This is a genomic window from Salinispora goodfellowii, assembly GCF_059570675.1.
This window is the reverse complement of sequence record NZ_JCANTD010000024.1, coordinates 1-57,671: the sequence shown is the minus strand read 5'-3', so window position 1 is coordinate 57,671 and position 57,671 is coordinate 1. Positions and strand designations below refer to the sequence as shown.

The 57,671-nt window shown below is 70.0% G+C and carries 52 protein-coding genes, 2 pseudogenes and 1 riboswitch (1 of these 55 running past the window's edge); of the genes and pseudogenes, 27 read left to right on the top strand and 27 right to left on the bottom strand.

Features of this window, described 5'->3' with window-relative positions:
* Positions 1–232: the 3' portion of a MerR family transcriptional regulator gene (locus T398_RS19910; RefSeq protein ID WP_496448986.1), read on the top strand. It extends 335 nt beyond the left edge of the window; only the last 232 of its 567 coding nucleotides appear in the window; its start codon lies off the left edge, out of view; the stop codon is at positions 230–232.
* Between the two features lie 158 nt (positions 233–390).
* Positions 391–490: riboswitch (glycine riboswitch) on the top strand.
* Positions 491–561: 71 nt separating this feature from the next.
* Positions 562–3,378, top strand: a complete 2,817-nt coding sequence (gene gcvP, locus T398_RS19905; RefSeq protein ID WP_496448984.1) for an aminomethyl-transferring glycine dehydrogenase — start codon at positions 562–564, stop codon at positions 3,376–3,378.
* A gap of 119 nt (positions 3,379–3,497) precedes the next feature.
* Here the strand turns inward: gcvP and T398_RS19900 are convergent, their stop codons facing one another.
* Positions 3,498–3,698, bottom strand: a complete 201-nt coding sequence (locus tag T398_RS19900) for a DUF5999 family protein (RefSeq protein WP_018215535.1) — start codon at positions 3,696–3,698, stop codon at positions 3,498–3,500.
* Between the two features lie 97 nt (positions 3,699–3,795).
* Between T398_RS19900 and T398_RS19895 the strand changes: the two genes are divergently transcribed.
* Positions 3,796–5,025, top strand: a complete 1,230-nt coding sequence (locus tag T398_RS19895) for a chorismate-binding protein (RefSeq protein WP_496448982.1) — start codon at positions 3,796–3,798, stop codon at positions 5,023–5,025.
* Here T398_RS19895 and T398_RS19890 read toward each other — a convergent pair.
* Positions 5,022–5,600, bottom strand: a pseudogene (locus T398_RS19890) (DinB family protein); the annotation flags it as partial. The gene T398_RS19895 and the pseudogene T398_RS19890 sit on opposite strands and share 4 nt — an antisense overlap.
* A 290-nt stretch (positions 5,601–5,890) precedes the next feature.
* Between T398_RS19890 and T398_RS19885 the strand changes: the two are divergent.
* From T398_RS19885 to T398_RS19870, 4 genes and pseudogenes are all read left to right on the top strand, one after another.
* A complete protein-coding gene (locus tag T398_RS19885; RefSeq protein ID WP_496448980.1) occupies positions 5,891–7,324 on the top strand; it encodes a right-handed parallel beta-helix repeat-containing protein in 1,434 nt (477 codons plus the stop codon).
* A 105-nt stretch (positions 7,325–7,429) separates the two neighbouring features.
* Complete coding sequence (locus tag T398_RS19880) at positions 7,430–7,933, top strand: peptide deformylase (RefSeq protein ID WP_496448978.1); 504 nt, start codon at positions 7,430–7,432, stop codon at positions 7,931–7,933.
* A gap of 230 nt (positions 7,934–8,163) precedes the next feature.
* Positions 8,164–8,433, top strand: a pseudogene (locus tag T398_RS19875) (endonuclease/exonuclease/phosphatase family protein); the annotation flags it as partial.
* A 412-nt stretch (positions 8,434–8,845) separates the two neighbouring features.
* Complete coding sequence (locus tag T398_RS19870) at positions 8,846–9,550, top strand: phosphatase PAP2 family protein (protein WP_496448976.1); 705 nt, start codon at positions 8,846–8,848, stop codon at positions 9,548–9,550.
* Here the strand turns inward: T398_RS19870 and T398_RS19865 are convergent.
* From T398_RS19865 to T398_RS19850, 4 genes are all read right to left on the bottom strand, one after another.
* A complete protein-coding gene (locus T398_RS19865; RefSeq protein WP_496448974.1) occupies positions 9,530–10,210 on the bottom strand; it encodes a response regulator in 681 nt (226 codons plus the stop codon). The genes T398_RS19870 and T398_RS19865 overlap by 21 nt on opposite strands.
* A gap of 7 nt (positions 10,211–10,217) precedes the next feature.
* Positions 10,218–11,639, bottom strand: a complete 1,422-nt coding sequence (locus T398_RS19860; protein ID WP_496448972.1) for a sensor histidine kinase — start codon at positions 11,637–11,639, stop codon at positions 10,218–10,220.
* Between the two features lie 152 nt (positions 11,640–11,791).
* Positions 11,792–11,977, bottom strand: a complete 186-nt coding sequence (locus T398_RS19855) for a hypothetical protein (RefSeq protein WP_496448971.1) — start codon at positions 11,975–11,977, stop codon at positions 11,792–11,794.
* Positions 11,978–12,097: 120 nt separating this feature from the next.
* Positions 12,098–12,664 carry a hypothetical protein gene (locus tag T398_RS19850; protein ID WP_496448969.1) on the bottom strand — a complete coding sequence of 189 codons (567 nt, stop codon included), beginning with the start codon at positions 12,662–12,664 and terminating at the stop codon, positions 12,098–12,100.
* An 860-nt stretch (positions 12,665–13,524) separates the two neighbouring features.
* On the opposite strand from T398_RS19850, the gene T398_RS19845 reads away from it, so the two are divergent.
* Positions 13,525–15,420, top strand: coding sequence for an AfsR/SARP family transcriptional regulator (locus tag T398_RS19845; RefSeq protein WP_496449028.1), 1,896 nt, complete (start codon positions 13,525–13,527; stop codon positions 15,418–15,420).
* Between the two features lie 57 nt (positions 15,421–15,477).
* Here T398_RS19845 and T398_RS19840 read toward each other — a convergent pair whose 3' ends face one another.
* From T398_RS19840 to T398_RS19810, 7 genes are read right to left on the bottom strand one after another with little or no spacing between them, the layout of a single operon-like run.
* Positions 15,478–17,577, bottom strand: a complete 2,100-nt coding sequence (locus tag T398_RS19840; protein ID WP_496448967.1) for a glycosyltransferase — start codon at positions 17,575–17,577, stop codon at positions 15,478–15,480.
* Between the two features lie 18 nt (positions 17,578–17,595).
* On the bottom strand, positions 17,596–18,819 hold the full coding sequence (locus T398_RS19835; protein ID WP_496448965.1) for an endonuclease/exonuclease/phosphatase family protein: 1,224 nt from the start codon (positions 18,817–18,819) through the stop codon (positions 17,596–17,598).
* Positions 18,816–19,838: a glycosyltransferase gene (locus tag T398_RS19830; RefSeq protein WP_496448963.1), complete on the bottom strand. Its 1,023-nt coding sequence runs from the start codon at positions 19,836–19,838 to the stop codon at positions 18,816–18,818. Before T398_RS19830 ends, T398_RS19835 begins: the two co-directional genes overlap by 4 nt.
* Entirely contained in the window at positions 19,835–20,845 is a 1,011-nt protein-coding gene (locus tag T398_RS19825) for a glycosyltransferase family 2 protein (protein WP_496448961.1), read from the bottom strand. The genes T398_RS19830 and T398_RS19825 overlap by 4 nt, the downstream gene beginning before the upstream one ends.
* Positions 20,846–20,859: 14 nt before the next feature.
* The gene (locus T398_RS19820; RefSeq protein WP_496448959.1) at positions 20,860–21,858 is read right to left on the bottom strand and encodes a UbiA prenyltransferase family protein; all 999 of its coding nucleotides are present in this window, start codon (positions 21,856–21,858) and stop codon (positions 20,860–20,862) included.
* 15 nt (positions 21,859–21,873) lie between these two features.
* Complete coding sequence (locus T398_RS19815; RefSeq protein ID WP_496448958.1) at positions 21,874–22,914, bottom strand: NAD-dependent epimerase/dehydratase family protein; 1,041 nt, start codon at positions 22,912–22,914, stop codon at positions 21,874–21,876.
* Positions 22,908–24,224: an aspartate aminotransferase family protein gene (locus T398_RS19810; protein ID WP_496449026.1), complete on the bottom strand. Its 1,317-nt coding sequence runs from the start codon at positions 24,222–24,224 to the stop codon at positions 22,908–22,910. Before T398_RS19810 ends, T398_RS19815 begins: the two co-directional genes overlap by 7 nt.
* Positions 24,225–24,567: 343 nt before the next feature.
* On the opposite strand from T398_RS19810, the gene T398_RS19805 reads away from it, so the two are divergent.
* From T398_RS19805 to T398_RS19790, 4 genes are read left to right on the top strand one after another with little or no spacing between them, the layout of a single operon-like run.
* Positions 24,568–25,581, top strand: coding sequence for a glycosyltransferase (locus tag T398_RS19805; RefSeq protein WP_496448956.1), 1,014 nt, complete (start codon positions 24,568–24,570; stop codon positions 25,579–25,581).
* Positions 25,578–26,297 (top strand): polysaccharide deacetylase family protein, encoded by a 720-nt coding sequence (locus T398_RS19800; RefSeq protein WP_496448954.1) that lies wholly within the window; start codon positions 25,578–25,580, stop codon positions 26,295–26,297. Before T398_RS19805 ends, T398_RS19800 begins: the two co-directional genes overlap by 4 nt.
* Entirely contained in the window at positions 26,297–27,010 is a 714-nt protein-coding gene (locus tag T398_RS19795) for a class I SAM-dependent methyltransferase (RefSeq protein ID WP_496448952.1), read from the top strand. Before T398_RS19800 ends, T398_RS19795 begins: the two co-directional genes overlap by 1 nt.
* A complete protein-coding gene (locus T398_RS19790; RefSeq protein ID WP_496448950.1) occupies positions 27,007–28,233 on the top strand; it encodes a glycosyltransferase 87 family protein in 1,227 nt (408 codons plus the stop codon). The genes T398_RS19795 and T398_RS19790 overlap by 4 nt, the downstream gene beginning before the upstream one ends.
* A gap of 49 nt (positions 28,234–28,282) precedes the next feature.
* Here T398_RS19790 and T398_RS19785 read toward each other — a convergent pair whose 3' ends face one another.
* On the bottom strand, positions 28,283–28,882 hold the full coding sequence (locus T398_RS19785; protein ID WP_496448948.1) for a TetR/AcrR family transcriptional regulator: 600 nt from the start codon (positions 28,880–28,882) through the stop codon (positions 28,283–28,285).
* Positions 28,883–29,046: 164 nt separating this feature from the next.
* Between T398_RS19785 and T398_RS19780 the strand changes: the two genes are divergently transcribed.
* Entirely contained in the window at positions 29,047–29,370 is a 324-nt protein-coding gene (locus T398_RS19780; RefSeq protein WP_496448946.1) for a GYD domain-containing protein, read from the top strand.
* 30 nt (positions 29,371–29,400) lie between these two features.
* Here the strand turns inward: T398_RS19780 and T398_RS19775 are convergent, their stop codons facing one another.
* A complete protein-coding gene (locus T398_RS19775; RefSeq protein WP_496448945.1) occupies positions 29,401–30,519 on the bottom strand; it encodes a GNAT family N-acetyltransferase in 1,119 nt (372 codons plus the stop codon).
* A 31-nt stretch (positions 30,520–30,550) separates the two neighbouring features.
* On the opposite strand from T398_RS19775, the gene T398_RS19770 reads away from it, so the two are divergent.
* The 5 genes from T398_RS19770 (at position 30,551) to T398_RS19750 (ending at position 36,323) form a co-directional block, all read left to right on the top strand.
* Positions 30,551–31,051, top strand: coding sequence for a MarR family winged helix-turn-helix transcriptional regulator (locus T398_RS19770; protein WP_496448944.1), 501 nt, complete (start codon positions 30,551–30,553; stop codon positions 31,049–31,051).
* Between the two features lie 180 nt (positions 31,052–31,231).
* Complete coding sequence (locus T398_RS19765; protein ID WP_496449024.1) at positions 31,232–32,404, top strand: MFS transporter; 1,173 nt, start codon at positions 31,232–31,234, stop codon at positions 32,402–32,404.
* A gap of 126 nt (positions 32,405–32,530) precedes the next feature.
* A complete protein-coding gene (locus T398_RS19760; protein WP_496448942.1) occupies positions 32,531–34,195 on the top strand; it encodes an RCC1 domain-containing protein in 1,665 nt (554 codons plus the stop codon).
* A gap of 144 nt (positions 34,196–34,339) precedes the next feature.
* Positions 34,340–35,311, top strand: coding sequence for a hypothetical protein (locus T398_RS19755; RefSeq protein ID WP_496448941.1), 972 nt, complete (start codon positions 34,340–34,342; stop codon positions 35,309–35,311).
* A 13-nt stretch (positions 35,312–35,324) separates the two neighbouring features.
* Positions 35,325–36,323, top strand: a complete 999-nt coding sequence (locus T398_RS19750; protein WP_496448939.1) for a tyrosine-type recombinase/integrase — start codon at positions 35,325–35,327, stop codon at positions 36,321–36,323.
* A gap of 37 nt (positions 36,324–36,360) precedes the next feature.
* Here T398_RS19750 and T398_RS19745 read toward each other — a convergent pair whose 3' ends face one another.
* The 4 genes from T398_RS19745 to T398_RS19730 all read right to left on the bottom strand — a co-directional run bounded on the left by T398_RS19745 (position 36,361) and on the right by T398_RS19730 (position 40,469).
* Positions 36,361–37,293, bottom strand: a complete 933-nt coding sequence (locus T398_RS19745; RefSeq protein WP_496448937.1) for an LLM class F420-dependent oxidoreductase — start codon at positions 37,291–37,293, stop codon at positions 36,361–36,363.
* Between the two features lie 12 nt (positions 37,294–37,305).
* Positions 37,306–38,217, bottom strand: coding sequence for a sugar phosphate isomerase/epimerase family protein (locus T398_RS19740; RefSeq protein WP_496448935.1), 912 nt, complete (start codon positions 38,215–38,217; stop codon positions 37,306–37,308).
* On the bottom strand, positions 38,214–39,380 hold the full coding sequence (locus T398_RS19735) for a 3-dehydroquinate synthase family protein (RefSeq protein WP_496448934.1): 1,167 nt from the start codon (positions 39,378–39,380) through the stop codon (positions 38,214–38,216). The genes T398_RS19740 and T398_RS19735 overlap by 4 nt, the downstream gene beginning before the upstream one ends.
* A gap of 87 nt (positions 39,381–39,467) precedes the next feature.
* Positions 39,468–40,469, bottom strand: a complete 1,002-nt coding sequence (locus tag T398_RS19730) for a Gfo/Idh/MocA family oxidoreductase (protein ID WP_496448933.1) — start codon at positions 40,467–40,469, stop codon at positions 39,468–39,470.
* 83 nt (positions 40,470–40,552) lie between these two features.
* Between T398_RS19730 and T398_RS19725 the strand changes: the two genes are divergently transcribed.
* A complete protein-coding gene (locus T398_RS19725) occupies positions 40,553–41,011 on the top strand; it encodes an Rv0361 family membrane protein (protein ID WP_496448931.1) in 459 nt (152 codons plus the stop codon).
* A 46-nt stretch (positions 41,012–41,057) separates the two neighbouring features.
* Here T398_RS19725 and T398_RS19720 read toward each other — a convergent pair whose 3' ends face one another.
* From T398_RS19720 to T398_RS19705, 4 genes are all read right to left on the bottom strand, one after another.
* Positions 41,058–41,756, bottom strand: a complete 699-nt coding sequence (locus T398_RS19720) for a thymidine kinase (RefSeq protein ID WP_496448929.1) — start codon at positions 41,754–41,756, stop codon at positions 41,058–41,060.
* A 55-nt stretch (positions 41,757–41,811) separates the two neighbouring features.
* On the bottom strand, positions 41,812–43,200 hold the full coding sequence (locus tag T398_RS19715; RefSeq protein ID WP_496448927.1) for an MFS transporter: 1,389 nt from the start codon (positions 43,198–43,200) through the stop codon (positions 41,812–41,814).
* Between the two features lie 20 nt (positions 43,201–43,220).
* Positions 43,221–43,991 (bottom strand): glycerophosphodiester phosphodiesterase family protein, encoded by a 771-nt coding sequence (locus T398_RS19710; protein ID WP_496448925.1) that lies wholly within the window; start codon positions 43,989–43,991, stop codon positions 43,221–43,223.
* Positions 43,992–44,055: 64 nt separating this feature from the next.
* A complete protein-coding gene (locus T398_RS19705; RefSeq protein WP_496448923.1) occupies positions 44,056–44,823 on the bottom strand; it encodes a lysophospholipid acyltransferase family protein in 768 nt (255 codons plus the stop codon).
* A 164-nt stretch (positions 44,824–44,987) separates the two neighbouring features.
* On the opposite strand from T398_RS19705, the gene T398_RS19700 reads away from it, so the two are divergent.
* Positions 44,988–46,400: a cytochrome ubiquinol oxidase subunit I gene (locus T398_RS19700; protein ID WP_496448921.1), complete on the top strand. Its 1,413-nt coding sequence runs from the start codon at positions 44,988–44,990 to the stop codon at positions 46,398–46,400.
* A gap of 16 nt (positions 46,401–46,416) precedes the next feature.
* Positions 46,417–47,415: a cytochrome d ubiquinol oxidase subunit II gene (gene cydB / locus T398_RS19695; RefSeq protein WP_496430870.1), complete on the top strand. Its 999-nt coding sequence runs from the start codon at positions 46,417–46,419 to the stop codon at positions 47,413–47,415.
* 74 nt (positions 47,416–47,489) lie between these two features.
* On the opposite strand, the gene T398_RS19690 is transcribed toward cydB, so the two are convergent.
* Positions 47,490–48,173, bottom strand: a complete 684-nt coding sequence (locus T398_RS19690; RefSeq protein WP_496448919.1) for a hypothetical protein — start codon at positions 48,171–48,173, stop codon at positions 47,490–47,492.
* A gap of 131 nt (positions 48,174–48,304) precedes the next feature.
* On the opposite strand from T398_RS19690, the gene T398_RS19685 reads away from it, so the two are divergent.
* From T398_RS19685 to T398_RS19675, 3 genes are all read left to right on the top strand, one after another.
* Complete coding sequence (locus tag T398_RS19685; RefSeq protein ID WP_496448917.1) at positions 48,305–48,991, top strand: SDR family NAD(P)-dependent oxidoreductase; 687 nt, start codon at positions 48,305–48,307, stop codon at positions 48,989–48,991.
* A 76-nt stretch (positions 48,992–49,067) separates the two neighbouring features.
* Positions 49,068–51,461: an ATP-binding cassette domain-containing protein gene (locus tag T398_RS19680; protein ID WP_496448916.1), complete on the top strand. Its 2,394-nt coding sequence runs from the start codon at positions 49,068–49,070 to the stop codon at positions 51,459–51,461.
* A 477-nt stretch (positions 51,462–51,938) separates the two neighbouring features.
* Positions 51,939–52,931 carry a tyrosine-type recombinase/integrase gene (locus T398_RS19675; RefSeq protein WP_496448914.1) on the top strand — a complete coding sequence of 331 codons (993 nt, stop codon included), beginning with the start codon at positions 51,939–51,941 and terminating at the stop codon, positions 52,929–52,931.
* Between the two features lie 45 nt (positions 52,932–52,976).
* On the opposite strand, the gene T398_RS19670 is transcribed toward T398_RS19675, so the two are convergent.
* Both T398_RS19670 and T398_RS19665 read right to left on the bottom strand, forming a co-directional pair.
* Positions 52,977–53,615 (bottom strand): MIP/aquaporin family protein, encoded by a 639-nt coding sequence (locus T398_RS19670; protein ID WP_496448912.1) that lies wholly within the window; start codon positions 53,613–53,615, stop codon positions 52,977–52,979.
* Between the two features lie 114 nt (positions 53,616–53,729).
* Positions 53,730–54,275, bottom strand: coding sequence for a helix-turn-helix domain-containing protein (locus T398_RS19665; RefSeq protein ID WP_496448910.1), 546 nt, complete (start codon positions 54,273–54,275; stop codon positions 53,730–53,732).
* 66 nt (positions 54,276–54,341) lie between these two features.
* Between T398_RS19665 and T398_RS19660 the strand changes: the two genes are divergently transcribed.
* The 3 genes from T398_RS19660 to T398_RS19650 all read left to right on the top strand — a co-directional run bounded on the left by T398_RS19660 (position 54,342) and on the right by T398_RS19650 (position 56,913).
* The gene (locus T398_RS19660) at positions 54,342–55,502 is read left to right on the top strand and encodes a pyridoxal phosphate-dependent aminotransferase (RefSeq protein WP_496448909.1); all 1,161 of its coding nucleotides are present in this window, start codon (positions 54,342–54,344) and stop codon (positions 55,500–55,502) included.
* A 122-nt stretch (positions 55,503–55,624) separates the two neighbouring features.
* On the top strand, positions 55,625–56,197 hold the full coding sequence (locus T398_RS19655; RefSeq protein ID WP_496448907.1) for a UTRA domain-containing protein: 573 nt from the start codon (positions 55,625–55,627) through the stop codon (positions 56,195–56,197).
* On the top strand, positions 56,194–56,913 hold the full coding sequence (locus T398_RS19650; protein ID WP_496448905.1) for a PP2C family protein-serine/threonine phosphatase: 720 nt from the start codon (positions 56,194–56,196) through the stop codon (positions 56,911–56,913). The genes T398_RS19655 and T398_RS19650 overlap by 4 nt, the downstream gene beginning before the upstream one ends.
* Before the next feature lie 32 nt (positions 56,914–56,945).
* Here the strand turns inward: T398_RS19650 and T398_RS19645 are convergent.
* On the bottom strand, positions 56,946–57,671 hold a 726-nt coding region (locus tag T398_RS19645), incomplete at its 5' end, for an IS630 family transposase (RefSeq protein ID WP_496448902.1).

Here is a 57,671-nt window from a genome sequence, read left to right as displayed (position 1 = left end):
TTCCGATGGGACGACGGTGTACGAGTGCCGGTCGCCGGAGGAGGTGGTTGACCTGTTGCAGGGTGGCCAGGGGGTGTTTGGGATCGCGATCGGTGGGGCGTTCAAGGAGGTTCAGGGGTCGTTGTCGCATCTGCCGGCGGAGTCGGTGGTACCGGAGTCGGCGGCGCCGGTTGCGGTGGAGGTGGTGGCGGACGAGTTGGCGGCGCGGCGGGCGCGGCGGCGGGTGAGTTGAGCGGCGGTGGTGGACGGTTGTCTGCGATGACGTATCAGGTGTTCACGCGGGGGGACCGGTGGCGGTGGGCTGACCGTGGCGGGTTGTTGTGCGGTCAGTAGTGGCCCGGGTGGGGACGCCCGGGTGGGGATGGCGCTGGTAGCGTTGGTCGTGCCGGTCGCACCCGTGTGGGAGAGACCGCCCGGAAACCACCCGGTGCGGCGCCGAAGGGGCAAATCCTCCCCGGAACCTCTCAGGCAAAAGGACCTCACGGGTAGGCACTGTGGAGCGTCTGTGGGCGCGACAGAGGGGGAGGCCGACCTGTCGACCTCATCCCCGGGGAGCGCCCCATGTCCCTTGAGCAGTTCGCCGCCCGTCATATCGGTCCGGATTCGCAGGACGAACGCCGGATGTTGGAGGTCGTCGGCTACGACTCTGTTGACGAGCTGATGGATGCGGCGATTCCGGAGGCGATCCGGTGGTCGGGCACCCTGGACCTGCCGGCGCCGGCCAGTGAGTCGGAGGCGTTGGCGCAGCTGCGGGCGCTGGCTGAGCGCAACATCGCTGCGGTGTCGATGATCGGTCTGGGCTACTACGGTACGCATACCCCGGCGGTGATCCGGCGCAACGTGTTGGAGAATCCCGGCTGGTACACCGCGTACACGCCGTACCAGCCGGAGATCAGCCAGGGCCGGCTGGAGGCGTTGCTGAACTTCCAGACCATGGTCACGGATCTGACCGGGTTGGCGACCGCGAACGCTTCGATGCTCGATGAGGGCACGGCGGCGGCCGAGGCGATGACGCTGGCGCGGCGGGCGAGCCGCAGCCGGAGCCAGGTGTATGTGGTGGATGCGGACACGTTGCCGCAGACGGTGGCGGTGATCGTGGGTCGGGCCGAGCCGCTCGGCATCGACGTGCAGGTGGTTGACCTTGATCGTGCGGAGCTGCCGGCGGAGTTCTTCGGCCTGCACGTGCAGTATCCGGGGGCGTCCGGGGCGGTGCGGGACCACGCTTCGGTGGTGGGTGCCGCGCATGCCGTGGGCGCGTTGGTGACCGTGGCCGCGGACCTGTTGGCGTTGACGCTGCTGCGTCCGCCGGGGGAGATCGGTGTTGACATCGTGGTGGGAACCACCCAACGGTTCGGGGTGCCGATGGGATTCGGTGGCCCGCACGCCGGCTATCTGGCGGTCCGCGCGGGCTTGCAGCGGATGCTGCCGGGGCGGTTGGTCGGTGTGTCGCGGGACGCGGATGGGGAGTCGGCGTACCGGTTGGCGTTGCAGACCCGGGAGCAGCACATCCGTCGGGAGAAGGCGACGAGCAACATCTGCACCGCGCAGGTACTGCTTGCGGTGATGGCCGGGATGTACGCGGTGTACCACGGCGCGGACGGGTTGCGGGCGATCGGGGCGCGGACCCATGCGATGGCGGTGCGGCTGGCGGCCGGGTTGCGCGCGGGTGGGGTGGATGTTGCGGATGTCCTGTTCTTTGACACTGTCTCGGCGGTGGTGCCGGGCCGGGCGGCCGAGGTGGTGGCGGCTGCCGCGCAGCGGGGGGTGAGTCTGCGGCTGGTGGACGCCGACCGGGTGGGTGTTTCCTGCGACGAGACCACGACGGAGGCGCATCTCGCGGCGGTGTGGGCGGCGTTCGGGGTGCCGGTCTTCACCGGTGCGGTGGATACGGCGTTGCCGGCGGCGTTGGCCCGGACGTCGGACTTCCTCACCCACCCGGTTTTCAGCGCCCACCGGTCGGAGACGGCGATGCTGCGGTACCTGCGTCGGCTGGCGGACCTGGACTATGCCTTGGATCGGGGCATGATCCCGTTGGGGTCGTGCACGATGAAGCTGAACGCGACCACCGAGATGGAGCCGGTGAGCTGGGCGGAGTTCGCGCAGATGCATCCGTTGGCGCCCGAGTCGCAGACCGCTGGTTACCGGGAGCTGATCGCTCAGTTGGAGGGCTGGCTGGCGGAGGTGACCGGGTACGACGCGGTCAGTGTGCAGCCCAACGCGGGTTCGCAGGGGGAGTTGGCGGGGCTGTTGGCGATCCGCGCGTATCACCGGTCGCGGGGTGCGGGGCACCGGAATGTGTGTCTGATTCCGTCGTCGGCGCATGGCACGAATGCCGCGTCGGCGGTGATGGCGGGGATGCGGGTGGTGGTGGTCGGCTGCGATGCCGACGGCAACATCGACCTGATTGACCTGGACACCAAGATTGATGCGCATCGGGAGACGCTCGCCGCGATCATGGTGACGTATCCGTCGACGCATGGCGTGTATGAGACGGGTATCGCTCAGGTGTGTGCGAAGGTGCACGACGCGGGCGGGCAGGTGTATGTCGATGGGGCGAACCTCAACGCCCTGGTCGGGTTCGCCAAGCCGGGACGGTTCGGTGCGGACGTGTCGCACCTGAATCTACACAAGACGTTCTGCATCCCGCATGGTGGTGGTGGGCCGGGCGTGGGGCCGGTGGCGGTGCGCTCGCATCTGACGCCGTTCCTGCCCGGTGACCCGCTCGCGGTGGATTCGCCTCGGCCGGCGGTGTCGGCGGCCCGGTACGGGTCGGCGGGGATCCTGCCGATTCCGTGGATGTACCTGCGGATGATGGGCGCGGCTGGGCTGACCCGGGCCACCGGGGTGGCGGTGCTGGCTGCCAACTATGTGGCGGCGCGGCTGCGGGGCGCTTTCCCGGTGTTGTACGCGGGCAACAAGGGCCTGGTGGCGCACGAGTGCATTCTGGATCTTCGGCCGTTGACGAAGGCGACGGGGGTCAGCGTCGATGATGTGGCCAAGCGTCTGATCGACTACGGTTTCCACGCGCCGACGATGTCGTTCCCGGTGGCGGGGACGTTGATGGTGGAGCCGACGGAGAGCGAGGATCTCACCGAGTTGGATCGGTTCTGTGATGCGCTGATCGCGATCCGAGCGGAGATCGACAAGGTGGGGTCGGGGGAGTGGCCGGCGGAGGACAACCCGTTGGTGAACGCCCCGCACACGGCGGCGATGGTCTCGGCTGACCAGTGGTCGCACCCGTATCCGCGGTCGGTTGGGGCCTATCCGGCGGGGAATCGGCTGGGGAAGTACTGGCCGCCGGTGCGACGGATCGACGGTGCGTACGGTGACCGGAACCTGGTGTGTTCCTGTCCTGCGCCACAGGCGTTTGAGGACTGATACGCGGCCGGCGGGCCGGGCGGGGTGTCCGCCCGGCCGGTTGTCGACTCCCAGGCCGGTGACCTGTGCGGGCGGCTAGCCTGGGGGCGACGGAACCAGATGATTACTGTGGGTTGTCGTCAGGCGACGAGAGCGTGGCGGGCTGGGCCGCGATGCGGGGCGATGCTGCGTCCGTCGGGGAGTATCTCGCCGGTGTCCTCGAACCTGATGACGCCGTTGCAGAGCAGGCTCCAGCCCTGTTCAGGGAAGCAAGCGATGACTTTGGCGGCGTCCCGGTCGGTCGCGTCGGCGGAGGGGCAGGTGGGTTGGTGCTGGCACATCGGGGTTCTCCGGAGGGTGGGGGAACTGTGGGATGGTTCACATGGCCAGTGACGCACAGTACCAAGTTCAAGTGATCAGCATCGAGCGGGTGTGCGCGTGGCGCGTGGAAAATCCACTGAACGGTTGAGGTGGTATGGACCGGACAGCGTGGAAACGCTTCCAGCGAGGGTGACGGCTGCTCCGCCGGCGGCGCCGCCGGACTGCCGGCGCGTCCACGTCGAACGCGCCCGCTGGGAGTGGCGCATCGGCGACGACGGTGACCCGACAGCGCTCGTCCAGGAGTTCCTCGCCGCCCACGGTCTTACTGTGGATGATCTTGCTCGGCCGGCGGGACGAACCCCGGCACTGGTCTGCGGCGCTGCCCTCTACGTCTCGGCCGCGGCCGGCGCGCTGGGGGCCGGCCGCGGCCCTGGCCCGGCGACACCGGCCCCCGCCCTGCCGGAGGTGGCTGTCGTCGTCTACGGCCACGCTGCTACGTCGGATAGCCGCCCGGCCCGCCGCCGGCCGTCGGGCTGGTGGCTCGGCGCCTGGGCGGAGAGTTGGACCCCACAGCAGCACGCCGACGCGGTGCGTGCCGTCCGGGCGGCAATCGGCCGCGGGGATGTCTACCAGGCCAACCTGGTGGGACACGCTGCCGCCCGCTACGCCGGTGATCCGCTGCCCGCCCTGGCCCGCCTCGGTGCGCTGCCCGGTGCCCGATACGCGGGCGTGCTCACCGGCGCCGGGTGGGCGATTGGCTGCGCCTCCCCGGAGACCCTCGTGGAGGTCACGGCCGGGCGGATGATCACCCGGCCGATCAAGGGCACCCGCCCGGCCACCGCCGCCGGCCGGGCCGCGCTGTTGTCCAGCGCGAAGGAACGCGCAGAACACATCATGATCGTTGACCTGCAGCGCAATGATCTGGCTCGGCTTGCCCGTACCGGCACCGTCGCGGTGGACGAGCTGTTCGCCGTGCGACGGTGGTGCGACCTGTGGCAGGCGGAGTCGACGGTCTCCGCGGCGGTCGCCGAGGGGGTCGGCCTGGCGGAGTTGCTGCGTGCCGTCTGCCCTGGCGGGTCGGTCACCGGGGCCCCGAAGCTCGCCGCCCTGGAGCACATCGCCGCCTTGGAGCCGGTTGGTCGGGGGGCCAGCATGGGCGCGCTGGGTTGGGTCACCTCCGGCCGGGTCGACCTTGGTTTGACTATTCGCACCGCCGCGGCTGACGCCGATCACCTGCACGTGTGGGCCGGCGGTGGGATCACCTGGGGCAGTGACCCGGAGGCCGAGGTCGCGGAGGCCGCGGCGAAGTCGGCCCCGGTCCGCGCTACGTTGGCCGCCGGGCATTGAACCGTGCCGCCGGCCGCTGTCCGGGCAGCTCGCTCGATCTTCGCCCGGTAGGTTTCGCGGGCTCCCGTGTCGATCTGCTCCTCGTACTCGGCTCTGAGCCCGGTCCGGCCGTCGAGCTGTTCGCGCAGGATGTCGGCGTGCCCGGCATGCCGGGCGGTGTCCTGCAGGACATGGACCACGACGTTGAACAGCTCGACCTCGGGGTGCGGCCACCACGGCACATAGCCGGGAGCGTCGAAGGGTAGCTCCATGATCGTGGCGTCCGCATGCTCCCATGCACGCTGGTAGAAGCCGATGATTTGCTCTCGGGTCTCATCCTGGGCAACCCACAGGTCGCTGCCATCGGCGTCCCGCCAGTGCGGCAACGGTTCCGGAAACGGGCGACCAAAGATCTCACCGAAGTACCATGCCTCGCAGGTCGCCAAGTGTTTGACCAGACCAAGAAGATTGGTCCCGGTCACCGTCAAGGGACGTCGGACGTCGTACTCGGACAGGCCATCGAGCTTCCAGACCAGGGCCGCACGGGTCCGCTTGAGCTGGCCATGAAGGCAGTCCTTCACAAAATCATCGATCACGGTGCACGAGCCTGCCATGCGGCAGCAAGAGCAGCGGCACCGCAGCCGGCCTGCGCCGAGGCCCTGCGCCGGCTGTGGCGGGACTGCCGGCGCCCGGTTCCGGCCAGCGACACCGAGCGACGGGCACCAGCCAACGAGCAACCGGGATCAGCAATATGTGGTGGTTTCATGCTTTAGGTTCGCTTTCGCGCTTATTAGGCGATTAGAGGGCCTTTGTGTACTTGACTCCTGCTGTGGCGTCAAACTCGCTGCCACCGCGCCCGGACCGACCGCACAGAAAGCGATGAACGATGTTGCAGAGCAGGAGACTCCCCCGCCCGTCCGGAGGGCGCGGCCGGTACCGCACCCCCCGGACCGTCGCGGCGATCAGCGCCGTGGCCCTCACCGGAGTCGCTGGCCTGGCCGGCGCCGGGCCGGCCACCGCGTACCAGTCCTCACCCGACCGCCCCGTCGCTGACGGCCAACCACACCGGGAGTGGTCGAAGGTTGACGGTGAATGGGGTGGTGACTGGGGAAAGGCCGGCCACTCGGGCTGGAAGGGTGAAAACCATGGTGACGGGAAGGTCAAGGGCACCCCGGTGCCCTGCGACCCCAACGCGCTGATCGCCGCGATCACCGCGGCGAACCAGGCCGGCGGCGGCACGCTCCGCCTGGCCGAGAAGTGCACCTACACCCTCACCGTCAACCAGGACAACAACGGACTACCCGCGGTCTTCCAACCCATCACGATCCACGGCCAGGGCGCCACCATCATCCGGGCCGCCGCCGCCGACAACTTCCGCATCTTCGAGGTCGTCACCGGCGGCGACCTCACCCTCAAAGACCTCACCGTCGCCGGCGGAAGGCTCGAGGGCAACGACGACGACGGCGGCGGCATCCGCGCCGGCGAAGGCACCCGCCTGACCCTCGAACGCGTCACCGTCCGGGACAACATGACCCTCGGCGGCAACGGCGACGGCGGCGGCGTCTGGGGTGACCGGAGCAAAGTCACGATCACCAAGAGCACCATCACCCGCAACACCGCCGGCGACGAGGGCGGCGGCGTCTCCAGCGACAACGGCACCTTTACGATCAGCAAGTCGACGTTGACCCACAACACCTCCGGCACCACCGGCGGTGGGTTCTCCAACGACGAGGGCTCCGCCACCATCAGCCACACGTTGATCAGCGACAACACCGCCGCCAACGGTGGGGGAGTGGACAACGACGGCAACCTCTCCGAGATCGTCCACAGCACCATCACCCGCAACACCGCCAGCGGCCTCGGCGGCGGCATCTACGACAACGGCAGCGAATCCCTCCTGCTCCAGCACGTCAAGGTCGCCGACAACACCGCCACCTCCGGTGGAGGGCTCTATCTCACCACCGATCTCGGTGTCACCGTTGAGGGCAGCAAGATCGTTTACAACACCGCCACCACCGGCAACGGCGGCGGCATCGCCATCATCGGCAACGGCGGCGACCCCGTGGTGGCCCTGCGCCGCACCACCGTCTCCGGCAACCAGGCCGGGGACCTCGCCGGCGGCATCTACTTCGACCCGTCCGACGCCACCACCGTCCTCACCCTCACCGACGTCCATGTCACCGACAACCTCGCCCAAAACGACCCCGGCGGCGTCTACAACGGCGGCGTGATCGACGTCTTCGGCAAGGTCATCATCATCAACAACCGACCCAGCAACTGCACCGACAGCCCCAACCCCGTACCCACCTGCTTCGGCTGACCGACCTGCTCGAGGTGCCCCGGCGGTGACCGCCGGGGCACCTCGCTGCTCGGGCTGGCACCGGCCCGCCATCCCCGCCCGACGCCGGGCGATAGTCTCTGGGCCATGACGATGCGCCCGATCCGGATCATCGGCGACCCGGTGCTTCGCACTCCCGCCGCCGCGGTCACCAGCTTCGACGCCGAGCTGCGCGCGTTGGTCGCCGACCTGATGGACACGTTGCTCGGTGCTCCTGGCCGGGCTGGGGTGGCCGCCCCACAGATCGGGGTCTCCGCCCAGGTGTTCGTCTACGACGCCGACGGCCACCGCGGCCACCTGATCAACCCCACGCTGGAACTCGGCGAGGACCGCCAGGACGACGATGAGGGCTGCCTGTCGATTCCCGGCCTGTACTTCCCGACCCCGCGCGCCATGCGCGCCACCGCACACGGTGTGGACCAGTACGGGCAACCGTTGACCATCACCGGCACCGGTTTCCTCGCCCGCGCCCTGCAACACGAGACCGACCACCTCGCCGGTCGTCTCTACGTGGACACGCTGCGCGGGGAGACCCGCCGCCGGGCCCTGCGGGAGATCCGCGCCGGCCGTTACGCGCCGCGTAGTCGGTGACCGCCGCCCTTCGCCGAGGCGCCTACCGGTTGGCTGCGCTCACCTCATCGTCCTCGACGCTGCCGCAGCCACAGGCCGAGCGACCCGATCGCCACGAACACCAGCACGGAGCACACGAACATTTTCACCACCGGCCCACCATGCCACGGCTCTCGGCTGACCTGGTGCGCCTGGCCACCTTCAACCTGCTGCACGGGCGGTCAGCCGGCCACCCGGTCATCTTCTGGCAGCCGGTCATCTTCTGGCAGGTCGTCCGGCTGAAGCCGGCCCCGGTCCGCGCGCCGATCCACGTACCGGGATCCCGGAGTGGCCTCGTGCTGCTCCGGGACGAGCCCCGCGTCGTGCTCGCGGCGGTCCTGCGTACCCCGCACGATCCGTTGACGGTGGCCACCACCCACCTGTCGTTCGTTCCCGGTTGGAACGCCCGCCAGCTACGCCAGACCGTCCGCGCGCTGCGGGCCCTGCCCGTGCCACGGATCCTGCTCGGCGACCTCAACCTGGCCCGTCCGTAGGTGGTCTGACCCGAAAAACAACGGGCCGCAGTGCCTTGTTAGCGATACGTCGACCGGCGGGAGGACGTCGCCGTGCCGCCGCCGGCCGGGGTCGATGTGGCCTGATAGGAGCCCGACGCGTCCCACTGGAGTTCTGCCCGCGTTCCCACTGCGGCGATGGCGTCCCGCAGGTGGTGATGGGTGGATCGTCGGCGCTGTGACAGAGAATACGGGATTCTGTGTCACACAACCGCCCAGCGGCGCCTCGCTGGCTCGCGGACACCACCGTCCGGCTCGGCTCGCTGCGTGGGTTTGTCGGTGCGTTGTTCTTTGCGGAGTGGTCAACCCTGACGATCGTCGGGGGTGCGCGGTTGCCGTTCGGCTCGGGCTTCGGGCTGCTTTCGTTCTACAGTCGACCCCCATGAAACGAGAAACACGAGCAACCAGCGGAGCTGGGCGGTTGTTGGTTGCGGTGGGCGTCTTGGCAGCAGTCGCGGCGACGGTCGCCTGGCTTTCTCCGGGCGGGTTGGGCCGGGCCGGGGCCGTGCAGGTTACCGACGGAGTTTCGGTGTCCGGGTATCGAGCGGTCATCGGGGCGGCGGCGGGCGCACCGTCGTGGTTGGGCCCGGCGCTGGAGGTGGCGGCTGAGGGCACTCTGGTGCTCCTGGGCATGCTGCTGGCTGCGATGTGGTGGACGGCGATGCGCCGTCGAGACGTTCGAGGGGCTACCGGGACCGTGCTGACCGGTCTCGGCACCGTGGCGGCGTACGCGGTCAGTGAAGCGATGAAGCTGGTGGTGGACGAGGAACGACCGTGCCGTGCGTTGCGTACGGGGATCGAGGTGATCGCCGATTGTCCCGCGAGCGGGGACTGGTCGTTTCCGAGTAACCACGCCACCTTGGCCGCTGGGCTGGCCGTCGGACTGGCGGTGCTGTGGCCGCGCCTTGCCGCGCTGACGTTGCCTCTGGCCGGGGCGGCCGCGTTGCTGCGGGTGCTGGTGGGCGTGCACTACCCGCACGACGTTCTGGGTGGTGCATTGCTCGGTGGCGCGGTGGTGGCGGCCGCTCTGCTGGGGCTCATGCCGCCGGCCCAGCAGGCGGTGTCGTTACTGCTGCGCAGGTGGTGAAACAGCGATGCCCGCTTCGTGGGCGACCACCGCGGCCGCAGCCCGGTTCTCCACACCGAGTCTGGCCAGGATGGAACTCACGTGCGCCTTGACCGTTCCTTCGACCACATGCAGCCGCCGGGCGATCTGCCCGTTGGACAGCCCGCTGCCGAGGAAGGCCAGCACCTGCCGTTCACGGGGGCTGAGGGCGTCGACCCGGGCACGGGCGCTGGAGCGCCGCGTGGCCAGGGTGTCCGCGCCCGTCGCGGCGAGGTGCGCGACGACGCGGGCCGCGACTTTCGGTGACAGGTAGGCGGCACCGTCGGCTACCGCGCGTACCCCGATGATCAGTTCTTCGGGCTCGCCGGACTTGATCAGGAAGCCGGCGGCGCCGCCGCCGAGCGCCTGCAGGATGTAGTCGTCCTCCCCGAACGTGGTCAGAATGATCACGCGCGTGGTTGGTACGGTCCCGCGGAGTTCCACCATCGCTTCGATGCCGTTCATTCCGGGCATCCGGATGTCGAGGACGGCCACCGCGGGCCGGTGCCGCCGCGCCAGCTCGACGGCGTGGTGTCCGTCGCCGGCCTCGCCGATGACGTCGATGTCTACGGCGGTGGCGAGAACCGCGCGTAGCCCGGCACGGATCATCGGTTCGTCGTCGGCGATCAGCACGCGGATCATCGGCGGCTCACGAGGTGACCGTGTCCCGGGATACCAGCACGTTGTCGCGGAAGCAGAGCTGGTAGGCGTCTCCGGACCGGTCGTCGAAGCGGTCGGCCGTCATCGCGTAGTACTCGCACGTCACCCCGTCCTCAGTCGGTTCGGCGGCCGACGGCCGGTAGCGCGTCTGCCGGCGCGGCAGGAAACGCTCCACTTCGAAACGATCCTGCCCGATGCGCAGGCGCGCGTAGTCTCCCGGGTCCAGGACCGCCTGTGCCGCGGACAGCGTCTCCCAGCCCGCCAGAGCCCCGCTCAGCAGCCCACCGGTGACCAGCGGCACCATCACCGCGCGGACCAGGGAATGGCCCACCCGCCGCCGGGCGCGGCGATGCTCCTGCGGCAGCGCCCGGTCGATCCAAGGAGTCACCGGCGGTGGCACCGGGGTCCGCGGGATCCGCGCGGTGACGGCGAAACCTCCGTGGTGCGGGCCGTACTCGAATGTGCCGCCGACCAGCCGCATCCGTTCGGCGAGGCCGACCAGCCCATGCCCGCCAGCGGGCTGGACGTGCACTCCGGCCGGCGACGGTGGCGGGCCGTTCTCCACCACGATCGTCGTCTCGGTCGCCGTGTGCGTCACGGAGATGGTCGCCGTCGCTTCGGGCGCGTGTTTGGCCACGTTGGTTAGGGCTTCCTGCGCGACCCGGTGCATGGCCCGCTCGGCCATCGGCGGCAGATCGCCCGCCTCGCCATCGATGTGCAGCTTGACCACCAGCCCCGATGCGGAAGCTGCAGCCGTCAGCGCCGCGAGATCGGGGCCGTCGACGTCCATCGGGGCGCTTTCGGTCTGCTCGCGCAGGACGCCGATCACCTCGCCGAGGCGGTCCACCGCAGCTTCGGCCCGGGACCTGAGGTCTGCGGCGGCCTTGCGGTGGTGATCTTCCAGGCTGGGCGCCAGTTTCAACGCGCCCGCGGACAACGCGATCAGGCTGAGGTCGTGACCGAGTAGGTCATGCATGTCCTGGGCGATCCGCGCACGTTCGCGCAGCCGAGCTTGCTCGGCGATTAGCCGCTGTTCACGCTGTGCCTGCTCGGCTCGTTCCCAACCGGCCCGGACCAGATCCTGGTATTGGCGCCAGAATCGTCCCGCGAACCAGGGAAACATCGTGCCGGCGACGATCACGATCAGGAACCGGCTCGCCAGCGGCAACCAGCCGGGCACGACCGAGAACACCACCATACCGGCCGAGAGCACCGCCGCCAGCACGAGCACCGTCGGAGCCGTCCGCCCTGGGCGCCGTCCGGCCAGGAACGCGGTGACCACGGTCGGTAATAGCCACCACCCGCTCATCATGCTCAGACTGGCAAACACGACCGCAGCCCCGGTCAGCGGAAATCCCGGGTCAACAGCCCGCACGGTGGCAGCCGTTCCGGTAGTCGTCGCGCGTTTCACCCAGGCGACCGTACGGGCCGCGGGTGCCGCGCGACACTGCCGAAAGACAAATCAGCGTACGTGCAGGGCGGTGCCCGTCGTTCATCATCAGATCCGGGTCTGTCATCCGAATGGTGTAACTTGTCTTCGTTCTATCGATGATGTTGGGTTGTTTATCGGCGGGTGGCGGAGATCCGGCCGTCGAGGGTGCTGTCGAAGGCGTTCAACGCGGCTTTCCAGCGGTTGGACCAGCGGGCGCTACCCTTGCTGGTGGGGTCGAGGCTGGTGACCGCGAGGTCGCCCTGCGCTGGCATTGCCGTCGTGCCAGCGTCCACGGCGGCCGGTGAAGTGGTCGTCACGTTCCCCATCTCGGTGTCTCCTTTGTTCGGAGTTACACCCTTTTAACGACGGACCCTCTCCGACCACCGGCCCCTCGTGATTGACCTCGGTTGACCGGCGGCGCTGGCGTGGTGTCGGGCTCAGGTCGCCCGGGGGCCGGGCAGTAGGTGCCCGAGGAGGAGTTTGAGGATCAGTAGCGGCGCCAGCCAGGCGAGTGCTGGTGGGACGGGCAGGAGCGTGACCGCCGCGACCAGTAGCCCGGCCGCGGCGGCGAATGCCAGCGGGCGTTTGGACGTCGGAGCGGCGGTGGCGACCAACACGGCGGCGGCGAGGGTGCCGGTGTAGAGCGTGATCGCGGTCGACCACGGGTACGCGGGCAGGATCAGCGCCAGGACCGGCAGGTGGACGTGGGCCGCCACGAAGATCACCTGCCGGCGGGCGGCGGTCGCGCCCGTGTGGAACCGGCGCGACACCGACGCGGTTGCGTTGACCACGGCCCCGCCGAAGATGTCGAACCCGAGGACCGCCAGTACCACCACGACCAGGGGTGGGTAGCCCGCTGCGACGCCGATGGCTGCGGCGACACCGGCACCAACGACCGCGGTGAGGTAGCTGAGCCACCGCTCCATCCGGGTGGCGCCGGGGGCGATGAGTAGGTCGTTGAGCCGCGAGGTGGCGCGTCGTGACAGGGGCATGGGGGCTGTCATGGGCGTCTCCATCCTTCACCCAAGCCGATGTGCAGGCTTGTTCACCTTAGTAAACATCTAGACACCTGTCGAGTGTAACCATGGCAGGCACAGTTTCGGCTCTGTCGATTGATCGGGTTTCACGGTGGCGCCCGCCCCCTGATGATCGACGCGTGAATACGAACCACGGACCGCGACTCTGGCGGCTGTTGGCGTGGACCGCAGGGCCGATTTCAACCGACCATTATGCTCCGGGGGGCTTCCGACTCGGTCGATCTGGCTTACGTCCGAGGGGCTGGATTTCGCACGGCGAATTCCAGCGCGAGGCACCAGTGGCAGGCAATCCGATCACCAAAACCGACTACCTTCCTCCACGGCAGTCGATGGATGGGGGATCCTCGAACCGAGGTGGATGAACGCCGGCTAAGGTCGGTCGGGTCAACCATTCGACGCGCTTCGTCGGCCGACTGGTTCATTTGCCCCATCCAAAGGGGCGCCGTTTCCTCACGGCGCAGAAGATCAATGTTTTTCGAGGTGTAGCGCTCCCATACCGGGGGCCGGGGGGTCTTCGCCGGGCAGTGGAGGGCCGCTTCTCCATTCGTCGAGCAATGAATGCACCTTTTCGATCTAATGTTTCGCCGAGGTTAAGTGGTACGGCAGATCGGGGTTAGCGCGCCCACTGGGTCGTATCGGAAAAACGCCACTAGTCGGCCGGAAGTGCTGCAATGAAGATGTACCAATGGATGCCATGCCATTTGCTGGTGCAACGTTCTTGCCCGTTGCAGTGTCCGCCGACATTGATTAGCTTGAGGCAGGCGAACGTTAAATGCAGTTAACCGTTGCGGGCGGTGACGTCGGCACAACTGGAGACGGTGGCGACTGTGCGAATTCAAATCCTCGGCCCGGTTTCTGCCTGGCGCGACCACGAACCCCTGAATCTCGGCCCCGCAGCCCAACGGGCCATGCTGGGACTGCTGACGATCGTCTGCGGACAGCCGGCGTCGCACGCCGAGATCATGGCGGCGGTGTGGCCCGACCGACTACCGCCGCCCACCGCCCGAAATGTGATCCAGACGCACGTCAAACACCTGCGCTCCATCCTCGAGCCGGACCGGCGACGACGGGCGCCGAGCCAGATTTTGCGCCAGGTCGGCGACGGCTACGCCCTGCACGTGCCGGCCAGCGCGGTCGACGTGGCGCGATTCCGGCACCAGGTCACCGCGGCGACCGGCCTCGCCCACCGGGGCGAGATCAACGGTGCGGCCGACCTGCTCGGGCAATCCCTCGCGCTGTGGAACGGTTCGCCGCTGGCCGACATCCCGGCGCTGACCGCCCACCCCAAGGTGGTCGCGCTGGCCGCGGAGCGGCAGGCCGCGATCGACCGCTACGGCGACATGATGATCGCCGCCGGGCGGGCAGGGGAAGCACTGCCGGTGTTGGAGGAGGCAGCCGCGGCCCAGCCCTTGGACGAGTCAGCCCAGGCACGCCTGATCCGGGCCTACCACGCGGCTGGACGGCGTTCCCGCGCCTTTAGCCGGTATCACCAGGTGCGGCGGTTGTTGACCGAAGAACTCGGGGTGGGGCCGGGACCGCAGCTGGCCACCGCGCACACCGCGCTGCTGCACGACGAGGCGCCACCAGCCGAGCCGGGTCCCGCAACCGTCCCGGCAACACCCACGAAAGCCACCGGCGACGTCTTCGTGGTGCCAGCCCAGCTACCCGCCGACATTCCCGACTTCACCGGGCGCAGCGCCGAACTACATCACCTGGACCGCCTCCTCGCCGAACGATCCGCACGGCCGGGGCCGACCCCCGCCGGTGCGGCTGGGGCCGCCCTCGTCGCCGTGTCCGGTACGGCCGGGGTCGGCAAGACCGCCCTGGCCGTACGCTGGGCCCACCGGGTACGCGGCTGGTTCCCCGACGGCCAGCTCTATGTGGATCTGCGGGGGCACGACGCGGACCCGCCGGTGACGGCCCGGCAGGCCCTCGCCGGGTTCCTCCGCGGGCTCGGTGTCAGCGGTACCGACCTTCCACCCAGCACGGAGGAGCAGGCCGCGGCGTACCGCAGCCGCATGGATGGCCGGCGGATGCTCGTGCTGCTCGACAACGCCGTCTCCGCCGAGCAGATCCGTCCGCTGCTACCGGGCTCGCCGTCCTGCTTCGTCCTGGTGACCAGCCGAGACTCACTCGCCGCCCTGGTGGCGCGGCACGGTGCCCGGCGCATCGAGTTGGACCTGCTGCCGCAGGACGACGCCGTGGTACTGATCCGTCGGTTGACCGACCCGCGGCTCACCGACGAGCCGGGCGCGACGGCGGCGCTGGCCACCCAGTGCGCCCGACTGCCGTTGGCGCTGCGACTGGCGGCCGAGATGACCGACAGCCGGCCGGGCGCACCGCTGGCCCAACTGGTCCAGGAACTGGCCGACCAACGCCACCGCCTGGACCTGCTCGACGCCGGTGGCGACCGCCGCACCGGCGTACGCGCGGTGCTCTCCTGGTCCTACCGGCGGCTGCCGGCAGATGCCGCCCGCGCGTTCCGGCTGCTCGGCCGCCACTGCGACTCGGACGTGGAGCCGCAGGCCGCGGCCGGAATCCTCGGCACCACCGTCGCGGAGGCGGGGCGGCTGCTGGACCTGCTGGCCCGCGCCCACCTCGTACAACGCGGCCCGGGCTGCCGCTACGGCATGCACGCGCTACTGCGGGCCTACGCCGGCCACCTGGTGGAGACCGAGCACGCGCACACCGAACAGCCGTCCGCGGTCGGTGTGCCCGGCTGACCGTCGGCCTAGCCGGTTCGCCACAGCCACCGGGCGAGCAGCGCCCCGTAACCAGGGTCAGCGGGCGCCAGTCTGGCTGCCGGCTCTCCGCACGGCCAGTGTTGCCACCGGTGGCCGGCGTCGACGTCGGTGTAGGTATTCGGCGAGCAGCAGCCCGCCGGCTCCGACGACGACGTCGCTGAGCACCGAGACGATTCGGCTGGCCAACACCACCGTGCCGGCCAGGGGCAGCGGCAGGACGGTCGCCAGCGCCAGGGCGAGCACCCCCTCCCGGACGCCGATCCCGTCCGGGGCGACCATCACCACCAGCCCGGCCACGGTGGCCAGGGCGAACCCGGCCACGCAGAGCAGGTAGGCACGTCCTGGTGGCGCACCGGCGACCACGGCGAGCAGCCAGACGTGGTGCCCGGAGATGATCCAGGACAGGGACTGGGTGACGATGGCCCGCCGCAGCCCCGACCGGGACGCCGCGAACGTCGGGGCGGGCCGGCGGAACACCCGCGCGGCGGTCCGGATGCCCAGGTTGAGCAGGTCCGGCCGGATCAGCAGCGCGAGCACCGGCAACGCCGCCAGCCCGAGCAGCCACCACGTCTGTGTGCCGGCGACCGCCGGCCCGGCGCCGAGTCCGACGGTCACCCCGGTCAACGCCACGATGCCCCAGCTCACCATGAACACCGAGGCGAGCCGGACCGGCCCCACGTCAACAGCCTTGCCCAGGCGAAGGAGTACCGGCAGGGCGACGAACCGGCCGGGTACGAATTTCACCAGGAACCCGACGAAGAAGATCCGGGAGGCGGTCCACGGGTCCACTCGGGCCCCGAGGTCAGCAAAGAGCGCCCGCCAGGAGAGCACCCCGAACACCAGACCGACGCAGTTGATGGTGAAGGCCGCGCCGAGTGCGAGATAGACCGTGGCCAGGTCCAGGCTCGCCGCCAACTCCCGGACGGGGCGCCAGTCCTGCCCGCGCAGCACGGTGACCAGACCAACAGCCAACAATGCCACGAACAGCACGGTGACGGCCCGGTGCAGTAGCCGCCGCCAGCCTGCCGTGCCACCGCGTCGACGGCGGCGGAAGTCCACGGTGGCGATAGCAGCACCGACGGCCATCCCGACGAGTTGGGTGGCGTGCATGAGCATGTGCATACCGACGAAGTACCCCAGGAACAGGTGCCCCCTGCGGCGCCGGACGAAGCCGAGCAGGCCCCGGTCGACCACGGCGAAACCGGCGGCCAGCAGCAGGGGAACGGCGATCAGTTCGACGGCGACCGCCGCCAGCGGCAGGGTCAGCGGCACCCCGGCGCAGCAGAGCATGGCGGCGATGGCAGCCCGGTCCACCGTCTTCCCGGCCCGCCCCCCGGCCGGGCCGGTGCCAGCGGCGTTAGACGCCGCACGACGGTGCCCGACCAGCATGTCGGCGAGCAGCCGACCGTAGCCCACGGCGCGGCGGACGTGCTCGGACAGGTACGGCCAGAACCGGTCCACGTCGTCGTGTCGGCCGAGTACGTCCGCGCTCATCCGGATCCCGTAGTGGGCCGGCAGCCGGGTGCCGAACTCGATGTCCTCGGCGTCGCGCAGCGTCTCATCGAAGCCGCCGACCTCCTCGAACACCGGTCGGGGAATGGCCGTCAACGCGAACAGCGTGGCATCGGTCACCCCGGCGCCCCGGCGGCGCCAGTAGTGCTCGAACAGGGTCTTGTAGACCTCCACCGGGCCACCGTCGTGCAGCGGCTGGGCATCGTAGATGCCCTGGACGACGGCGCAGTCGGGATGCGCTCGCAGGGTTCGCACCGCGGTGGCGATCGCCTTCGGCGCGAGGGCGATGTCGGAGTCGAGAAAGAACAGCACGTCGCCGCTGGCCGCGGCGGCACCGACGTTGCGGGCGGCCGAGACGCCCCGGTTGGTGGGCAGCGCGATCAGCTGGCAGCCGAAACCGGCCGCGATCTCCCGGGACCGGTCGGTGCTCGCGTCGTCCACCACGATGATCTCGACGGGCGGGCGGGTCTGCTCCTGGATTGACCGCAGACAGTCGGCGAGACTGGCGGCCTTGTTGTAGTTGGGCACGATCACCGACACCGTCGGCGCGGGCGGCTCGGACCCGTCGGGGATGCTGCCGGCTCCGGGCGCCACCGTCTGGGCCGCGCCGGTCGTCGAGGTCATGGCACTCCTTCCCCGGGTTCAGACCGAGATCGACAGGAACTGGAGCCGGTGGTCGGAGTGGCCGGCGGGGTCCCGGAACTCGTAGCGATGCACCTCCACCTCGTCGGAGACCAGCGCCCAGTCCAGCCGCCACAGCAGCAGGCTCGGGCCTCCGGCTGACCAGGAGACGGGGTACGCGGAGCGGCTGGCGTCGCCGGCGTCGCGGAGCTGCGGGGGGAACCGGTGGGTGTCGCCCATCGCCGGTGACGTGTTCAGGTCCCCGGCGACCAGGATCGGGTGGGGGTTGTCCGCCACGTCGGCGGCCAACGCCCGAAACTGTGGCACCCGGCGCTCGTGCTGGGTGCGGATCGCCTCGTGGAAGGCGCCGCTGAACAGGCTCGGTCCGCCGGCCCAGAGTGGAACCGGCAGGTGCGCGTTGTAGGCGGAGACCACCCGGCCATCGATCAGCAGGTCGGTGCGCAGCACCTGGTGGTTCCAGAAGTCGGTGAAGTCAGTGAAGTTGGTCGGCGCGGGCGGCAGGCCCGGGGCGGACAGCGGCGTGGCGGCCACAATCGGGTACCGGGAGAGGGTGAGCAGTTCCCCCACCACCGCGAGGTGGTAGCCGGGCAGCTGCCGGCGAACCTGGTCGAGTTCGTCGGCGCGGAGCACCTCCCCGTCCACCTCGGCAAGGTACTCCTGCAACAGGTACACGTCCGCGCGTTGGGCGCGCAGCAGGTCGTAGAACTCGGTGGCCTGGTCCGCCGGATGCCAGTATTCGGTGTTCCAGGAGACCACCCGCAGCGCGTCCGCCGGTGCCGGCCGCAGCGGGCCCGGCAGGTTCACCCCGGTCAGGCCGGCGCCGAGCAGCAGGGCCGCGAGCGACAGCAACGTCACCGGCCGGCGGGCCCGCCGGCTCCCGGCCGCGACGACCGCGAGCAGCAGCGGGGTCGCGAGGAAGGCGATCGGCGGTAGCAGGTCGGCCAACCGCCACCACCAGAGTCGGCCGCTGAGCAGCAGGTGCGCGGTGGTGAAGCCCAGCCACAGCGCCGCGGCCGCGAGCAGGGCCCGGCGCGGCCAGCGCCGCCACCACCGATCGGTGTATCCACCGGCGACCGTCGGCCCGACCTGCCCCACCCGCACCGGCTCATCGTCGGCCACCGTCGCGGCGTCCGCCGTGACCGACACGGGGGGAATAGTCGCGGCGTCCGCCGTGACCGACACGGGGGGAATAGTCGCGGCGGACGCGTGGGGCGGTGCCGTCACGCCGGAGCCTCGACCGGGAAGGTGCCGTCGTACAACCGGCGAAACGGGCGGGACGTCAGCCACTGCAGGACCCCGACGCCCACTCCGGTGGTGATGGTGACGTTGACCATGAAGTGCACGGCCACGAAGAACAGCAGGAAACGTACCCCCCGCCGCCGCAGCGCCAGCGCGTACATCGCGCGGTCGACGGTGATCGAGGCGCCGAACAGGGCGGCGGGGGCGAGCAGCCACACCGGCCCGGCCAGCGCGGCGGGCAGCAGCGTGGGCAGGGTGGCCGCCGCCAGCAGCGACCCCCAGGCCCGCGCGGCCGTCTCGAACCCGGTGGCGAACCGGCGGGCCCGGGCGTACAGCGGAATCCGCAGCCGGGCCCGGTGGAACAGTTTGCGCAGCAGCGGCAGCAACTCGTGGTCGTGGTCGTGTCGGCCGCGTATCCGGGAGGTGAGCAGTAGGCGGTGCCGGCGGGACAGCCGGTAGCCGTAGTCCACCTCCTCGGTCTGTTTCAGCGCCGGGTTGAAGGGGCCGACCTGGTCGTAGACGGACCGTCGGATCGCGCACATGGCCGGGAAGAGGAAGGTGACCTCCCCCTCCCCGCTGGCCGACCAGTGGTGATACTGCAACCCCCGGTAGCGCGCGACCGCCGTGTCGTGCAGCAGCGGCTCCGGGTCCTCGATCCCGCACACCGCGCCGACCTGCGGCTCGGCGGTGAGCACGGCGACGGCCTCGGCGACCGCGTCGGGGGCCATCGCCACGTCCGCGTCAACGAAGAACAGGATCTCACCGGCGCTGTTGGCGACCCCGACGTTGCGGGCCCGACCGCAGCCACCGTTGTCCGGCAGGGCGATCACGCGTACGCCGAGGGAACGGGCCACGGCGGCCGAGTCGTCGGTGCTGTGGTCGTCCACGACGAGCACCTCGATGGCCGGGTACGTCTGGTCGAGCACGGCGCGCAGGCAGACCGCGAGCGAGGCGGCGTAGTTGTAGCTCGGCACGATGACCGAGACCAGCGGGGTGGGGTTCACAGCGCCTCCGCGGGCTTGTCGTACAGCTGCCGGAACGTCCTCGAGGTCAGCAGGCCGAACACACCGACGGCGGCCGCGACGGCGATCACCAGGTTGAGCAGGAGGTGCATGGCGACGAAGTAGGCGACGAACACCGGGCCGCGGCGGGCGGCGACGAACCGGTACATCGGCCAGTCGAGGCGCAGGTAGCCGGCGAACCCGACCGCGGGGAGCACCGCCCAGACCGCGCCGAGTAGCACCGGCACCACCGCGGTCAGGAGCACGACCGGGGCGGCGACGCTGCTCCAGGCGCGCGGGCCGCTGCGTAGCCCACCGGGGAAGCGGGGTGCCCGCGCGAACATCGGGATGTGCAGCATGGTGCGGGTGAAGACCTTGCGGACCAGGACGCGCAGGTCGTGGTCGTGGTCGTGGACGCCGCGGACGGCCGGCGTCAGCCAGATCTCGTACGCGCGGGCCAGCCGCCGGCCGTAGTCGGCGTTCTCGGTCTCGCGCAGCCGGGGGTCGAAGGGCCCGATCTCGGCGAAAACGTCGGCGCGCATGGCCAGCAGCGCGGTGTACAGGGTGTAGATGCGTCCCTCGTCGGCGATCAGCCAGTAGGACTGCTGCAGGCAGCGGTACTCCTCCAGCAGACTGTCCCGGATCAACGGTTGCGGGTCGTAGTTGCCGCAGACCGCACCGATCTGCGGCCGTTCGGTCAGCAGCGCCACCGCGTTCGCCACCGCATCGGGTTTGGCCGCGACATCGGAGTCGACGAAGAAGAGGATCTCCCCTCGGGCGTGTGACGCGCCCAGGTTGCGGGCCACCGACGGGCCGCCGTTGGCCGGTGTGCGCAGGACCCGCACGCCGTACGAGCGCGCCACGGCGACCGAGTCGTCGGTGCTGCAGTCGTCCACAACGATGATCTCCAGGTTCGGATAGGTCTGGGCCTGTAGCGCGGCCAGGCACAGCCCGATCGCGCGGGCGTAGTTGTAGTTCGGTACGACGACCGAGACCAGGGGTTCGGGCATGAGGCAGACCGCTTTCAGGAGGTTGGCGGGGAGGCGGCGAGCAGACCGGCGCCGACGGCCGCTGCCAGCAGGGCGGCGGAGCCGACGATCAGCCGGTCCCGCAGCAGGGTGCGGACCGGATCCGCGCCGCCGTGGTGTACCAGGACGGCCTGCAGGTAGCGGGAGATGGCCAGGAGGGTCAGGGGTACGGCGGCGAGCACGACGGCCTCGCGGTGCGCGCCGATCGGGGCGTCAGTGTGCAGGTACATCAGGAACGCCGCGACGGTGAGGGTGGCGTTGACGCTGATCAGGTGATCGGCCAGGTTCAGGGTGTAGCCGCGCAGCGCGGGCCGGTACCCGGTGCCCTGGGTGGCGAGTTCCCCGCGTCGCTTGCCGAGGATCAGCACCAGGCAGGCGGTGAAGACGGCGGTGAGCAGCCAGACCGACACGGTCGCGCCGGTCGCGGCGTAGCCGAGCACCACCCGCAGCCCGAAGCCGGTGGCCACCACACTGATGTCCACCAGCGGGATGTGTTTGAGCCAGCGGCTGTAGGCCACATTCAGCACCAGGTAGGCGGCCAGCGGCCACCCGGGCAGCGCGGGGCCGGCGGCGAACGCCAGGCCCAGCAGTCCGGCGAGGACGCCGGCGAACCCGACGGCGGTGGCCACCGAGATCCGGCCGCTGGCCACCGGCCGGGCCCGTTTCACCGGGTGTCTCCGGTCCAGGTCACGGTCGGCGATGTCGTTGACGACGTACACCAGCGACGAGGCGAGGGTGAACAGCAGCACCGCCCAGCCGGTGCGGGCCAGCCCGCCGACGGTCCAGGCCGGGGTGTCGAGCAGGGCCAGCGGCACGGCCAGCACCGTCTTGGCCCATTGGCGGGGCCGGGCCAGCAGGGCCAGGTCGCTGGCGTGGCGGACCAGGCGCAGGTCGAGCCGTTCGGTCGCGGTGGCCGGCCGCGCCGGGTTGCGCCTGCCGGCGGCGTCGCGGGCCTCGGCCGGAACCGACTCTGCCGTCACCTCGACCGGGGTCATGGCTGACCTCCTGCGTTAGAAGAAGACCCGGGCGGCGGCGAGTACGCCCTGCCGCCACGGGTCACGGCTGGTCGGTCCGCTGGCCGTCGTGGCGGTGGTGGCTTGCTGGCCGCGCCACCACCGGAAGGTCTCCAGCACCGCGTCCCGGTTGCTGTGTCGCGGGTGGAAGCCGAGGCGGTGCCGGGCCCGGTCGATGTCGACGTAGGAGTCGGCCATGAGTTTGTGCAGCAGCCGCCCGTAGACCGGCGACAGGCCGCTGCGTTCGAGGAGCGCGAGCGCGGCCCGGGCCGGCCGGGCCGGCAGACCGATCACCCGCTTGCCGTGGCCGGCGGCGTCGAGCACCGCCTGGAAGTCCTCACGGAGCGTGCCGAACGTCGCCGCCGCGATGTTGTACGTGTCGTTGGCGGCCTCGGCGGGCACCCGCAGCACCGTTTCGACGGCGTCCACCAGGTCCGCGACGTGCAGCATCTGGATACGCACTGAGCCGTCGCCGAGCACCGGGAAGTTACGCCCCTCGTGCGCCCACTGGAACAGCATCGCGAACAGTCCCATCCGGCCGGGGCCCAGGAAGGTCTTCGGCCGCAGTACCGGCAGGATCAGGCCGTGCTCGCGGTAGCCCACCGCGAGTCGCTCCGCGTCGGCCTTGGCGGTGCTGTACGCGTCAACCGGCGCGTACGGGTGTTGCTCCGGTGTCGGCACCTGGGTGGGCAGCCCGTACACGGCGGTGGAGGAGATGTAGACCAACCGGGGCACCCGAGCGGCGCAGGCGGCGTCCAGCACAGCCCGGCTGCCGTCCACCACGATGGCCCGGATCTGCTCCGGCGGGTAGCTGGGCAGCGCGGCGGCGCAGTGCACGACCGCGTCGGCGTCGTGGAAGGCGGCCCGCAGCACCGCCGGGTCGCGGATGTCCCCGACCAGGTGCCGGTAGCCCGGCGTGTCGGGACCATCGGGGGCCGCCCGGAGGTCCACCCCGGTCACCGCGCATCCGGCGCCGGTCAGCCGCTGCACCACGGTCGCACCGAGCATCCCGGCGGCGCCGGTCACCGCGATCACCACAGCGAGCCGAGCTTCTGCGCGACGAACCGGCGCAGGAGGCGGTTGAGCCCCTGGTCAAGGACCGCGTCGAGGGCGTTGAGGAAGTGTTCGATGTCGTCGTCGGTGGCGACCAGCGGCGGTCCAACCACCAGCGGGCTGGCGCCGTTGAGGGTGTAGTACGTGTAGATGTCGTGCTCCCGGTAGAGCGCGCTGATCACCGATGCGGTGATCAACTTGGTGCGCAGTCGTGGATCTCGGGCCAGTCCGGCGGGCGCGATCTTCGCGGCCAGGTCCAGCACCTTCGGTCCGCCGTCGAGGAAGACCCCCCACAGCGCACCCGCGCCGGTGACCTCGGCCACCGCCTCGGGGTGCTGCTTGGCGATCCGCCGCAGGCCCGGTCCGAGGAGCTGCTCGATGCGTCGCGCCCGGGCCGGGTAGTCGTCCTCGACGGCGATGGCGATCGCCTCGATGGCGGTGGCGCACTCCTCGCCGAAACCGTAGTAGGTGGTTGACGTCGAGTGCATGAGCGCGTCCACCGGGTTGTCGTAGGCCCGCCGGAACACCGGCTCCCGAGCCACATAGGCGGATATCGACGATTTGCCGCCACCGAAGGACTTTGACGTGGTCACCACGTCCGGTAGCAGCCCCGCATGGCGCATGAAGTAGAACATGCTGCCGGTCTTGCCCCAGCCGGTGTAGATCTCGTCGAACACCAGCACGATGTCCTGCTCGGTGCACAACGTGCGTAGTCCGTGCAGGAAGTCCGCGGAACACGAACGCATGGTGGAGGCGCTGAACGGCTCGACGAGAATGGCGTACACGTCGTCGGGGTGCGCCGCGACGGCGGCGCGCACCGACTCCAGGTCGTCATAGGTGTACGGGACCACCCCGGGAATCCCCGGAAACGCGAAATGGTTCTGCGCGGCGCCGGTCAGACTGCCGGAGCCGAGCAGTTTGCCGTGGAAGCTGATATCGGCGTGCAGGATCGTGTTACGCCGGCCGCCGTGGTACTTGTAGGCCAACTTCACCGCACCCTCGACGGCCTCCGCCCCGGAGTTCGGCAGGAAGGACATGTTCAGGTCGCCCGGCAGTACCTGGGCCAGGTTGTGCGCCAACCCCGCCACGTACGGGGAGAAGTAGGTCTTGTGCACCTCCATCCGGCGCCGCTGCGCGAACTGGCGACGGGTCGCCAGCAGGCGGGGGTGGTTGTGGCCGTGGTTGAGCACGCCCACCCCGCCGGTGAGGTCAAGCACCCGGCGACCGTCCCGCAGATACAGGTACGCGCCCTCGGCGTGGTCCACCAGTTCCCGGCCAAAGCCGAACGACGTCATCAGGCCGACCTGACTTCGGTTGACAAAAAGTCGATACAGACCGTGCACGTCTTTCACCGAAAGACGCTCACAATCCTCGACGCTGAGTAACCCCCTCATGCGCCCCCCTTCTTCAGTTCTGGCGTGGGCCTGGGGGCACGTCAACAATGACCACTCCCGGCGACACCGGACATTATTTCGAACGGCACTGAACTACGACTGGACGACGACTGGAACCGCACCACAGGCCGGCTGCACCCCGCATGGGGGGCGCTTGTACGAAACTCGCCCCGTCGCTACCGTGCACGAAAACGTCACCGCGTTCGCGTAGAAGTCCCGGCGGGCGCCTGGCCATTTGACATAGGTGGTGTTCGTGCCTGCGAACGTCTCGGTCGTCATTCCCGCCTACAACAGCGAACGGACCCTGCGCGCCTGCCTGTCCGCGGTCTTCGCCCAGTCCCACCCGCCGCACGAGGTGATCGTCGTCGACGACGCCAGCACCGATCGGACGCAGCGGATCGCCCGGGAGTTCCCGGCCGTTGTGCTGCTGCCCAACCCGGTCAACCGCGGTCCAGCGGCGGCCCGCAACCAGGGCATCCAGGCAAGTCGGGGCGAGGTGGTGTTCTTCGTGGACGCCGACTGCGCGCCAGCCCCCGACGCACTCGCCAACGCGCTGCGGGTGCTCACCGAGATCCCCGACGTGGACTGCGTACACGGCATCTACCTGACCGAGCCGCTGTTCGACGACGGGCCGGTGGAGGCGTACCGCCTGCTGCACGCCCACTACTGGCGCATCCGCAACACCGGTCGGGTCCGTACCGCCATCTTCGCGCTCTGCGCCGTACGTCGGACGGTCTTCGACGACGTCGGCGGCTTCGACGAGAAGCTGCGCGCCTCGGAGGACGTCGAACTCAGCGACCGGATGGCCGGCCGGCACGGCATCTGGCTCAGCGCCGAGGTGACGTGTCGGCACGACGACGACAGCCGATTGTGGCCGATGCTACGTAAACAGTTCGGCCGCTCCCAGCTGCTCGTGCCGGTGGCCGTCCGGGAACGCGGGCCGGCGGGGCTGCGGGCCAACCGCAGCTCCGGGGTGCTGGCGGCGGCGCTGGCCGTCGGTACTCTCCCGGCGGGCCTGTTCGCACCTGCCCTGTTCGCCCTGCCCGCCGCCGCGCTGCTCGGCTTCGCCGTGGCCGACCCGGGGCTGGCGCGGTTCGTGCTACGCCGACGCGGTCCGGCGTTTCTCGCCTTCTTCCTCGCCACTCACCTGCTGGTACAGCTGGCGATCATCGCCGGGGCGGCGGTGGGTGGGGTGCGCTTCCTCACCGATCGGGACTTCGGCCCGTCCCGTCCCGCTCCGGCGCGGGTCGACTCGTGACCCCGGCGCTGCCGGGCCGGGCGTGGGAAGCGGCCTTCCTCGGCGTGCGGACCTACCACCGGCTCTGGCCGACCAACGCGAGGGCCCGCCGGCGGTGGCCGATGTTCCGGGTCGAGCCCGGCGGGGTGGCCCTGACCATCGACGATGGACCCGACCCCCGCTGGACCCCGGCCCTGCTGGACCTGCTGGACGCCTACGGCGTGCCGGCGACCTTCTTCCTCATCGGCGCGCGGGTGGCGCAGCACCCCCAGCTGGCCCGGCGGATCGCCGCAGCCGGACACGAGATCGGCAACCACTCGATGCATCACCCGATGCCCTTCGCCGCGCTCCCCACCGCGCTGCTGCGCGACGAGGTGCAGGGGGCGCAGCAGCAGATCACCGACGCCGTCGGGCAGGCGCCACGCTTGTTCCGGGCGCCCAGCGGCGGGTGGTCGCCCCGGGTCCTCGACACGGTGGCGCAGGCCGGGCTCACCCCTGTGGACTGGACGGTCAACTCCAGCGACTGGAAGCAGCCGGGCGTAGCGCACATCACCCGGACGTTGACGCGTAGCCGCTCCGGCCATGTCCTGCTCTGCCACGACGGCGGCGGCGACCGCCGGCAGACCGTGGTCGCGCTGGCGGCGGTGATCCCCCGGCTGCAGCGACGCGGGTTACGCTTCGTCCCGGTGCCGCCCGCACCGGGTCCGGGGCACCCGAGCCGCGCGGGGCGAAGCTGATGGGCAGCGCCGTGGTGCGGGCCGTCGCCCGCGTACTGCACTGGCCGCTGGCGGTACTGATCCGCCCGTACCCTCGGCTCAACGCGCTGCTCTGGGAGACGCAGTACGCCCTGGGCCGGTGGAACTACCTGGACCGGGCCGGCGACCACACCACCGTGCAACTCATCCACCGGTGGGTGCCGCGACCCCGGATCCTCGACCTCGGCTGCGGCTCCACAGTGAATCTGGTGCTGCCGCCGGCTGGCTACCGGCAGTACCACGGCGTCGACATCAGCCGGACCGCCCTGCGTCGCGCCCGTTCGCTGCGCCGCCCACGTAGCTCGTTCCAGGTCGCCGACGTGCTCACCTATCAGGCCACCGAGACGTACGACGTGATCCTGCTGCGGGAGGTGCTCTACTACTTTCCGGCCGAGCAGGCCATCGCGCTGCTCCACCGGATGGCCGGCGCGCTCGCCCCCGGTGGTGTCCTCATCGTCTGGTTGTACGACAGCGGCGGCGCGCACGCCGCCCTAGCCGATCGGATCCGGGGCTGCGGGTTGACCGTGTACGAGGAGGAAACCCAGCTCCGCGACGGCGCGCCGGCCGGGGGCACGTTCGTGCTCGGCCGAGCTCCGGCGGGCCAGCCCATCGGGCCGCGCACGGCGGGCGAGGCCATCGGGCCGCGCACGGCGGGCGAGGCCATCGGGCCGCGCACGGCGGGGGAGCGGCGGTGACCAACGCGCCGACCGCCGGTTGCGAGCTCGCCCGGACGCCGCCGGTGGCAGCGGTGGCATCGAAGGCGACGCTGGTGGGGATCGTCGCCCTGCTGGCTGCGGCGGCGGCGCTGGTACACCGTGGCACCGGGCGGTTCTGGGGTGACCTGGCCGCCTACCGCACCGGCGCCGCCGCCGCGGCCAGCGGGGACGGCAGTCTCTACCAGGTCTTCCACCGGGGTGCGGACGGCATCGAGCTGGGGTTCACCTATCCGCCGTTCGCCGCCCTGCTGCTGCGACCGCTGGCCGCCGTCCCCGCCGATGTGGCCGTGGGACTCTGGACGGCCGCGTCGGCGGCCGTACTGGTGGCGGTCGTCCGGCTGACCCTCGACGTCACCGGCGTCGCACCCGGTCGCCGGCCACTTGCGACGCTGCTGGTGGTGCTCGCCGTGCTGCCGCTCTTCCCCGTCACCGGTCACCTGCAGGCAGGGCAGGTTGGCCTCTTCCTCATGTGGCTGGTGCTCTACGACCTGGTACCGGGACGCACCAGCCGCTGGTGCGGGATCGGCGTCGGGGTGGCGGCCGGGCTCAAACTTACCCCGCTGATCTTCGTGGGTTTCCTGCTGTTCACCGGCCGGATTCGGGCGGCGGCCACGGCCACGGCCGTGTTCGTGGCGACCATCGGCATCGGGTTCGCCTGGCGACCGACGGACTCGGCCTGGTTCTTCGGCGGTGGCCTGCTCGACACGGCCCGGGTCACCGGTGATCCCCGCACCATCCTGAACCAGTCGCTGGCCGGCGCTCTCGCCCGAATCGCCGACACCCCCGACCTGGCCTGGGTGTGGGCGGTGACCGCGGCGGTGGTCGCCGCGGCCGGTACGGCCCTCGCCGTCTGGTGCGCACGCGCCGCAGATCAGCTGGTCGCGGTGCTGGCGTGCGCCGGCACCGGGCTGCTGGTCTCCCCGGTCTCCTGGCACCACCACTGGGTCTGGTGGGTGCCCGCGCTGGTGCTGCTCGCCGACCGCTGCCACCGGCACGGTCACCGTCTCGGGGCCGCCGCGCTCGGCGCGGTCTGGCTCGCGCTGGTGGCCAGTACCAGCTGGGTGCTGGCCGCGCCGGGCGGCTGGGACCTGCACTTCACCGGCCTCGGCCTGGTGTACAGCAACCTGTACGTACTGCTCGCGCTCGCCGGGCTGCTCCTGCTCGCCGGATCGCTGTCGCGGCGAAGCGCCGGACGCCGGTGAGCGTGGGCGGCGTTAGCTCCGGATCGCCGCAGTGGCGTTACGCCCCGGGTCAGCCGGACGGCTTCCGGATCGCCGTACCCGAGTAGAGCCGGTCGATCGTGTCCCACCAGCGGCGGAGACCGTCGCGGCCCACCGGGTCCGCGCCGAGCACGTCGGCGATGCGATCCCGCAACAAAATGATCGACAGTTCGTGGGCCAGGAGCACGACCGAGAGCTGTGCCCGGTCCGTGTCCTCGGCGACCGCACCGGCCTCGGCCATCCGGCACACCAGTGAGTCGGTGAACTCCTGCACCCTGCGGTACGCCTCGACGGAGCGGGTGGTGTCGCCGATGAGCAGGTGCGCGAGGTAGCGGGTGGTGGCTGGCGCCCGGAGCGCGTCGGCTGAGGCGAGAAAGCGGTCGGGGGGACCGGCGCCGTCGGTGTCGGCGAGCGACTCCAACGCGTTGCCCAACAGGCCCAGCACGTGGGTGTCCACCGCGGCGACCAGACCGTCCCGGGACCGGTAGTGTTTGATGATCAGCGACTGCGAGACCTGCGCCCGCTGCGCCACCTGCTTGAGTGAGGCCGCCGCCGGCCACTGCTCGCCGAACAGCTCCAGGGCGGCATCCCGAATGATCGCCTTCGCGGTGCGATCCTCGGGTACATACATGTTCACCACGGTAACAACCCGGGCCGGTTGGCCTCCCCACGCCCTGGCCCCACCCGGCCCACCCCTGCCTCTACGCGGTACCACCGCGAGTCGGCGAGGCGTGGCGGGACGGATTGTGGGTACAGGGCGGAGCACCAGCGACGGTGAAAGGTGGTGCCAGCGTAGTGAAGTTCCTGGCGATTGCGACCTACACCACCCAGGGTGTCAGCGGACTGGGCAAGGAAGGAGGGACGCGGCGGGCCGAGGTGATCCGAGCGCTGATCGAGAACTCCGGCGGACAGATGGAGTCGCTGTACTTCTCGTACGGCGAGCACGACCTGTACATCTTGTGTGACCTGCGGGACAACGTGGTCGCGGCCGCGCTCAGCATCGCCGTCCGCGCGGCCGGCGGCGGGGAGACAATCATGGTGCCGTTGTTGACTCCGGAGGAGCTGGACGAGGCAGTGAAGCTCCCGGTCACCTACCAGGCGCCCGGCCGGCCGGAGTGAGGCCGACCGGGCGTTGGCGGTGACAGCGTTTCACTGGTCGGCCAGCGCAGAACCTGCCCGGACATCGCGGATGGGTGAGCGCGGGTGGGTCACCTCCTTGCCGAGGCAGATGGATCCGGCCGGGCCGGCGAGTGGCATCGACCGGTACCCCTCGCTGCGGTAAAGGTCGATGTTTCGTCGGCTCTTGGCGCCCGTTTCCAGCAGGACGCGGCGGCAGTCGGGGTCGGCGGTGGCTTCGGCGGTGCGCAGCAGCCACCGGCCCATGCCTTGGCCGCGCTGGTCGGGGACGACGGCGAGCCGACCCACGTGCCAGTCGGCGCCGACGCGACGGGTGCGCACCATCCCCAGGAGCCGGCCGTCGCGCCAGATGCCCGTGGTGTGCCAGGTCGCCAGCCATTCGCGCACCTGCTCCGGCGACTCGTGCAGGGCAGGCAGGTCCAGGGTGTCGTTGACGAGAGCCTCGTCTACCCAGCAGCACCGTTGCAGGACCGTCACCTCAGGCGCGTCGTCGCCGGTGAGCCGTCTGACATACGACCCTGGTAGCGGCCCGGACGGGCCTGGCGCCTGTGCGCGTTCGCGCAGGGGCCGCAGGGCGTGGGCAACCCGGACCAGTTCATCCAGGAGGTCCAGGCCCGCCCGGTCGCGGTCGACGTCGGGTTGCAGCCGCCCGCGACTCGTCGCGTCACTGATGCGGATCGCGATCGTGGCGCCCAGCGGAACCAGGCGGAGCGTGGTCACCACCTGCTTGGCGTGCTGAACCGATCGGGTGCCCGCCGACGTGTTGCCGTAGCTGACGAAACCGATCGGCTTCCACGCCCATTCGCGACGGAGGTAGTCCAGCGCGTTCTTCAGAGTCGCTGGCATCCCGTAGTTGTACTCCGGTGTGATCGCGATGAACCCGTCCGCCGCGTCGACGATCGCGCTCCAGCGACGTGTGTGCTCATGCTGATAGATACCCGACGACGGATGTTCCTCTTCGTCAAGAAACGGCAGGTTTAGATCGCCGAGGGCCACCGGGACCACCTCGACGCCGAGTTCCGCGGCGCGTGGGGAGATCACTTCGACCAGCCACTGTCCAACCTGGGGGCCGAGGGCGCCGGGGCGGGTGCTGCAGATCAGCGCGAGGACACGAACTGGTTTAGTTGACATGGAAACGAAGCGTAGATGCTAGATTGATTACATGTCAACTAAACGGTCGAGTGAGGCCGTCCGCTGGTTGGACCCGGACCAGGAACGGGCGTGGCGGGCGTTCCTGCGCGTCATGGTCGTCGTCCAGACCGGCACGGCGCGCGATCTGGCCGTAGTGGGGCTCTCCGAACCCGACTACGAGGTACTGAGCACCCTGTCGGAACGGCCCGGGCACACCAGCACCCTGGGCGAGCAGGCTGACAAGATGGGCTGGTCACGCAGCCGGCTATCGCGGCACGCCACCCGGATGGCGGCGCGTGGTCTGCTGAAGCGCACACCCGATCCAAACGATGGCAGGGGCTGCTTCCTGGTGCTCACCGCGCAGGGCCTTGACGCACTCGAAGACGCCGCACCGGCCCACGTCGAGTCGGTGCGACGCCACTTCATCGACCGTCTCACCCCCGAAGACCTCATCGCCATTGAACAGATCGCCCAGAAGCTGAAACAACCCCAGGCCGGCGACGACCGAAATCCGTACCACCCGACCGCATGATCGTCGGTAGGTAGGAAGGTAGGAAGGCCCATCCGGCGTCGAACTGTCCCCGGTTTGACCACCCGGCCTCAGCTCCGGTGAGGTGAGGCCGTGCAAACTACTGACTCCCCGTCGGCGGCGCGTGGCCCGGCGGACCACCCTGATCGAGCGCCGTCGCCGAGCTGGTCGCCGTGGCGGACGGTGATCGGCTTCGGTGTGGTGAGCCTGGCCGCCGACATGGTGTACGAGGGCGCCCGGTCGGTGTACGGGCCCCTACTGGCATCGTTGGGTGCCTCCGCGCTGGTCGTCGGCTTGATCACTGGTGCTGGAGAGGCGGCCGCGCTGGCGCTGCGGCTGGTGTCGGGGCCGCTGGCCGACCGGACCCGCCGCTACTGGACGTTGACGACCGTTGGGTACGCGCTGACGGCGGTGTGCGTGCCGCTGCTGGCGGTGACCCCGTGGTTGGGTGCCGCGGGGTTGGTGGCGGCCGCGGTGTTGATCGTGGTTGAGCGGCTGGGTAAGGCCGTGCGGTCACCGGCGAAGTCGGTGCTGCTGGCGGACGCCGCCGGCGCGGTCGGGATGGGCCGTGGGATGGGCGTCCACAAGGCCCTGGACCAGGTCGGGGCGTTCGCCGGCCCGCTGCTGCTGGCAGCACTCACCACGGCCGCCGGTGGGCTCCTGTGGCCGGGGCTGGCCGGGCTGGCGGTGCCGGGGGCGCTGGCGCTGGTCCTGCTCGTACTCCTGCGCCGCCGCGCCGGCATCGCGTACCCGCGTGACGTTGCCGTCGGCAACCGGGACGAGCGCGATGACCCCGCCCGGCGGGCCGCACTGCCGGCATCCTTCAGATGGTTCGCGGTGGCCTGCGCCCTGTGCACCGCGGGACTGATGACCTTCGGGTTGATCGGTTTCCACCTGGCACAGACCGGTCTGGTACCGGCGGCGGGGGTGCCGCTGCTGTATGCGGCGGCGATGGCGGCGGCGGCCGTGGCCGCGCTCGCCACCGGTGCGGCCTACGACCGCATCGGCGCGCGGGTTCTGCTGGTCCTGCCCGTACTGGTAGCCGTGGTGCCCCCGTTGGCGTTCACCTCGGGCCTGGCGGTGGCCGCCGGCGGGGTCCTGGTGTGGGGCGCCGCGCTGGGGGTGCAGGATTCCACCGTGAAGGCATTCGTGGCCGACCTGGTGCCCCGGGCTCGCCGGGGCACCGCGTACGGCGTTTTCGCCGCCGTGCAGGCCGCCGGTGCGCTCGTCGGCGGCGTCGCCGCCGGCGCCCTGTATGACTCTTCCCGGGCCGGGCTCTTCGCGGCGGTCGCCGCCGCGCAGGCCACCGCGATGCTCATCCTGGTCCGCGTGTTGGCCCGTACCCGGCGCCGGTGACGCTGCGGCCCGGCTACCAGGGCGGGGTTCTGTTTGGCGCATGTTCCTGCCGCCATCCGAGTGATAGGTGGTCAATAATGACCTCTGTCCCATTGACGGGCACTTGTCCGCTCGGAGGTGTGCACGATGCAGGGAACTCGTCCGTGGAATCGTCACGGCGCTGGCGCGCACTGGGCGGCACGCGTGCTGGCCGGGGGGTTCTGCCTCACGCTGGTGGTGACGGTTACCCAGGCAACCGGGGCGCTGCCGGCGGGCGCCCAGCGCACGCCAACCGCGGCCGTCGCGGCGGACACCATCCTGGCCTGGGGCGACAACTCCTTCGGCCAGTTCGGCAACGGGACCACCGCCAGTAGCCGCACCCCGGTCGCGGTGCGGCTACCCGCGGGCACGACGGTCACCGCCATCGCCGGCAGTGACACCCACAGCCTGGCCCTGACCTCCGCCGGCACGGTGCTCGCCTGGGGTGGTAACACCTTCGGTCAGCTCGGCGACGGGAGCACCACCGACCGCAGCAGTCCGGTCGCGGTGCGGCTACCCGCGGGCACCACCGTCACCGCCGTCGCCGCTGGCACCGGCCACAGCCTGGCGATCACCGCCACCGGTACGGTGTTCGCCTGGGGCAGCAACAGCGTCGGTCAGCTCGGCGACGGGAGCACCACCGACCGCAGCAGTCCGGTCGCGGTGCGGCTACCCGCGGGCACCACCGTCACCGCCGTCGCCGGCGGCCTCGGCCACAGCCTGGCCGTCACCTCCACCGGCACCACCCTCGCCTGGGGTAGCAATGCCTTCGGCCAGCTGGGGGACGGGAGCACCACCGGCAGCAGCACCCCGATCACCGTAAAGCTGCCCACGGTCACCGCTGTCGCCGCCGGAGACTTCCACAGTCTGGCCCTGACCTCCACCGGCACCGTCTTCTACGCCTGGGGTGCGAACTCCTTCGGTCAGCTCGGCGATGGGAGTACCAGCGACAGCAGCGTCCCCGTCGCCGTCAGCCTGCCCGCCGGCACCACCGCCACCGACGTTGTCTCCGGCGCCGACCACAGCCTGGCGTTAACCGCCGCTGGCGGCGCCCTCGCCTGGGGCGACAACGGCCAAGGCCAGCTCGGCGACGGGAGCACCACCGGCAGCAGCACCCCGGTCGCCGTCCGAGTGCCCGCCGGCGCCACGCTCACCGCTGTCGCCATCCACCGCGACCACGCCGTGGCGCTGACCACCACCGCCACCGCCCTCGCCTGGAGCAGAAACAACGAAGGCCAGCTGGGCAACGGGACCACCACCGACAGCAGCGAGCCGGTCGCGGTCAGCCTGCCCGCCGGCACCCCGATCACCGCCGTCGCCGTCGGCGACGACCACAGCCTGGCCCTGGTTGCCGCGGAGGCCAGCTCCACCACCACCCTGCGCATCTCGCCGGCGGACCCGACCACCGATCAGGACGTCACCCTCACCGCCAGCGTCACCTGCGAGATCGCAGCGCCCACCGGCAGCATCACCTTCCGCACCACCAACACCGACCTCGCCACCGTGCCCCTGGACACCACCAACACCGCCACCCACACCACCCGGCTCCCCGCCGGAACCCACACCATCACCGCCGACTACACCAGCACCACCGCCTGCCCCCACGGCCAGTCCGCGGCCACCACCATCACCGTCGCCGACCCCACGGATCCCGACCTACCCATCACCGGGGCCAGCCTGCCCCGCCTGCTCGGCGCCGCCGCCCTGCTCATCCTCACCGGCGCCGCCCTCCTGTACCGCACCCGCCGACCCCGATCACCCCAGCTGCGATGACCGCTCCCGAACCGGGTCCGCAGAAGGAGGGCTAACCCCCGGCCCGGCCGGTGGCCTGCAGGATGGTGCCGCGCAGCGCGTTCGAGGACGCTCAAAGCGCATCCGGCATCGGACCGGGTGCGCGCCGGCTGGACGGAGCGACGCATGGGTATCAGCACCGCACCGCACCGCGGGCAGACCGAGTGGCATCGGCCGCTGCTCGCGAACGCGGTATTCATGTTCACCATTGCCGTGGTGTCCGTCGGTGGCCTGCTGTTTGACGACCGGCACCTCGTCGGCGAGCCGGTCTGGCTGAAACCGTTGAAGTTCGGGTTCGCCATGGGCGTACACGCCCTCGTGTTGGCGTGGCTGCTCGGCAAGCTCCGCCGGGGCCGACGCATCGGCTGGTGGCTCGGTACGGTCTTCGCGTTCGCCGGGGTGCTGGATGTCGGGGCCGTCGCCTACGCCGCCGCCAACGGCACCTTCAGCCACTTCAACGACAACACCGACCCGGTGGCCCGCACCGTACAGGCGTTGTTCTCCGTCGGCATCATGCCACTGCTGCTGACCACCTTCTTCGTGGCGATCCTGCTGCTGGTCCAGCGCGTCGGAGACCGGGCGCTGACCCGGGCGCTGCGAGCCGGGCTGGGCCTGGCGGTCGCCAGCATGGTCGTGGCCCTGTGGCTGAGTAGCTCGGGGCAGGCGCCGCGGGTGGTGGCCGACGCCAACGGCCAGCAGGTGTCCCTGATCGGCGCGCATGGCATCGGCGACCCCGACGGCAACGGAATGCCGGTCACCCGGTGGAGTACGACCGGTGGGGACCTGCGGGTTCCGCACTTCGTGGGAATGCACGCCATCCAGGGGCTGCTGCTGCTCACCGTGGTCCTGGGCGCCGCCGCGGCCCGCCGGCCCTGGTTGCGCGACGAGCGGACCCGCGCCGACCTCGTCTCCGCCGCCGCCCTCGGCGGTACCGGTGTCTTCACGGTGCTCAGCTGGCAGGCCAGCCGGGGCCAGTCAGTCCTGCACCCCGACCTGGCGACCCTGACCGCGTTCGCCGCGGTCGCCACACTCAGCCTCGCGGCGGTGACCGCGGTGCTCCTGCGGGCGCGCCTCCGACCGTCACCCCTTCCATCCTGAGAACCTTTCGCACATGCTCTCCTCAGAGGTGCCGGTGCGGCACCGCTCGACACCGACGCCGGTGCTGCCCATCGGCGCGGCTGACTTCACCGAGGCGTGGCTGGCCAACCGCCGGCTCAGCGAACACACCCGAGCCGCCTACCGGCGGGATGTCGCCGGCTGGCTCGGCTGGTGCGCCGACGCCGACGCCGACCCGCTGCGAGCCACCTTCCTGCACGTCAACGCGTACGCCCGGTGGTTGGAATCGCTGCCGAACGTCCGCAGCGGTAAGCCGCTCACGCCCGCCACGGTTGCCCGTAAACTCTCCGCCCTGTCCAGCTGGTACGACTTTCTGGTCAAGCTACGGGCCGTCGAGACCAATCCGGTCACCGGAGCGGATCGCCCCCACCTTGACCGCGACCACTCGGCGACCGTCGGGCTCACCCCGGAGGAGGTCAACGCGCTACTCACCGTCGCCGACAGCGCCACCGGCCCGACTGCGGCCCGGAACCGGGTCGCCGTGGCGCTCCTGGTCGACCTCGGGCTGCGGGTCGGCGAACTGGTGTCGTTGGACGTCGGTGACCTGGGCACCGAGCGCGGCCACCACAGTGTCCGCTTCACCGGTAAGGGCGGCCGGGCCCGGCGGCGGGCCCTGACCCCGAGCGTTTCGGCGGCGGTGCAGGCATACCTGGCGCTGCGGGCCAGCGCCGCGGGGGTGCCGGTGCACCGGTTGACCGGTCCGCTGCTGGTGACCTCGACCGGAGCCCGGCTGGACCGGCACTCCGTGTTCCGGCTGGTCCGCCGACTGGCCCGGGAGGCCGGTATCCCGGGGTGGGCGCGGCTGTCGCCGCACTCGCTGCGGCACTCCTTCGCCACCACCGCCCGCGCCGAGGGCGTGCCGTTGGAGGACGTGCAGGACGCGATGGGGCACGCCGACCCGCGTACCACCCGCCGCTATGACCGCGACCGGCACAACCTCGACCGGGACCCGGCGTACGCGATCTGGGCGGCCCGCTCCCGGCGCCGCGGCTGAACCGCCGGCCACGGCGCACCGTGTCCGCCGGCACCGGTCAGTCCAGCTGCGGCAGGATGTGGTGACTGAAGTACGCCAGGTGATCGACGTCGAACTGGTGTGGCGTCTGCAGATAGAGCCGGCTGATGCCCGCCTCGGCCAACTCCCCGATCCGGTCGACCACCTGCGTCGGGGAACCGACCAGCCCGTGCTCCATCATCTGCGCGGTGAACAGCCCACCGACCGGTTCCGCTCGCCGGGCCACCTCGGCGGAGTCCCGGCCACAGACGAGCAGGACAACAGCCGAGCGGCGAAGACTCGACGGCACCCGACCGGCCTTCTCGCAGGCCGCGTCCACCCGCGCGCCCTGCTCCGCGATCTCCGTCCGGGTCGGGAAGGCAAAGTTGAACTCGTCGGCGTAGCGGGCCGCTAGGCGCGGTGTCCTCGTCGGTCCGGTGCCGCCGATGATGATCGGAGGACGCCGCTGGACAGGTTTCGGTAGGCCCGGCGCGTTGGTCAACCGGTAGTACCGCCCGGGATGGGTGAACAGCTCGCCCGGCGGGGTGTCCCACAAGCCGGTGACGATGTCCAGTTGCTCCTCGAATCGGTCGAACCGTTCGCCGAGGGCAGGGTAGGGGACGCCATAGGCGCAGTGTTCCGGCTCGTGCCATCCGGTGCCGAACCCGAAGTCGACCCGCCCGTTGCTCATCTGGTCGACCTGGGCGACCGTGACCGCCAACAACCCCGGCTGCCGGAACGTCGCCGAGGTCATCAACGACCCGAGCCGGATGCGTCGGGTCTCCCGGGCCAGCGCGCCCAAGGTCACCCAGGTGTCTGTGGGACCGGGCAGTCCCGCGGCACCTTCCATCGCCAGGAAGTGATCCGAGCGGAAGAAGCCGTCGAGCCCGAGCTCCTCCACCGCCCTAGCGGTGACGGCGACCTCGTCGTAGCTCGCCCCCTGCTGCGGATTGGTGAACACATGGCACTGCATGTGCCGATCACATCACAATCCGTAGGAGCGCAGGAGTTGGCGAGTCCGTTCCGCGATAGGGAAGGGCTTGTCGGCGGGGCAGGGATAAAGGTCCTGCTCGACGATGGCGAACATGTCGGTGTCGAGTCGTCGCGCGGCGGCCAGCACCGGTTCCAGCGCGGGGAGCCCGTTCGGCGGCTCGCACCACACCCCCCGGGCCACCGCGGTGGCGAACGGCTCATCCTTGGCGACAACGTCGGCGAGCACCACCGGATCGACCTGCTTGAGGTGTAGGTGGCCGACGCGCTCGCCACAGGTGTCGAGCAGCTTCACGCTGTCTCCGCCCCAATAGGCGTAGTGCCCCACGTCCAGACAGAGGGAGACCAGGTCCGGATCCGTCGCGTCGAGGAAGCGGGCGACCGCCGCCTCGCTATCGATGTGGGTGTAGGCGTGCGGGTGGAGCATGACGCGTAACCCGAAAGAGTCGTGGACCTGTCGGGCGAGCCGGTCGGTCAACACGGTGAGGTCCCGCCACTGCGCCGCGGTGAGGTGTGGTTCCTCGATGGACTCGCCAGTCCACGGGTCGCGCCAGTAGCCCGAGTTGATCACGAGGCACGACCCGCCCACTGCCCGCACGAGCGCTGCGGTCGCCGCTACCCGGGGCCAAGTCTCCTGCCAGCCGCTGTGCCCCCGGTGCAGGGACGTGAACAGCGTCGCCGCGGCGACCCGCAGGCCACGGAGGGCGGTTTCGCCGGCGAGTCGGGTCGGGTCGGTCGGCAGATACCCATACGGGCCGAGTTCGATCCACTCAAACCCGGCCCGGGCCACCTCGTCCAGGAAGCGTGGCCACGGAACCTGCCGTGGATCGTTCGCGTACCACACTCCCCAGGCGTCCGGGGACGAACCAACCTGGATCCGGTGGTCCAGACCGCCCGACGGACTCATGGCCGACCACCGTCCTTCGCGCCATCCGACCGCAGGCCGTCTGATTCCCACTGGTGTTGGTCCTCGACGGCGCGCCGCAGCTCGTCGGTCGTGACATCCCCCAGGTAGGTCACCCGACCGACGCGATCCGGCGTCGGGATGAGCTGCTGGCCACCACGGTGTCGGGCGGCGTCGGACAGGGCAGCCACCAGCCGGTCCGTGTCGGCCATCGCGGGATGCCACACGTCCAGGCCGAATGAGCGGATCAGGCGCAGGATCCGGTCACGGACGAAACGCCCGATCAGCCCCCGCCGCCAGGCGATCATGCCAGTCCAGGCGATGTCCAAGGCCACCGCGTGGCCGTGCGTCACGGTGGGCTCAAGCCCTGGCGAGATGTTGTGCCCGAGGTAGCTGGCCCGGGCCGTCTCGCGCTCGAACGGGTTGCGTTTCAGCTCCCGCAGCATCCACGAGATCGACCGGTGGAGGATCTCCTCGGAAGGGCCGTCGTAGCTGCGGAAACGCTCCTCGGCGACCCGTGGTCCGTCCTCCTCGAGTAGCCGGAACAGGGCACAGTCTCCGGCGACAGCGATCTTGATAATCTCCGCGAAGCCGTCCCTGATCTGGTGCGGCGGCAACGTCTGGAAGAAGCGAGCATCGGTCATCGACAACCGAGCGGGATGGTACAGACCGGCCCGGTTCTTCCATCCCGCGCTCACGCCGCACTTCAGGGCGAACATCGAATCAATGGCCGCCACGAGGGTGGTGCCGATGAAGTCCCATGACACGCCCCGCCGGTATTCGCCCGCCACCATACCGAACACGTCGTGCAGCACGCCGCCGCCGATAGCGATCGGCGGTTCGTCGAATCGGGCAACGCCGAAGGCGTTCATCTCATCAGAGATCCGGTTTGCGCTCTCACGGGTTTTGGCGTCCTCACCCCCCGGCAGCAGACTGGGCGGGTTGTTCCACTCGAGTCGGTAGCGGTCCAGCAGCGAGGTGATCTCCTTCTGGTACACCCCCCACGCACTCTCGTCGACCGCTACGAAGCGTCGCCGGGAGTGGCTCAGATCGCCGAAAAGCTCCGGGTCGCTGCGCGGCGTGAGCTCCAGCAACCCGTCGTACAGTGCGGTCCTCCACTCGACGGGCCGGGAAACCTGCGCCTCCCACTTCCAGGATCGGGGCATGAACCCTGGTTCCCGCCGGGCCCGAAACCATGCCAGCCGGCCCGGAGCGGCACCCCGGGCCGGCAGGTCACGCCGACCACGACCGCCTCAGAAACCGACCATCTCTGTCAGCCGAACCGGTCGCCGCTCCCGCTGCGACCGCCAGCACGCCTCCGCCACCCGTAGCGCCTCCACCGCCTCCCGCCCGTCACACGGGTTCTCCAGATCCCCGCGGGCAACCTGAAGAAAGGCGTCGATCTCCGCCTCGAAAGCCGGCGCGAACCGCTCCAGGAAATTTTGTACGGGATCCGCCGACGGGAACGTGGCCTTCGGCTCGACAGAGGTCAGCGGGGTGCGCCGGTCAAGCCCGATAGCGATGGTGTCCGCATCCCCGCACACCTCCATCCGCACGTCGTAGCCGGCCCCGTTGCACCGGGCCGCGGTGGTGGCGGCGAGCGTCCCGTCGTCCATCGTCAGCAGCGCCATCGCGGTGTCGAGTTCCCCCAGCTCGGCGAAGATCTGCGGCCCGGCGTCCGAGCCACACGCGTACACCTCGGCGACCTCCCGGCCGGTGATCCACCGCAGCAGGTCGAAGTCGTGGATCAGCGCGTCCCAGAAGATCCCACCCGAGGCCGACAGGTAGGTGGCCGGTGGGGGGTCGGGCTCCGCGCCAACCGAACGAATAGTGTGCAACCGGCCGAGCCGCCCCGACCGCACCATCGCCCGGCCGGCCTGAAAGCCCGCGTCGAACCGACGCATGAGGCCGATCTGCAACGTCCCGCCCTCGGCCTGCACGTCGTGCACGGTCTGTATCGACTCGGACAGGTCCGCCGCGACGGGCTTCTCGCAGAACACCGGCAGACCCGCCCGTGCCGCCCGCCCGATCAACTCGGCGTGCGCGGCGGTGTTGGCGGCGATGACGACCGCCTCCGTCGAAGAGGTGAACACCTCGTCAACCGAGGCCGCGCTGACTTCGAGGCGATGCGCCACCTTCTGGGCACGCTGCTGGTCGGAGTCGGCGACCACCAACGAGGTGACATCGGCGTGGCGGCGAAGATTGGCGGCGTGGATGGCGCCCATCCGGCCCACCCCGACAACGGCAATACGCATACCGTAATTATGGAAATACTTCCGCCGGGGCGTCGCGGTATTCCGCACCATCGCCCGGGGGCAGGTCTCTACCGTCGAAGGGTGTGAACGCCGAGCCGCCGTGGATTCGGCCGTCGCAGCCGCGACGGCCGCTCCGGACCGGCCTAGTCGTCGCGGGCGCGATGGTCCTGCTCTGCTGTGTGGGTGTCGCCGGGCTGGCCGCATGGAACCTGCAGGCGGTGACCCGCGCCGCCGGGCCGGTACGGCTCACCGCCGACGGCTTCCTGCGACAGCTCACCACCGGGGACACCGCCGCCGCCTACGAACAGCTCTGCGCCGACTCCCGCAGCCGGTGGAGCAAGATCGGCTTCAGTAGCTGGGTACGAACCCCGCCGACCGTAGCGGACTACGAGATCGTCGACGTCGCGGTCACCAGCCGCCGCGGCCGACCACAGGGCACCGTCACCGTACGGCTGACCCGCGACAGCGGCACCACCGAACAGCGGGACCTCTCCATCATCACCGAGGACGGCGGCTGGCGGGTCTGCGGCGACCCGTACTGACCCACCGGCCCCGGGGACGACCCACCGGCCCCGGGGCCGAATCCGGTCAGCCGGACGTGGCCGGCCCCAACTCGCCGGCACGGTGGTGGCGCCGGCAGAGCACCTGGTAGCGCACCTGGGCGGTCTCGGCCGTGTCGCCGACAACCACCTGCGCGCCCTCCCGCGCCACCCGCCCGTTGACCACGCGGGCGTTGAGCAGCCCCTCCCGCCCACACCAGCAGAGCACCTCCACCTGGATCCGGGCCACCGAGTCCGCCAACTCGAACAGCCGCCGCGCGGCCGGGAACATCCGGGACCGGAAGTCGGTCGCCAGGCCGAACGCGTAGACGTCAACATCGTCGGCGTCAACCAACTCGGCCAGCTGCTCCACCTGCTCGACCTGGTAGAAACTGGCCTCGTCGCAGATCAGGTAGTCGACCCCGACCCCCCCGGCCCGCCGGCCGCGGACCAGCGCGCGCAGATCCAGCTCGGCAGCGACCTCCATCGCCTCATGCGCCAACCCGACGCGGGTGGTCACCCGCGGGCCCAACGACCGGTCGATGCGGGTGGTGACCAGGCCCCGCCGACCCTGCCGGGCGTGGTTGTAGTTCATCTGCAACGCCATGGTGGACTTGCCGCAGTCCATCGGACCCCAGTAGAACCGCAGCGCCGCCGCGTGCAACGGCCGCCCCTGCGTGCCGGCGCGCACGGGCAGCCCGGACGCGGGGGAGCGGTGGGTGGAATCGGCGGGGGTGCGGTCGGTCACGGTCCGGCAGCCTAGCCCATCAACCCCGCGGCAGCGGCGGCAGCAATCGACCGGCTCACAGCACCCGCGGCGGCCGGTTCCCCGCGGCCACGATCGCCCGCCGCATCGGTACCGCCAGCAGCAGCACAAACCCGACCACGAAGAAGATCAACAGCGAGACCAGGCCCACCCGGTAGGAGTTGGTCAGCTGGAACACCAGCCCGAAGGCGAGCGGACCGAGCCAGCTGGTACCCCGGTCGCTGATCTCGTAGAAGCCGTAGTACTCACCCTCCTTACCGGCGGGGATGAGCTGGCTGAACAACGACCGGCTCAACGCCTGGCTACCACCGAGCACCAGCCCGATGGCCGCGCCGAGCGCCATGAACGGCAGCGGCGCCTCGGCGGGCAGCCGGAACGCGGCAATCACCACCGCGATCCACAGCACCAGGCTCAACAGGACCGTCTTCCACGCGCCGATCCGCCGGGCGAGCGCGCCGAGCAGCAGCGCGCCACCGAAGGCCAGGAACTGCACCAACAGAATAGTGATGATCAGGGTGCTCTGCGTCAGCCGTAGCTCTTCGGTGCCGTACTGGCTGGACAGGGTGACAACCGTTGCGATGCCGTCGTTGTAGACCAGGAACGCCAGCAGGAAGAACAACGTCAACGGATACGCCCGCAGCTGGCGCAGGGTGCGCCCGAGCTGCCGGAAACCATCGGTGAGCACGTTGCCGCCGGCGGTCAGCGCCGCGGCGGTGGGATGCTCGCGGAGCCAGCGCAGCGGCACCAGAGTGAACGCGGCCCACCACACCCCGGCCGAAACGATCGACCAGCGGGCCAGGTCCAGGGTGCGCTGCGGGTTTCCCTCCTCGGTGAACGCGGTGACCACGGCCAGGTTGAGCGCCAGCAACAGACCCCCGCCGAGGTACCCCAGCGCCCATCCCCGGCTCGAGATGCCGTCCCGGTCGTCGGGCCCACCCAGCTGCGGCAGGAAGGAGTTGTAGACCACGATCGCGGCGCCGAAGGCGATGTTGGCGACCAGGAACAGCGCCCCGCCGAGCAGGTACCGCTCCCCGGTGACGAAGGCCATCGCGACAGTCGCACCGGCACCGACGTAGGCCGCGGCGGCGAGTAGCCGTTTCTTGTGCCGCGTCCGGTCGGCGAGCGCGCCAACAACCGGCAACACGAAGACGGTGAGCAGCACCGACAGTGAGATCAGATACGGGTAGTACGACCCCACGGCGACCTTGATCCCCAGCGGGTACACGTACCCGACGCAGCTGTCCGCGCCGAGCTCACAGCCGGCCGCCTGTTCCGCCACGGTGGTGAGGAACGGACCGAGGAACACGGTGATGACGGTGGTCTGGAACGCCGAGTTCGCCCAGTCGTAGAAGTACCAACCGGTGCGTTCCCGACGGCTGCTGCGCGGGGTGGGGGGAGTGTCGTCAACGATGGCGGTGGCGGACATGTCCTGGATCTATCCGTGAATCAGACGGCCCAGTGGCCGCGGCTGCGGTAGACCTCGCGCAGCACGCCCACGTGATCGGTCATGATGCCATCCACCCCGAGGTCCAGTAACTCGTGCATCTCGGCGGGTTCGTCAATGGTCCAGACATGCACCTGCAGCCCGAGGCGGTGACAGTAGGCCAGAAACCGGCGGTCGGTGACCCGCAGCCGCCCGTACCGCACCGGCACCTGCGCGGCGACCACCGACTCCGGCAGCCGCACCCGCCGGCCGGTCAACGACGCCACCCGTAGCCGCGCCACCCCTCGTACGCCGAGGCTGGTGGCGATCCGGCCCTGGGTCAGCGTCCGGATCCGGGCCAGCCGCGCGTCGCTGAAGGAGGCCAACAGCACCCGAGCTCCGGCGTCGGCGCGCTCGACGGCGGCCACCGCCGGTTCGACGCCGGAACCGGCCTTGACGTCGACGTTGAACCGAACCTGCGGCCAGGCGTACAGCACCTCGTCCAGGCGGGGCACGACGGAGGCCCCGCCGACGCGCACCGTCGCCAGGTCGGCCCACCGCAGCTCGGCGATTCGCCCGGGGGAGCCGGTCACCCGGTGCAGCGTGGGGTCGTGGCAGACCACCGCGACGCCGTCGGCGGTGGCGTGCACATCGGTCTCGACGTACCGGTAGCCCAAGTCGATGGCGCGGGCAAATGCCGCGGCCGTGTTCTCGTCGCCGTCGGCGGCGCCACCACGGTGGGCGAATGCCAGCGGCGCTGGCGTGTCGAGGTAGGGGCAGGAGCCGGTCAGCACGCCGAGAAGTATGCCGGCCAACACGGTCGTCAGGTAGTGGGCGACAGCCCGAAAGTGGTGGGTGTCAGCTCCGACGGTGGGAGCGGCTGGTGTCGACCGGCCGCCCGGGATCGACGTGGCGGGGCCGGTCGGGTTCGTCGGGCCGGAGCGGGGCCAGCGTGGCGGTGATCGCGTCGATGATCCGGTCGGTGGCGCGGCGGGCCCCGCCGGGTGTGTCGGGCGTCAGGTCGGTGAGGTCGACCGGGGCACCGAAGCCCACCCGGACCACCCGCCGGTGGGTGACGGTGCGGGCGAGCGCGCGGACCAGCCCTTTCGGGGTCCGGTAGGGGAGCACCTCGTGGGCGCCCCACTGCGCGACCGGGATCACGGGCACACCGCAGCGCAGGGCGAGCCGGGCGACGCCGGTCTTGCCCCGCTCGGGCCAGAGCCCCGGATCCAGGCCGATACGGCCTTCCGGATAGACCAGGATGACCGCGCCGCCAGCCAGGGCGTCGGCGGCCACCGTCATCGCCTCGCCCACGGTGCTGGCACCCCGGTCGACCCGGATGTGCCCGGCGTGCCGCATGGCGGCACCGACCAACGGGGCGCGGAACAGCCCGCCGGTGGCCATGATCTGCGGCGCGATCCCCACCGAGTGGCAGGCGGCGGCGAGCACGATCGGGTCGAACGGGCTGATGTGGTTGGCGGCCAGCAGCAGGGGGCCGGGGCGCAGGCGCCTCGGAATCTCGTCGGCCACCTCCAGCCGGGCCAGGGCGCCGACCACAACGCGAGCGAGCGGTTGGGCGGTACGCCAGAGCAGCGGCGCTCGCCATTCGGGGTGCCCAGTCTCCATCAGCGCTTCATGATCGCACGAGTGCGCACCCAGCGGGCCGTGGACCCCGAGGGGCGAGGCCGTTGGTCCTGGGGCCTCGGGCCCCCCGCCCCTGAGAATTCTTCTACGACCGACTGTAGTATCTACTACGCTTCGTAGTAAGTCCGTAGATCTGGGGGTCACAGGTGGACGCGTTAGACGTCGCCCGTTGGCAGTTCGGTGTCACCACCGTCTACCACTTCCTGTTCGTGCCACTAACCATCGGCCTGTCCATCCTGGTCGCCATCCTGCAAACGCTGTGGCACCGCACCGGCGACGAGAAATACCTCAAACTAACCAAGTTCTACGGCAAACTCTTCCTGATCAACTTCGCGATGGGCGTGGTCACCGGCATCGTGCAGGAATTCCAGTTCGGCATGAACTGGAGCGACTACTCCCGCTTCGTCGGCGACATCTTCGGCGCCCCCCTGGCCATCGAAGCCCTGGTCGCCTTCTTCCTCGAATCCACCTTCATCGGCCTCTGGATCTTCGGCTGGGACCGGCTACCCAAACGCCTACACCTGGCCACCATCTGGGCCGCCGCCATCGGCACCAACCTGTCGGCCTACTTCATCCTCGCCGCGAACTCGTTCATGCAAAACCCCGTCGGCTACCAGATCAACCCCGACACCGGACGCGCCGAACTGACCGACTTCGTCGCCGTCCTGACCAACAAGGTCGCCCTGATCACCTTCCCGCACACCATCGCCGGCGCCTTCCTCGTAGCCGGCTCCCTCCTCGTCGCCGTCGCCCTGTGGCACCTGATCCGCAGACCGGACTCCACGGACACCCCGGCCTACCGGTTCGCCGCCAAGTTCGGATCCTGGGTCACCCTGATCTCCGCCACCGCCGTCATGATCACCGGCGACATCCAAGGCAAGATCATGACCCAGGTCCAGCCCATGAAGATGGCCGCCGCCGAAGGCCTCTACGACACCGAGAACCCCGCCTCCTTCTCCGTACTCACCGTCGGCAGCCTCGACGGCAGCCGCGAACTCTTCGCCCTGAAAATCCCCTACCTGCTGTCCTACCTGAGCACCGGCGATCCCAACGGCACCGTGCGCGGCATCAACGACCTCCAAGCCCAATACACCGCCCAGTACGGCGCCGGCAGCTACACCCCGATCATCCCGATCACCTACTGGAGCTTCCGCCTCATGATCGGCTTCGGGCTGGCCGCCGCCGCGATCGCCCTCCTGGTGCTCTGGAGCCAACGCAAGGGCCGCACCCCCACCAGCCGCTGGCTACTCCGCGCCGGCCTGATCATGCCCCTCCTACCCCTCGCCGCGAACTCCTTCGGCTGGATCTTCACCGAGATGGGCCGCCAGCCCTGGATCGTCTTCGGCGAAATGCTCACCCGCGACGGCGTCTCCCGAAGCGTGTCGATGGCCGAAGTCCTCACCTCGTTCACCGCCTTCACCCTCATCTACGCCGGCCTCGCCGTCATCGAATGCAAACTCCTCATCCGCTACGCCAAGGCCGGCGTACCCGACCTGACCCCCGACCCCGAACCCGACGACACCGACGACGCCGAGCGCCCGCTCGCCTTCGCCTACTGATCTGCGGAGCCCCCACATGGAACTCACCACCATCTGGTTTCTCCTCGTCGCCGTACTGTTCACCGGCTACTTCATCCTCGAGGGCTTCGACTTCGGCGTCGGCATGCTCCTACCGGTCCTCGGCCGCGACGACCGCGAACGCCGCGTCCTGATCAACACCATCGGCCCGGTCTGGGACGGCAACGAGGTCTGGCTACTCACCGCCGGCGGCGCCATGTTCGCCGCCTTCCCCGAGTGGTACGCCACCCTCTTCTCCGGCTTCTACCTCCCGCTACTACTCATCCTGCTCGCCCTGATCGCCCGCGGCGTCGCCTTCGAATACCGCAACAAGCGCCCCGAAGCATCCTGGAAACGCCGCTGGGACCACGCCATCTTCTTCGGATCCCTACTCCCCGCCATCCTGTGGGGAGTCGCATTCGCCAACATCCTGCGCGGTGTACCCCTCACCGCCGACCACGAATACGCCGGCGGATTCTTCAACCTCCTCAACCCCTACGCGCTCCTCGGCGGCGCCACCACCGGCGCCCTGTTCCTCACCCACGGCGCCGTGTTCATCGCCCTCAAAACCGTCGGCGACATCCGGGACCGGGCCGCCGCCCTCGCCGTCCGCGTCGGCGTCGCCACCGCCGTACTCGCCGTCGCGTTCCTCACCTGGAGCCTGACCATCCGCGCCAACACGGCCGCCATCGCCCTCGCCGTCGCCGCCGCCGTGGCCCTGCTCGGCGGCCTCGCCGCCGCCTACGCCCGCCGGGAAGGATGGGCCTTCATCGGCACCGCCGCCGCGATCGGCCTGGCCGTGGCGACCCTGTTCACCGCCCTGTTCCCGAACGTGCTGCCATCCACCCTGGACGCCGCCGGCACCCTGACCGCCACCAACGCCGCCTCCACCCCCTACACCCTGAAAATCATGACCTGGGTGGCGGTGATCTTCACCCCGATCGTGCTGGCCTACCAGGGCTGGACCTACTGGGTCTTCCGTAAGCGCATCGGCGTGGCCCACATCCCGCAACACTGACCCCACGCGCTACCACAAAGACTGTCGCCCGCCTCCCGAAAACCCGGGGAGGCGGGCGACAGTCTTTGTGGCGCTCAGCCCGCCTCCCGCAGCTCCGCCAGCCGCGCCTCCACCTCCGCCAACTCCGAACGCAGCTTCTCCGCCTGCTGCTCCGCCTCGGCCCGCTCCGCGGCGAGGATCTGCTCCACCGCCTCCTGCACCCCCGACACATCCACCAGCCCGACCATCCGCAGGGCCTCCGCCGGCTTCACCACATACGGCTTGGCGAGCACCTTCGCCCCCTGCTGCGCCGCCACCGTCCACTCACCCTCGCCGTACGCCAACGTCACCGTCAGCCCCGCCGGCCCCTTCGCCTTCGCCGCCTTCACCGGCTTCGCCCCCCGCCGCGCCGGCTTCGCCGACTCCGGCGGCCGGGCAGAAGAACCCTCCGCGGCCGGCGCCGGCGGCGCCGGCGTGTCCAACACGAACTCCGGCTCCGCCGCCGGCTCCCCAGCCGGCCGCTCCGCCGACGGCACCTTCCGCCCCGCCCCCCGCGGCGCCACCGCCACATCAACGGGGGAGAAGGGCAACTCGTCCCGCCCGAACCGCACCACCACGAACTCGTCAGAAACCGCCGGGTCGGTCAACGCCACGACCTGACCGACCTGCCCCGCAATCTGCCCCGCCGACGCGGTAAACACCACCTTCGGCTTCCGGCCCGCGGCAACCGCCTCCCGGATACCCGCCACCTCCTCGGTGGACAAACCCTGCCCCGACATCACACCCCCTCTTCCGTACACCTGTCCGACAGCAGTACTTGATACCAGCCGCCGCCCCACCAAGGTGCGCCACCCCATCACACCCCCGAGGTAGCCTCGCCACACACCCGCCCACACCAGGAGAGGCCCCCTTGAACCCCGTCACCGTCATCACCGGTGGTAGCCGCGGAATCGGCGCCGCCACCGCCCGCCGCCTCGCCCACGCCGGCCACCACATCGCCTTCTCCTACCAACGCGACCACACCGCCGCCAACGCCGTCCCCGCCGACACCCGCGACCCCGACCAACTCGCCACCCTGTTCACCGCCGCCGCCGACCTCGGCGACCTCACCGGCCTGGTCAACAACGCCGGCGTCACCAGCCCCATCGGCCCCTTCGTCGACCTCGACCCCACCGACCTACGCCACGTCGTCGACGTCAACCTCATCGGCTACATCCTCGCCGCCCAGCAGGCCGCCCGCCGGATGCCCGCCGGTGGCTCCATCGTCAACATCTCCTCCGCCGCCGCCACCCTCGGCTCACCCGGCGAATACGTCCACTACGCCGCCGTCAAAGCCGGCACCGACACCCTCACCCTCGGCCTGGCCAAAGAACTCGCCCCCCGCGGCATCCGCGTCAACGCCGTCGCCCCCGGCATCATCCGCACCGACATCCACATCCAATCCGGCCAGCCCGACCGACCCGACCAGGCCGCCGCCCGCATCCCACTCGGACGCGCCGGCGAACCCGACGAGGTCGCCGCCGCCATCGCCTGGCTCCTCGGCCCCGACGCCAGCTACACCACCGGCACCATCCTCCGCGTCAGCGGCGGCCTCTGACCCACCACCAGCCCAACCCACAGCAACCGGAGCCACCGCCCCCAGACCCAACCGGCACACCCGACCAGGAGACCCGATGAGCACGGCCACCAGCCCGGCACACCAACCACCCGGGCCGCACGTCGCCGACAGCCACGACCTGATCCGCGTTCACGGCGCCCGCGAGAACAACCTCAAAGACATCAGCGTCGACATACCCAAACGCCGACTCACGGTCTTCACCGGCGTCTCCGGCTCCGGCAAAAGCTCCCTGGTCTTCGCCACCATCGCCGCCGAGTCCCAGCGGATGATCAACGAAACCTACAGCGCCTTCGTGCAGGGATTCATGCCATCGCTGTCCCGACCCGAGGTCGACCTCCTCGAAGGCCTGACCACGGCCATCATCGTCGACCAAGAACGAATGGGCGCCAACCCACGCTCCACCGTCGGCACCGCCACCGACGCCAACGCCATGCTCCGCATCCTGTTCAGCCGACTCGGCCAACCACACCTCGGCTCACCCAACGCGTACTCCTTCAACGTCCCCTCGGTGACCGCCAGCGGCGCGGTCACCCTCGAGCGCGGCGCGGCCCGCACGAAGACCGAAAAGGTCAGCTTCACCCGCGTCGGCGGCATGTGCCCCCGCTGCGAGGGCATGGGTGCGGTCACCGACTTCAACCTGACCGCCCTCTACGACGACACCCGCACCCTCAACGAAGGCGCGCTGACCATCCCCGGCTACAGCATGGAGGGCTGGTACGGCCGCATCCTGCGCGGCTGCGGCTTTTTCGACCCCGACAAGCCCATCGGCAAGTACAACCAGCAGGAGCTACACGACCTCCTCCACCGGGAACCCACCAAAGTCAAGATCGACGGCATCAACCTCACCTACACCGGTCTGATCCCGAGCATCCAGAAATCCATGCTCTCCAAGGACGTCGACTCGCTCCAACCACACCTGCGCGCCTTCGTGCAGCGCGCCATCACCTTCACCACCTGCCCCGAGTGCGACGGCACCCGACTGAGCATCGAAGCCCGCTCCTCCAAGATCAACAGCAGGAGCATCGCCGACCTGTGCCGCATGCAGATTAGCGACCTGGCCAGCTGGCTGCGAGAGCTCGACGAACCGACCGTGGCCCCACTCCTGACCGGAATACGCCACCTCCTCGACTCCTTCACCGAGATCGGCCTCGGCTACCTCTCCCTCGACCGACCCACCGGAACGCTGTCCGGGGGAGAGGCCCAACGCACCAAAATGATCCGCCACCTCGGCTCCGCACTCACCGACGTCACCTACGTCTTCGACGAGCCCACCATCGGCCTACACCCGCACGACATCCGACGCATGAACGACCTGCTACTACGCCTACGAGACAAGGGCAACACCGTCCTCGTCGTCGAACACAAACCAGAAACCATCGCCATCGCCGACCACATCGTCGACCTCGGCCCCGGTGCCGGTGCCGCCGGCGGCACCGTCTGCTTCGAAGGCACCCTGGACGGCCTACGCCACAGCACCACCACCACCGGCCGACACCTGGACGACCGTGCCGCCCTCAAACCATCGGTACGCACCCCCACCGGCACCCTGCCAATCCGGGGCGCGACCACGCACAACCTCCGCGACGTCGACGTTGACCTCCCACTCGGCGTGCTCTGCGTCCTCACCGGCGTCGCCGGCTCCGGCAAGAGCTCCCTGATCCACGGATCCGTCGCCGGCCGCGACGGCGTGATCATGATCGACCAGAGCGCCATCCGCGGCTCCCGACGCAGCAACCCGGCCACCTACACCGGCCTACTCGACCCGATCCGGAAGGCGTTCGCCAAGGCCAACGGCGTCAAACCGGCGCTTTTCAGCGCCAACTCCGAGGGCGCCTGCCCCACCTGCAACGGCGCCGGCAGCATCTACACCGAACTGGGCGTCATGGCCTCCGTCGAGTCCACCTGTGAGGAGTGCGAGGGCAAACGCTTCCAGACCTCCGTACTGGCGTACTCACTCGGCGGCCGGAACATCGCCGAAGTGCTCGCGATGCCGGTCGCCGAGGCCCGAGAGTTCTTCGGCGCGGGCAACGCCCGCACCCCGGCCGCCCGTCGGATACTCGATCGACTCGCCGATGTCGGACTCGGCTATCTCAGCCTCGGCCAACCTCTCACCACACTCTCCGGTGGCGAACGACAGCGGCTGAAACTCGCCACCCAGATGGGCGAGAAGGGCGAGATCTACATCCTGGACGAGCCGACCTCCGGCCTACACCTCGCCGACGTCGAACAACTCCTCGGCCTACTCGACCGGCTGGTTGACGCCGGCCGGTCGGTCATCGTCATCGAGCACCACCAGGCGGTGATGGCCCACGCCGACTGGATTATCGACCTCGGACCCGGCGCCGGCCACGACGGTGGTCAGATCGTCTTCGACGGTACGCCGGCCGACCTGATCGCCAGTCGGAGTACCCGTACCGGCGAGCATCTCGCCGCCTACGTCAGCGCCTGAGCGCACGCCGCCGCTCAGGCGCTGGTGCGTAGCTGCGCTCTCTGACGTGCGGGGTCGGCGCACCGGTGACCCCGCAGCCGCCAAGATTCGATAATGCACATTATGTAAAGTAAGGCGGCTTGACAGCTCCCCTCCGACGATCGGGGTCCTCCCCGCCAGGTATGCGCCGGTCGGAGCTCAACCCGCCAGGCTTGCACCCGCGGTCGAGCTGAACGGAGGGCGCGTGCGGTTGTTCGGCTCCTCGGCTTACACCCCGCAGGGCAGCATCGCGACCTTGGGCTGGAGCGCCACCGTGGTCCGAGCAGCCGCCCCCCGCCCCGCACACAACACTCCCGCCGTCGCGTACGGCCCGGCACTTCGATCGCTCCGCGCGCGGCCCTCGCCTGCCGGTGAGCCCGGCACTCCCACCCAACCCCCGTAGGGGCGTCCTCAGCAGCACCGCTGTCCAAAACGCGAGTTTCATGCATAATGTTCCTTATGCAGGATAAGTCGGGTGAACTGGTAGTACGGCTGATCGAGGAGTTCCTGACTGATCGCGCAACCCGCAAACCCTCTCCGCACACCGTGGCGGCGTACCGGCGGGACCTGCGCACGGTGGCGAGCATCGCCGCCGGCACACACACCCCTCCCCTACCCTTGGATGACCTGCCGTTGACGGCGCTTCACTCCCGCACGCTGCGGTCGGCGTTCGCCCGCTTTGCCGCCACCCGCTCCGCCGCGTCGGTGCATCGCGCCTGGTCCACCTGGAACAGCTTCTTCGTGTTCCTGGTGGCGGACGGAGTTGTCGCTGGTAACCCGATGCCAGCGGTGGGACGTCCTCGAGCGCCCCTACCCCGGCCCAAACCACTGCGCGGAACGGACACTCCTGAGCAGTTGTTGACGGCCGTGGCCCAGGTCAACGGCCGGCAGCGAGACCCCTGGCCGCAGCGGGACCTGGCGGTGTTGGCGCTCGCGTTGTGCGGCGGGTTGCGGATGGCCGAGATGCTGGCACTTCGGGTGGCATCCCTGGCGGGGCGGGCCGGCGAGCGGCGGCTTGATGTGGCCGGTAAGGGTGGGCGGCCACGGGTGGTGCCGGTGGAGCCGGAGTTGAACCAGGTGCTAGCGGACTATCTGGATAGTTGCCGTCGCCGGTTCGGTTCCCGCAGTGTGCGTCCGGACGCGCCGTTGCTGTTGGATCGGCGCGGGGGTCCGCTGCGCCGGGGTGGGTTGCAGTATCTGGTGGACTCCTGCTTTCGGCGGGCGGGAATCGGCGACCGGGTGCCGCAGGGGGCACGGCTGCACGCGCTGCGGCACACGTTCGCGACGCGGCTGGCTGAGGATGGTGCGAGCGCGGCGGAGATCATGCGGCTACTGGGGCATGTGTCGCTGGCGTCTTCGCAGGCATACATTGAGGTGACGGCGGGTCAGCAGCGGGCGGCGGTGCGTTCGAATCGCACCCATCGGGTGCTGGCGGAGTTGTTGTCGACGTGAGGCGGCGGCTGGCCCGTGGTGCTGAAGGGGCCAGCCGCGCCGGTGTCAGACGGGCTTGCGGTCTTCCTCGTTGAGGGCGAGGAAGACCATCGCCGCGAGCGTCGCGCCAACGGCTTGGGCAAGTAGGTGGATCCAGATCGCTGACCAGGCGAAGAGGCCGATGGCGGCGCCGCCGAAGGCGACTGCCGGGTTGAATGCCGCGCCGGAGATTCCACCGACCGTGACCACCCCTACCAGGACGGTGCCCCCGATTGCCAGGCCATAGAAGGAGTTGTCCGGGTGGCTGCGGCTGGTGGCGACGTTGAGCACCACGTAGGCGAGGGCGAAGGTGAAGAGGGCTTCTACCGCCAGTGCCATCCAGATCTCGCGCCCTGCCGGTGACAGCGCTGTCGGCTTTGCGTTGTCGAGGATGAGTTGGCTGGTCACCGCTCCGGCCAGGCCACCGAGGAGTTGAGCCAGGATGTACCCTCCGGCGTCGGCTCTCTTGATGCGGCCACGGATGAGCACAGCCAGCGTTACGGCGGGGTTGAAGTGGGCCCCGGAGATGTGCCCTCCGGCGTAAATCATGACCATGAGAATTCCGCCTATTGCCACTGGCGCCAGGGCGTTCATCGTGGTGACGGCCAGGCCGATCGTCAGGAGCAGGAAGTATGTTCCGATGAGTTCGGTCGCGTACCGACGCATTGCCGCCTCCCTTGTTGATCCCTTCGCCGACACTACTCGTATCGATTAATGCAAATCTTACGAAGTAGTGACATGATTGAGAGATATCGTTGGGTGTTGGCGTGGCGTGGGCCGTCAGGGTTCGGGGTGCAACATGAGTAGGACCGCCCGGTTGCGCTGCTCATGGCCCTGGTACTGGTGTGGGCGGTTGGCGCCGAACCGGATGGAGTCGTGTTCGGCCAGGGTGGCGGTGGCGTCGGCAGGGCCGGTGGTGATGCTTCCGTGGGTGAGGATGATGCACTCCTGCACGCCGGGCAGGTGTGCGGGCGAGTGCTGGGTAGCCTGAGCCACCTCGATGTCGTAGACCTCCACGGTACCCCGCAGGTGGATGCGGTGGAGTAGGCGGGCGCTGACCGCGTCTCCACTGACGCGTGGCTGTTGGTCCTCGGCGCGTACGACATCGGCGTTGGAGGCGGGTGTCTCCAGTAGTTCGCCGAGCGACACCCGCAGTGCTGTGGCCAGGGCCCACATGGTGCTGAGGGTGGGATTGCCGTGCCCCTGCTCGATGCTGTGCAGGGTGGATTTGCTGAGGTCGCCGGCTGCGGCCAGGTCGGCCAGGGACATGCCAGCAGTGTTTCGTAGCCGGTGCACATTCGAGCCGACCGTACGCGCCAGATCCATGCGTACCACTTTAGTGCTACATTCGTGCCAGCAAAACGAACGGAGTGGGACGTTGAGGAGTGTCACATGACCGTCAGCCGCCTACGCGACATTCCAGGCATCGGCGTTGACCTGGTCGGCGACGCCGCGGACGCGGTAGCCGACCCGGACTTTCTTCGGCTGGAGAATCTGGACACCGACCTGAAACCACCGGCCGTGGCGGTCGCCGCGACCCGGGCCGCGATCGACGACGACGCGGCCAACAGCTACCTACCATTCCAGGGGCAGCGTTCCCTGCGCGCGGCCGCCGCAGCTCACGTGTCGCGCATCGCTGGCCGACGGTACGACCCCGACACCGAGTGCGTCAGCGTGGCCGGTGGACTGAACGGCATCCTGAACACCCTGCTGGCGACCGTGGAGCCGGGTCAGGAGGTGGTGTTGGTTGACCCCATCTACGCCGGCCTGGTCAATCGGGTCCGGCTCGCCGGTGGGGTGCCGTGCTTCGTGCCCGCCAAGCCCACGCCGGAGGGCTGGGTGGTGGATCCGGAACACCTCGCCGGCGCGGTTGGACCCAACACCGCCGCGGTGCTGATGATGGGCCCGGCCATGCCCTCCGGGCTGGTCCTGACCGCCGAGCACTGGTCCGCGTTGGCTGCTGTCTGTGCGCGGCACAATGCCTGGCTGATCTACGACGCGGCCATGGAGCGGATCCGTTTCGACGGCCTCCGCCCCAGCCATCCAGCAGCTCATGCTGGCCTCGCCGGGCGCACCATCACCGTTGGTTCGGCGTCGAAGGAACTGCGGCTGATCGGCTGGCGGGTCGGGTGGGTGGTGGCCCCGGCCGCGATTCTCGCCGACATCAAGCTTGTGGGTCTGACCAATGTGGTCTGCCAGGTTGGGCTGGCGCAGGGGGCGGTGGCCGCCGCGCTCGACGCGCCCGACGCCGAGGCCGATGTCACCGCCGCCACCCAGCAATGGCAGCAGCGCTGCGATACGGTCCTGCAGCAGCTTTCGGGCTATCCGATCGTTCGGCCGCATGGTGGTTGGTCGCTGCTCGTGGATACCCGGCCCCTGGGGATGACGCCTGCCGAGCTGGCGGGGCTCTTGTTCGATCGGGCAAAGGTGGCGGCCACGGCGATGGATGGCTGGGGACCCAGCGGCGGACGCTACCTGCGGATCGTGTTCGCCAACGAACCGGTCGACCGTCTCTCCAGCCTGGCGGACCGCTTCCGTCAAGCCATCGGATAATCCGCGTTCGGTCACCTCGGCCGGCTGCCGGGTGTAGAAGAAGTAGTGGACGGCTTGGTTCTGGTTTGGGGGGCATCGTGCGGTACGGAACGGCCCGCCCACGCCGGCCCCGGGGGGATCTGGTGAAGCGGAACGCCGCTGCCGTCGGTTACTCCTTCCCGCCGGCTACCCGTCCGGAGGTGTGGCGGGAGCACATCGCGCCGGTGGTGGCTGTTGCACCCCTCACCGATTCGCGTATCGCCGAGCTGCTCAAGGTGGAGCCCGGTACTGGGGTGATGCGCCGGTTCCAGGTCAGCGGCCCCGAGGCGGAGCCGCCCTTCCAGGTCACAACCTCCTGGATCCATCCGCGGGCAGCCGCCGTGCCCGGGCTGGACTCCCCTGCCGCCGGGTCGGGCGGTTGGCAGCACCGACTGGAGGCCGGAGGTCACTGGCCGATCACCTGGATGGAGATCCACCGCGCGCGGATGCCCAGTACGCGGGAGGCCGCCCTGTTGGAGGTCGCGGTGAGCCTTCCGGTGTTGGAGATCATCCGGGTGGGTGTTTCTGGTGGCGACGGTGAGCCGATCGAGGTGACCGAGTGCGTTGTCGCCGGTGACCGGGTCGAGACCATTCACCTCCTGCGTCGTGACGGGTCGGCGCGGGAGCCGTGGCCTGAGGTGATCAACGTGCGCGCGGAGGATGGCCCAGAACGGTGAGTCTGCGCATCGATGTTGCGGGGAGCTGTCACGTGGGGCTCGGTCGACGACTCAACGAGGACACCATTCACGTGGGGCGGTGTCTGTTCGCGGTCGCCGATGGTCTCGGCAACCATGGTGCCGGCGATGTCGCCAGCGCCACCGTGATCGAGGCAGTGCGGCGATCTGACCGGAAGGTGGACCCAAGTGCGCTGCCGGTGGTGCTGGGAGAGGCGGTACAGGCGGCGAACAATGCGGTGCGGCACCGGGTCGCCGCCGAACCGAGCCTTGCGGGTATGGGTACCACCCTGGTCGCGCTGCTCAGTGCCGGTACGGCGGCCGCCCTGGCCAATGTCGGTGACTCTCGGGCCTATCTCCTGCCGGCAACGGGCCCACAGCGGGGGCACACCATCCAGGTCACCGAGGATCACCTGTACCGGAACCTGGTCGCCGGCGCTGCCGAGGTGCCCCGTCTTTCGGACAAGCTGACGCGTTTCCTGGATGGCCATCCGGGTGGCCGGTCACCGGACATCACCGTGTTGGCGCTGACTTCCGGCGATCGGATCCTGCTCTGTTCGGACGGACTCAGCTCTAACGTCTCGCCGGAGCACCTGCATGCGACCTTGGCGGCCGCAGCAACTCCGCAGCAGGCGGTGGACCGGTTGATTGCTTCCGCGCTTGTGCAGGGTGGCCCCGACGTGTCGGCGGTCGTCCTGCACGTCCGGGACGACAGCTAGTGCCGTGACCACGAACGTTCGGGGTGTTGTGGTCAGGCTGCGCGGGTAGCTGGTTGGCCCCAGCGTCGTTGTCGTTCGCTGCGGATGCGGGCGCGTTCTCGGCGTTGGGCGGCTAGGACGTCGGGGTGGCGGGCGTTGGCGTTGCGCCAGCGTAGGTAGGCCTGCAGTTTTCGGGTCAGCGTGGGGTGGTTGGGGTGGTTGGAGCCGGCGATGACGAAGGTGCGCAGCGGCCCGAACTGTGCCTCGATCGGGTTGGCCCAGGAGGCGTAGGTCGGGGTGAAGCACAGCTCGACCTTGTTGCGGGCCGCCCACGTACGGATCTTGTGGCCTTTGTGCGCGGACAGGTTGTCCAGGATGACGTAGATCGGTGCCCCGTCCGGTCGGGCGGCGCGGATCGATGTGAGCGCGGCGAGGGTGTTCGCGGCGCTCTTGCGGCGTCGGACTACGCCCCAAAGCTGGTCATCGCCGACGGAGTAGCAGCCGTGGAACTGCCGGACGCCGTGCAGCTTGTGGTAGTTCGCCGGCAGCCGGCGCGGACGGCCGGCGGATGCCCACCCGGTGCCGGCCTGCGGGCGGATCACGAGGGGTCCGAACTCGTCGAAGGCGAACACCCGCTGCGGGAAGTGGCTGCTCACGTACTCGATCCGGGCGAGTTTGGCATCGCGCTGCGGGTCGGTGGACTCCTTCCATGTCTTGGTCCGCTGGAAGGTGATCCGGTGCCGGTGCAGGATCTGCCGTAGCCGTTCCCGCCCTATCCG

Coding starts and splice junctions, on each gene's coding strand:
- gcvP (WP_496448984.1), top strand. CDS start 562: ATGTCCCTTGAGCAGTTCGCCGCCCGTCATATCGGTCCGGATTCGCAG.
- T398_RS19900 (WP_018215535.1), bottom strand. CDS start 3,698: ATGTGCCAGCACCAACCCACCTGCCCCTCCGCCGACGCGACCGACCGG.
- T398_RS19885 (WP_496448980.1), top strand. CDS start 5,891: ATGTTGCAGAGCAGGAGACTCCCCCGCCCGTCCGGAGGGCGCGGCCGG.
- T398_RS19880 (WP_496448978.1), top strand. CDS start 7,430: ATGACGATGCGCCCGATCCGGATCATCGGCGACCCGGTGCTTCGCACT.
- T398_RS19870 (WP_496448976.1), top strand. CDS start 8,846: ATGAAACGAGAAACACGAGCAACCAGCGGAGCTGGGCGGTTGTTGGTT.
- T398_RS19865 (WP_496448974.1), bottom strand. CDS start 10,210: ATGATCCGCGTGCTGATCGCCGACGACGAACCGATGATCCGTGCCGGG.
- T398_RS19850 (WP_496448969.1), bottom strand. CDS start 12,664: ATGACAGCCCCCATGCCCCTGTCACGACGCGCCACCTCGCGGCTCAAC.
- T398_RS19840 (WP_496448967.1), bottom strand. CDS start 17,577: ATGACCTCGACGACCGGCGCGGCCCAGACGGTGGCGCCCGGAGCCGGC.
- T398_RS19825 (WP_496448961.1), bottom strand. CDS start 20,845: ATGCCCGAACCCCTGGTCTCGGTCGTCGTACCGAACTACAACTACGCC.
- T398_RS19820 (WP_496448959.1), bottom strand. CDS start 21,858: ATGACCCCGGTCGAGGTGACGGCAGAGTCGGTTCCGGCCGAGGCCCGC.
- T398_RS19810 (WP_496449026.1), bottom strand. CDS start 24,224: ATGACGTCGTTCGGCTTTGGCCGGGAACTGGTGGACCACGCCGAGGGC.
- T398_RS19795 (WP_496448952.1), top strand. CDS start 26,297: ATGGGCAGCGCCGTGGTGCGGGCCGTCGCCCGCGTACTGCACTGGCCG.
- T398_RS19785 (WP_496448948.1), bottom strand. CDS start 28,882: ATGTATGTACCCGAGGATCGCACCGCGAAGGCGATCATTCGGGATGCC.
- T398_RS19775 (WP_496448945.1), bottom strand. CDS start 30,519: ATGTCAACTAAACCAGTTCGTGTCCTCGCGCTGATCTGCAGCACCCGC.
- T398_RS19770 (WP_496448944.1), top strand. CDS start 30,551: ATGTCAACTAAACGGTCGAGTGAGGCCGTCCGCTGGTTGGACCCGGAC.
- T398_RS19760 (WP_496448942.1), top strand. CDS start 32,531: ATGCAGGGAACTCGTCCGTGGAATCGTCACGGCGCTGGCGCGCACTGG.
- T398_RS19755 (WP_496448941.1), top strand. CDS start 34,340: ATGGGTATCAGCACCGCACCGCACCGCGGGCAGACCGAGTGGCATCGG.
- T398_RS19750 (WP_496448939.1), top strand. CDS start 35,325: ATGCTCTCCTCAGAGGTGCCGGTGCGGCACCGCTCGACACCGACGCCG.
- T398_RS19745 (WP_496448937.1), bottom strand. CDS start 37,293: ATGCAGTGCCATGTGTTCACCAATCCGCAGCAGGGGGCGAGCTACGAC.
- T398_RS19740 (WP_496448935.1), bottom strand. CDS start 38,217: ATGAGTCCGTCGGGCGGTCTGGACCACCGGATCCAGGTTGGTTCGTCC.
- T398_RS19735 (WP_496448934.1), bottom strand. CDS start 39,380: ATGCCCCGATCCTGGAAGTGGGAGGCGCAGGTTTCCCGGCCCGTCGAG.
- T398_RS19730 (WP_496448933.1), bottom strand. CDS start 40,469: ATGCGTATTGCCGTTGTCGGGGTGGGCCGGATGGGCGCCATCCACGCC.
- T398_RS19715 (WP_496448927.1), bottom strand. CDS start 43,200: ATGTCCGCCACCGCCATCGTTGACGACACTCCCCCCACCCCGCGCAGC.
- T398_RS19705 (WP_496448923.1), bottom strand. CDS start 44,823: ATGGAGACTGGGCACCCCGAATGGCGAGCGCCGCTGCTCTGGCGTACC.
- cydB (WP_496430870.1), top strand. CDS start 46,417: ATGGAACTCACCACCATCTGGTTTCTCCTCGTCGCCGTACTGTTCACC.
- T398_RS19690 (WP_496448919.1), bottom strand. CDS start 48,173: ATGTCGGGGCAGGGTTTGTCCACCGAGGAGGTGGCGGGTATCCGGGAG.
- T398_RS19680 (WP_496448916.1), top strand. CDS start 49,068: ATGAGCACGGCCACCAGCCCGGCACACCAACCACCCGGGCCGCACGTC.
- T398_RS19675 (WP_496448914.1), top strand. CDS start 51,939: ATGCAGGATAAGTCGGGTGAACTGGTAGTACGGCTGATCGAGGAGTTC.
- T398_RS19670 (WP_496448912.1), bottom strand. CDS start 53,615: ATGCGTCGGTACGCGACCGAACTCATCGGAACATACTTCCTGCTCCTG.
- T398_RS19665 (WP_496448910.1), bottom strand. CDS start 54,275: ATGGATCTGGCGCGTACGGTCGGCTCGAATGTGCACCGGCTACGAAAC.
- T398_RS19660 (WP_496448909.1), top strand. CDS start 54,342: ATGACCGTCAGCCGCCTACGCGACATTCCAGGCATCGGCGTTGACCTG.